Here is a 57,008-nt window from a genome sequence, read left to right on the forward strand (position 1 = left end):
CACGAGCGTGGCGGGAGGGGGACGGCGCGGGCGGAGACGGAGCGTCGCCTGCGTGATGATGCCGAGGGTCCCCTCCGAACCGACGAAGAGCGCGACGACGTCGTAGCCGGCGACGCCTTTGACCGTCCTCCGTCCGAAGCGGGCGACGCGGGCGTCGGCGAGGACGACCTCCAGGCCGAGAACGAAGTCGCCGGTCACGCCGTACTTCACGCAGCAGAGTCCGCCGGCGTTCGTCGCGAGGTTCCCGCCGATCGTGGAGAACTCCCGGCTCGCCGGATCTGGCGGGTACCACAGCCCGTGAGCGGCCACCGCCGCCGCCAGCGCGGAGTTCAGCACTCCCGGTTCGACGACGGCCAAGAGGTTGTCGGGGTCGATCTCGACGATGCGGTCCATCCGCATCAGCGACACGATGATGCATCCGTCTATCGCGTTCGCCGCCCCGGACAGGCCCGAGCCGGCGCCCCGTGGCACCACCGGCGTACCCGACTCGGCGGCGATCCGCACGACCGTCGCCACCTCCTCAGCGTCGCGTGGCAGGACGACACAGGCGGGATCGCCGGCCTCGGTGAGCCCCGCCCGATCGCGCCGATAAGAGCCGAGGACGTCCCGGTCGGAGATGACCGCGTCTGCGGGCAGGACGACGCGGAGATCGTCCACGACGGTCACTGCAACCTCCCGGGCTCCACGCGACCGTAGCTGCTGTGAGTTCCTGACCCCCATCCGAGGTGTGCCAGACCGGGGTCACGTCACAGGAAGAACCGGCCGAAGATCGTGAAGAGCAGGCTCAGCACCACCGAGATCAGCAGCATCGACACGATCGGGATGTAGACCCGTGTGTGTTCCCCTTCGATGCGGATGTCTCCCGGGAGGCGACCGAACCAGGACAAGGCGCCGGACCAGATCAGCACGCCAACGATGACCGCCCCCACCCCCAGGGCGATCACCAGGATTCCGACCGGCCGGTTCACCTGACCGATGCTACGGGCGGGCCGCTGTCGGGCGTGCCGTCGTCGGACGCGCCCGCTCCGGTCACAGCTGCTCAGGTCGTTCGCCGGGTGGCGCCTCGAGCGGGTCGCCGGGGATCGGCCGACCGGAACGCAGCAGACCCAGCGCCTCATCCGGTGGCATGCCGGGCGGTAGCCGGGATCGCACCACCCGCACCGGAACCCCCACCGCCAGCGAGAACGGCGGGACGTCGTGGTTGACCAGGCAGTGGCTGGCGATCACCGAGCCGTCACCGACGTCGACGCCGCGAAGGACCGAAGCCTTCTCCCCGATCCACACGTCACGACCGATGCGGACGGGGGCCTTGACGATGCCTTGGTCCTTGATCGGGACGTCGAGGCGATCGAAGCGGTGGTCGAAGTCAACGACGTACACCCAGTCGGCGATGATGCTGGCGCCGCCGATCTCGATATCGAGGTACGCGTTGACGACGTTGTCACGGCCCATGACCACCTTCTCGCCGAGCGTGAGCTGCCCTTCGTGGGCGCGGAGCTTGTTGTCGTTCCCGATCCAGCACCACGGACCGATCACGAGCCGGCCGTGTCCGGGGCGGGCGTACAGCTCCACCCGCCGACCGGTGAACACCAGACCCTGGAACTCCACGCCGGGGCTGCGGAGTCGGTGCCACAGGTAACGACGGAACAGCTGGCGGTACTGGGCGGTGTACATGCGTCGATGCACCGCGAACCGGATGGCCTGGCGCCATCCCCAACGGGGATAGCGCAGCCGCGGTGGTGGCCGCAACCGCAGGGCGTCAGGCAGGTCCAGCTCGGCTGCGAGGTCGGAGGCCAGCAACGCGACGCGGCGAGTGCTCTCCCGCGCGACCGCTGCGGCGACCGCCAGGTCGACGTGGTGACGTAGCGCCTCGTCGACGACGTCCTGGTCGACGTGCGCTGCGACAGCGTGCGGCTCGCTCATGGTGAAGTCGCCCTGGAGCCCTCAGGCTTTCCGTGCGTGGAGGATGACGTTGTAGAACAGGTCACGCGGCACGACCCGCGACAGCAGCCGTTCGTCGAACGTTTGCAGGCGGAGGAACGTGCGGTAGGCCCAGTGGGCCCAGCGCGACCCGAGCTTGCCGGGGGCCGTGGACCCCTCGATCGTGCGCACCGCCCAACCGAACCAGTTGGCGGTGAGATCCTCGGTGACCGTCCGGACGTCGACGAAGCCGGCGTCGTGGGCGATCTGCTCCACGTCACCGGGCGCGAAGGTGTGCAGGTCGACCTCCCACTCCAACGCGGACACGTCCGAGTCGCCGTCGAACTCACCGTGGTCCTCGCCGGTGTGACCGGACGGGCGGCGCCACGACCGCAGTGGCGGCAGGGCCGTGACCGTCCGGAACCCCAGGTAGGTTCCCCGCTTCACACGCCGAAGGATCCTGTCCCCCCACAGGCTGGGTTCGCCGGCGACCACCAGCGACCCTCCGGGCTTGAGGATCCGGTACGCCTCGCGGATGGCCGCCGCGGGATCGGGCAGGTGGTGCAGGAACGCGTGGCCGATCACCAGGTCGAAGCGCTCGTCGGCGTAGGGCAGTGCTTCGGCGTCCCCGTGCGCCGCCACGACCTGCAGGCCGTGCTCTGCGGCGTTGCGGACGCACTCGGCCAGCATCCCCTGCGAGATGTCGGTGACGTGCACGTCGCGCCCGACGATCCCGGCCTGCCACAGGTTGATCACGAAGAACCCTGTCCCCGCGCCGACCTCCAGGACGTGGTCGAACCGCCCGCCGTCGGGGATGGCCTTGCGGAATCGCTCACGGGAGTAGGAGATGCAGCGCTCGTCGTAGGAGATGGAGAACTTCGCGTCGTAGTTCCGCGCCTCCCAGTCGTGGTAGAGGGACTGCTTGTCCTTGATGCTCATCTGGGAGACGTCCCGGCGGGTGCCGGTCCGGTTGACGGCCATGGTCCCTCCACGTTGCCTGTTGCCTGTCGCACTACCGTCCGGTGAACTCGCCCTTCCCCGGCCCCTGCTCGATGAAGCTGCGCACGCCGATCCGCGCATCTTCGCTGGCGAAGCACTGCGCGAACAGTGACGACTCGAGCCGCAGGCCCTCCTCGAGCGGCATCTCGACGCCGTCGCTGATCGCCTGTTTGGCCAGCCGCAACGCGTAGGGGCCGGCGGCGAACCCGGCCGCCGCCGCCACCGCCGCGTCGTAGAGCTCGCCGGCGGGGTACACCCGGTCGACCAGCCCCCAACGCTCCGCCTGCTGCGCGGACAGACTGCGTCCGGAGTAGATCAGGTCCTTGGCCCGCGACAGGCCGATCAGACGCGGTAGACGCTGGGTCGCGCCGGCGCCGGGGATCAACCCGAGCATGATCTCCGGTTGGCCCAGCGTGGCGTCGTCGGCGGCGTACCGGAAGTCGCATGCCATCGCCAGCTCGCACCCGCCACCCAGGGCGTAGCCGTGCACCGCGGCGATCGTCACCTTCGGCAGCTGCTCCACCGCGGCGAGGCTGTCGCGCAGCAGCGGCCCCAGCTCGTCTCGGGCGGTGCGGACGTCCAGGCCGGGGAACTCCTTGACGTCGGCCCCGGCCGCGAAGACGTTCGGGCCACCCCACACCACCACCGCTGCGACGTCGTCGCGGTCACGGGCTTCCCCGGCTGCCTCGGCGAGCTCCCGCCAGACCTGCCGGCTCAGCGCGTTCATCTTGGGGCGGTCCAGGCGGATGATCCCCACCCGACGCGCTGCGTCGACCTCGAGCGTCACGTAGTCACCCACGACGAACCGATCGTCTCCGGCGGCGAGCGAGGCGTCGCGCGCCGGTCCGCGGTGCGTGCTGCCCCGACCGGTCGCGCTGTTGCAGCACGAGTTGAATCGAGCGTCGATCCGCCTGGCGTAGCCTCTCGTGCAAACGTGCCGAGGAGTGTAGAGGAGCGGTCGGGTGCACGAGCCGTGAACCGCGAGACCCTCCTGGCCCTCGCGGGCGGGTTCGGCGCCGGGTTCCTCGCCGGTTTGTTCGGCATCGGCGGCGGTGTGCTGCTGGTCCCGGTGCTGGTGCTGCTGCTGCACCGCCCGCAACACGTCGCGCATGCCACGTCGCTGCTTGCGATCGTGATCCCCGCCGCGGTCGGTGCCACCCGGTTCGCGTTCGACGGGGCAGTGGCCTGGTTGGGGGCCGCGACCGTGGCGGTCGGGGCGGTGGCTGGGGTCCAGGGCGGGGCGTGGCTGATGCCACGCGTCCGGGAGCGACGGCTGCGGTGGCTGTTCGCGGGGTTGCTCGCGGTGATGGCGGTCCGGCTGCTGGTGTTCGGCTCGTCCGAACCGGCCGGCGGGGGCGCTGTGGTGGACGTCGCTTGGTCGTCGCTCGCCGCGCACCTCGTCCTGGGCTTGGTCACCGGCGTTGTGTCGGCCCTGCTGGGCATCGGCGGCGGTGCGATCATCGTGCCGGCGCTGGTGATCCTGTTCGGGTACGGCCAGCACCTGGCCGAGGGCACGTCGTTGGCGATCATCCTGCCGACCGCGGCACTCGGTGCGGTCACCCACGCCCGTCGCGGCTACACCGATTGGCGCGCGGGACTCCAGCTGGGCATCGGCGGGATGATCGGCGCGCTGCTCGGCGCGGAGCTCGCCCTGGCGCTCCCGGCACCGGTGCTGTCGCGAGCGTTCGCCGTGCTGCTGGCAGTGGTCACGGTCCTGCTCGTCCGTGAGGCTCGGTCGGAGTCGGAGGACGACGAGCAGCGCCCAGACGCGGAGGGCGACGCGGCCGACCGGGTGTCTGTCCGCCCGCTCAGCCCGGAGCTGACGGATGCGTGGCTGGGCTTCCTCGACCGTGAGGCGTTCCCGGATGGACACCCGTGGGCGGGTTCCTACTGCGCCTACGACACCTTCCCGGGGCCGGCCGACGAGTTCGATCCGAGCGACGCCGCCCGCAACCGCGCCCGCATGCAGCGACTGGCCGAGGTCGGCCTGGTCCGGGGATGGGTGGCGTTCGACCGCGGCCGCGCGGTCGGGTGGTGCCACGCCACGTCGCGCGTCGAGCTGCCACACCTCAAGGTCCCGGCGCCGCTGCCCGCGCGCACGCAACGAACCGCGGTCGTCGCGTGCCTCGTGGTGGCGCGCGACGGACCCGGGCGGGGCGTCGCGCACCGGCTCCTCGACGCTGCCGTCGACGCGTTCGAGCGTCAGGGGTTCAACACGGTGGAGGCGTACCCGCCGCGATCCGACGACTCACCCGAGCGGCTGTACCGGGGCGATCTGGTGTTCTACGAAGACGCCGGCTTCGACGTGGTCGTGGAGCTCGACGACCACTACGTCGTGCACAGGCCTCTCGGCGACAGCGACTAGGGCGGAGGCGAGGTCGTCGCCAGCGGGGAGCGCGGTGTGATGCCGGCGAGCGCCCACGCGTCGCTGACGTCAGGCGCGGAGGTCCACGGCCCGCCGAGCGCCTCCTGGAGCGTCTCGTTCCCGCCGGAACGCAGCCGCGTCGCCGTGCGGGCCGCCAACGACAGCGGGGTTATGCCGACCCGACGCAGGTAGTCGCCCAGCGGGACCACCTCCGGCCCGTCGGCGGCCACGACGATGTGGCGGTCGCCGACCAGGTCGCGACGTTCGTCCAGCGCGGCCAGCAGGTCCACCAGGTCCTCGACCGCCACCGGTGCGACGGCGTTGTCCAGGGCGGAACGGCCCAGCGGCGTCCGGACCAACGTCGCGCGCAGCTCCCCGGTGTCGACCAGCGACGGCCGCACGATGACGCTCGGGAAGTCCACTGCCTCGACGACCGCCTCGGCCTCGCCGGCCACCGTGCGGACCCGGTCCGGCGCGTTGGGATCGGGCCCCGGCAGCGACACGGCGATGAGCCGTCGGACGCCGGCCCCGACCGCGGCAGCGACCACCGTGGCGGTCTCCTCCAACAGCTGCTCGGGGATGTCGACGTCGAGGCGGACAGCGAAGTGGACCACGGTGTGGACCTGCTCCATGGCGGTCTCGAGGTGGCCCTCGTCGAGCAGGGATCCGGAGGCGCAGACGGCGCCGGCCTGGCGCAGCAGCGCCAGCGGGGCGTCGGGGCCACAGTACGCACGCACTTCCCCGCCGGTCGCGGCGATGCGGTGCACGAGCGCCTGCCCGACGGCGGTTTCCGCGGCCGTGATCAGGACCGGCACGGTCAGCCTCCTTGACGCGCGAGGATGGAGAACGTCTGTGGGACGCGGCACTGGAGCTGGTCGGGCACGTTGGGGAATGCGTCCCAGTAAGCCTGGGGGTGCTCTCCGAGGTGGACGATGCGCATTCCCGCGGCGGTGATGGCCGCGAACAGGTCCGCGAAGGTCCACAGCCGATCGTGGGCCACCAGCGCCTCGTCAGCGGGGATTCCCAGGTGGTCGACGAAGCTCTGCGAGAAGCCGTACCCGGCAGACGAGCCGTGGAAGTAGTCGACGCCGCTGTAGGCCAGGTGGTCGGCGTCGGCGTCGAACAGGTGGCTCGCCGGGTGGTCGTCGAACAGGCTCAGCCACCCGCCGGGGGCCAGCAGCCGGGCCACCACCCGCGCCCATCCGTCCAGGTCGTGCAGCCAACCGATGGCGCCCCGTCCGGTGTAGACCAGGTCCGCGCTGCCATCCAGCTCCCGCGGGGCGTCGAGCACGTCACAGCAGTGGAACCTCGCGGCGGCGGCGAGCGCCGCGGCCTTGCGGCGTGCGTTGCGGACGTGCGCCTCGGCGATGTCGATGCCGACGACCCGCCGGACCCCTTCGTTGAGCAGCGAGAGGGTGTCGCGCCCGGATGCGCACTGCAGGTGGACGGCGAACTTGCACCACTCGGTGAGCGGACCGGCGTGTTGGGTCAGAAGGTCCCGCTCGATGCGATGCACGGTGCTGGCGCCGCTTGCAAGCAACGCGATGTCGTCGTCGACCTGGTCGGTGTCGTGCGCTGCGGCTCGCTCCCAGCTGGCCTTGTTGGCGACGTGGCGACGGTGGATCTCCGCCGGGCTGGAGGCGGCGTCCTCCTCCCACCACTCCACGGGCACGGCGTCTGGATCCACGCCTACAGACGCGCAGGCTCGGTATAGGTGCCCCAGACGTCCTGCAGCGCCTTGGAGATCTCCCCCACCGTGCAGTCGACCCGGACAGCGTCCATGATCACCGGCACGAGGTTGTCGTCGGCCTGCGCTGCCGCCCGCAGCCGGTCCAGCGCGCCCGCGACCGACCCGTGGTCGCGGGCTGTGCGGACCTCGGCGACCCGCTGGCGCTGGGCCCGTTCGACCTCGTGAGAGATGCGCAGGATCTCCGACTCGTCGAGGTCGGTGGGGTCGGTGTAGGCGTTGACGCCGACCATCACGAAGTCACCCTTCTCCATCCGCTGCTGGAACACGAAGGCGGCGTCGGCGATCTCCGACATGAACCAGCCGTCGTCGATCCCGCGCAGGATGCCCTCCACCATCGACCCGTCCGGGCTGCTCTCCTCGATGCGGCGGAAGTACTCCTCGGCGCGGCGCTCGAGCTCATCGGTGAGCGCCTCGACGTACCATGAACCGCCCAGCGGATCGATGACGTTGGTCACGCCGGTCTCCTCGGCGAGGATCTGCTGGGTGCGCAACGCGACCTTGGCGGCGTGGTTGGACGGCAGCGCCATGACCTCGTCGAGCGCGTTGGTGTGCAACGACTGCGTGCCACCGAGGACGGCCGCCAGCGCCTCGATCGTGGTCCGCGTGATGTTGTTGTCGGGCTGCTGCGCGGCGAGCGACACGCCGGCCGTCTGGGTGTGGAACCGCATCAACATGGCGCGCTGATCACGTGCGCCGTAGCGCTCCTTCAGCCAGCGTGCCCAGATCCGCCGCGCCGCGCGGAACTTGGCGATCTCCTCGAAGAAGTCGATGTGGGCGTCGAAGAAGAAGCTGAACCGCGGGACGAACACGTCGACGTCGAGGCCGCGCTGCTGGCCGAGTTCGACGTACGCGAACCCGTCGGCGAGCGTGAACGCGAGTTCCTGCGCGGCGGTCGAGCCGGCCTCGCGGATGTGGTAGCCGGAGATCGACACCGGGTGGTACCGCGGCACCCGTTCGGTGCAGAACTCGATCAGGTCACCGATCAGCTTGAGGTGCGGTCGCGGGGGGAACAGCCACTCCTTCTGGGCGATGTACTCCTTGAGGATGTCGGTCTGCAGGGTCCCGCCCAGCTGATCGAGGGTCCAGCCTTGGCGCTCGGCGACGACGGCGTACATGCAGAACAGGGTCACCGCAGGGGCGTTGATGGTCATGGAGGTCGTGATCTCGCCCAGCGGCAGGCCGTCGAAGAGGCGCTCCATGTCGCGGACGCTGTCGATCGCGACCCCACAGTGGCCGACCTCGCCCAGCGCGCGCGGGTCGTCGGAGTCCAGCCCCATCAGGGTCGGCATGTCGAACGCGACGGACAACCCGTGCTGGCCGGCGTTGACGAGGTCGTGGTAGCGCCGGTTGGTCTGGGTGGCGTCGGCGAACCCTGCGAACTGGCGGATGGTCCATCTGCGTCCGCGGTACATCGAGGGGTACACGCCGCGGGTGTAGGGGTACAGGCCGGGATAGCCGATGCGGTCGGCGTCCAGCGTGACGTTGTGCGGGCCGTACACGGGCTCGAGCGGGACCCCCGAGATGGTCTGGAACGGTCCGTCACGTTCCGGGCTGGTGGCGTACCGTTCCCGCCAGCGTTCGTACAGCTCATGCCAGCGCGGCTCGGCCATGTGCCGGGTTCCTCTCGTCGCGAGGCCCGCTGGACCGCAACACCGCCAGTCTGCCACGCCGCCGCGGCCCCGCACATGCCGTCAGCTGCCCGTCTCGTCCTGATCCGGGTCGGGGGCCTGCGATCGCTGACTGAACGACGTGCCTCCCGCAGCGTCGGGGTCGTCCACGACCTCGTCGGGGTGGGTGTCGGGCGTGGTGCTCCGCCCGAGCTCCACGCCGCAGTTGTCGCAGTAGTGGGTGGCGGGGGGGTTGTCGTACCCGCAGTTGACGCAGATCACTCCGGACTCCTGGCCGTGTCGCCGCACGTGGTCTCTGACGGTAACCGCCACGTGGCGGGGTGCCAGGCGCCGGCTACGGTCCACCGTCGCGACGACAAGGCGATCGGTGCGGGGAGCAGTGGATGCCCGAACACGACCCCCAGCAGCAAGCCCGACAGCACGCCGCCCCCCTGCTGGGCGACATGCCGACCGACGAGCTGCGGCGGCACGGCCGCGCGGCGCTCGATTGGGTCGCCGACTACCTCGACCGGGTCGGTGACCTGCCCGTCCTGCCCCGCGTCGGCCCGGGCGACATCCGCCGCCGGCTGCCGTCGTCACCGCCGGTCCGCGGCGAGCCGGTGGAGGCGATCCTCGCCGACCTCGACCGGTTGCTGGACGGCGTCACCCACTGGAACCACCCACGTTTCTTCGCCTACTTCGCGATCACCGGATCGGGCCCCGGGATCCTGGCCGAGCTGGTGACCGCCGCACTGAACCTCAACCCGATGCTGTGGCGGACCGCCCCGGCCGCCACGGAACTCGAGCAGGTCGTCACCGACTGGCTCCGGCAGCTGCTGGGCCTGCCCAGCGCGTTCCGTGGCGTGATCTTCGACACCGCCTCGACGTCCACGCTGGTCGCGTTGGCCGCCGCACGCGAGCGGGAGCTGCCAGGCGTGCGTGAGACCGGCCTGGCGGGCGTGGCGGTGCGCGGCCGGGTGTACGCGTCCGGCGAGGTCAACGCGTCGGTGGAGAAGGCGCTGATCACGCTCGGCCTCGGTCGCGACGGGCTGCGCACCGTCGCGACCGACGCGGCGTTCCGGATGCAACCGGGAGCGTTGGCCGAGGCCATCGACGACGACGTCCGCGCCGGGTGGCTCCCGCTGGCGGTGGTGGCCACGGTCGGGACGACGTCGAGCACGAGCATCGACCCGCTGACGGCCGTGGCGGAGGTTTGCCGCCGGCACCGGGTGGGAGCCGACCCGATCTGGCTGCACGTCGACGGGGCGTACGGCGGCATCGCGGCGGTCGCCCCGGAGCTGCGCCACGTCCTCGACGGGGCGTCGCAGGCCGACTCGGTCGTCGTCAACCCGCACAAGTGGCTGTTCACCCCGATCGGCTGCAGCACCCTTTACGTTCGCGACGTGGGCGCGCTCAAGCGGGTGTTCAGCCTGGCGCCCGTGTACCTGCGCACCGACGACGGCGTCGAGGACTACACGGACTGGGGCTTCCAGCTCGGCCGGCGGTTCCGGGCACTGAAACTGTGGATGGTGCTGCGCTACTTCGGGGCCGACGGCTTGGCAGCGCGGATCCGCGAGCACGTCCGGCTGGCGCAGCTGGTCGCCGACTGGGTCGACCGCCACGACCGGTTCGAGCGGGTCGCGCCGGTGCCGTTGTCGACGGTGTGCCTGCGGGCGCGGTACGGGGTCGACCCGGTCGAGGAGGATCGCCGCAACGGGGCGCTCCTCGACGCGGTGAACGCCTCCGGCACTGCGTTCCTGTCTCACACACAGCTGCGCGGGCGCGCCGTCCTGCGCATCGCGATCGGGAACCTGCGTACCACCGAGGAGGACGTGCGCGCCACCTTGGAAGTCCTGGAGCGGGAAGCGGAACGGCTGGTCGGATGACGGCCGGCCGCTTCCGGGTCGGGTTCACGTGGGCGGCGACCACCGGGCCGGGCGGTCACCGACCCGCGACACAACTCCGCGTCGCTCGAGCAGGAGCAGGTGTGCGTGGACCTCGGCGACGGCCATGCGCCGCATGAAGCCCTCGATGCGGTCCCACGGGCGGGACCACGACAGGCGCTGTGCCATCTCCCAGGCGGTCTGGGCGCCGGCCGCGGCGATGTCGGTGATCTCGGCGAGGCGCTGCTCGTGGTGGCGGAGCAGCTCGTCGACGCGCGCCGCCAGGCCGTGGAAGCGCCACTCGTGCGCTGGCAACGCCAGGACGTCACCCTCGCCACGGACCCGTTCCAGCGAGCTGAGGTAGTCCCCCAGCGGGTCGGGGCCCGACTGCGGGTGGTAGGACACGTTGGGGGTGATGCGCGGCAGGACGTGATCGCCGGTGAACACGATCTGCAGCCGGTCCTCACGGAAGCACAGGTGGCCCGGCGAGTGGCCGGGGGTGTGGATCGCGGTGAGCTCCCAGCCCGGCAGCTCGACGCGGGCTCCGTCTTCGATCAGGATGTCGGGCTCGGCGAGCGCGACGAACGGGCGGACCTCGACGCTGGCGGTGGCCAGCACGCCGACCTCGTCGGAGGGGACGCCGGCCTCGACCAGGACGTCGCGGGTTGCCTCGACGAGGTCGTCGATGTGGACGTAGCGGTCGGCCAGCAGCGCGGCGTCGGCCGGGTGCAGGCCCACCCAGCACCCGGACGCGTCCCGGACCCGCCCGGCCAGCCCGTAGTGGTCGGGGTGCAGGTGGGTGACCAGGACCCCGGCCACGTCTGAGACGGTCGCCCCGACCCGGGCCAGGCCCGCGCCGAGCGCGTCCCACGCCTCGGTGGTGTCCCATCCGGCGTCGATCAGGACCAGGCCGTCACCGACCTGCAGCGCGTGGACCAGGACGTAGCGCAGCGGGTTGATCGGGATGGGGACCGGGATCACCCATACTCCCGCGGCGACCTCGTCGACCGGTGGCAGGGGGACGCTGCCCGCCTGTGCGCCCACCACGGTCCCTGTCGCCGCCGACCGTGCCGTTGTAGCACCGCGGTCGAGAAGCGGTCAGGCCTCCAACGCGTCGAGGAGCTGGTCGGCGGCCGCGTATGGGGTCAGGTCGCGCGCCGCGACCTTGTCCGCGAGCGTGTCGAGGAGGGGGTCGGTCGCGCCAGCGGCCGTCGCGATCCGTTCACGGACCTGTGCGACCGCGATCTCGCGGATGGTCTGGCGGGCCCGTTCGCGGCGCCGCACGTCGAGGATCCCGTGGTCGACGAGGTAGCGGTGGTGGCGTTCGAGGGCGCCGGCGAGCTCGGCGATCCCCTCTTCGCGGACCGCGACCGTGCGAACGATCGGGGGCATCCATCGGTGTTCGTCCGCGGCGTCGGTCGAGAGCTCGTGTCCGAGTTCGAGCATGCCGCGCAGCTCGGATTCGGTCCTGCCCGCCCCGCCGTGGTCGGCCTTGTTGATCACGAAGACGTCAGCGACCTCCAAGATGCCGGCCTTCGCCGCTTGGATGCTGTCGCCCATCCCCGGGGCGACGCACACCACGGTGGTGTCCGCGGTGGCGGCGACCTCGACCTCGGACTGGCCGACCCCGACCGTCTCGATGATCGCGACGTCGAAGCCGGCCGCGTCGAGGACCAGGACGGCCTGGGGGGTCGCGAACGCGATCCCGCCCAGGTGTCCGCGGGCCGCCATCGACCGGATGAACACCCCCGGATCGGCGTAGTGCGACTGCATCCGGACGCGGTCGCCGAGGAGCGCCCCGCCCGTGAACGGCGAGGACGGGTCGATGGCCACGACCGCCACCGTCTGCCCCCGCGACCGCAGCTCCGCGGCCAGGCTGTTGGTCAGGGTCGACTTGCCCACACCCGGCGACCCGGTGATCCCGATTACCCGTGCGTTCCCGGTCCGCGGGTGCAGCGCCTCGACCACGTCGCGCAGGACGTGCGGACCGCCGTCCTGAACCAGGGTCAGCAACCGGGCCAGGGCACGGCGTTCCCCCTTGTCAAGGCCCTCGACCAGGTCTGCGACGTCCGTCGAGGTCACCCGCTACGAGATGGCCGGGTCGTGACCGGTGGCTTCGACCACCAGCGCGTCCCCCTGTCCGCCGCCGCCGCACAGCGCTGCGACGCCGCGTCCACCGCCGCGGCGGGCCAGCTCAGCCAGCAGCGTGATCGTGATCCGGGCGCCGGTCGCGCCGATCGGGTGGCCCAGAGCGACCGCGCCGCCGTTGACGTTGACCCGGTCATCGTCGAGGCCGAGGTCACGGACGCACTGGATCGCGACCGCTGAGAACGCCTCGTTGATCTCGTACAGGTCGTAGGCGGCCGGGTCGTCGGCCAGCCGCTCGGAAACCGCCGCGATGGCCCGGCTGGGCTGGTTGTGCAGCGAGCTGTCGGGGCCAGCGACCGTCGCCCAGCCCTGCACCGTGCCCAGGGTGCTGAGGCCAAGCTCGTCGGCCTTGTCGCGTGATGTGAGGACAAGCGCCGCAGCACCGTCCGAGATCTGCGACGCGTTCCCGGCGGTGATCGTGCCCTGCTGACTGAAGGCGGGGCGCAGACCCGCCAGGCGCTCGGCGGTCGTGCCAGGTCGCATGCCCTCGTCCTGCTCGACGATCACGGCCTCCCCTCGGTTGCCGCGGCCCGCGGGGACCTGCACCGAGATAACCTCGTCGGCGAAGAAACCCTCCTTCCAGGCGGTCACGGCCCGCTCGTGCGACCGGGCGGCCCACTCGTCCTGCGCCTGGCGGTCGATCTGCAGCCGCGTGTTCACGTCGTCGCTGGCGGCCCCCATGCTGACGTGCTCGAAGGGGTCGGTCAGCCCGTCCCACATCATCGCATCGACCAGGGCCCCGTCACCCATGCGGTACCCGAAGCGGCCCTGGGGCAGCAGGTACGGGGCGTTGGTCATCGACTCCATCCCCCCGGCGACGACCACGTCGAAGTCACCGGCGCGGATCAGCCGGTCCGCGTCGGCGATGGCGGTCATCCCCGACAGGCACACTTTGTTGACCGTCACGGCCGGGGTGGTCATCGGCACGCCGGCTTCGACCGCGGCCTGCCGAGCCGTGATCTGTCCCTGGCCGGCCTGCAGCACGTGACCCATCACCACGTAGCCGACCTGTTCGGGGGCGACGCCGGCCTTGCGCAACGCCGCGTCGATCGCGATGGCACCGAGGTTCATCGCCGACAGTGGCGTGAGGCCACCGTTGAACCTGGCGATCGGGGTGCGGGCGTAGCCGACGATGACGGTTGGGTTGCTCACAGGCCGTTCTCCTGGCGTGGGTGCCGCGCCATCGTACGCGGGAGCGCACAGCGCCTCCCGCAAGCGGCCAGCTGGACGACCCGGCGGTTGGCGGACGTCGGCGGCGAGCCGGCAGGATGAGCGCGGGTCGATCGGAGGGTGCCTGTGGAGCTGACCCGCATCGAACAGGTTGCGTTCGCGGTCGACGATCTCGACGTCGCCATCGCGCTGTGGGAAGGGGTGTTCGGGGCGGAGCTGGAAGGTCGCGAGGTGATCGAAACGGACCTGGTGGAGGAGGCGATGCTCCGAGTGGGCGACGGCTACATCCAGCTGGTGGCGCCGACCAGCGAAGGTTCGACCGTTGCACGGTTCCTCGACCGCCACGGCCCCGGGATGCACCACGTCGCCTTCGCCGTCCCCTCCGTCGCCGACGCGCTGGCCGAGCTCAGAGACGCCGGGGTCCGTCTGATCGACACCGTCCCGCGCCGTGGCGGCGGGGGGCACACCGTCGCGTTCGTCCACCCGGCGAGCACAGGCGGCGTGCTCGTCGAGCTGGTCGAGGATGGGCAAGCCAGCGAGCAGCCGGCCACCTCGTGACCGTCAGCGCCACCGTCATCATCCCCGCGTACAACGAGGAGACGACGATCGGTGACGTGATCGACGCGGCGAAGTCCGCGGGACTCGTCGAGGAGGTCATCGTCGTCGACAACGGCTCGACGGACGCGACGGCCGAGGTGGCCCGCCGGCACGACGCTCGCGTCGTCACCGAGTCGCGCGCCGGAAAGGGACGCGCGATGGTCGCTGGTGTCGCCGCCACCGACGCCGACGTGATCTGCTTCCTCGACGCCGACCTGGTCGGTCTGCGTGCCGATCACGTCGACCGGCTGATCGGGGCGGTGTCGATCGGCGGGGCGGGCATGTCGCTGGGGCTGTTCGACCGCGGTCCGGTCGCGAACTGGTTCTTCCTGCACGTGCTCCCGAAGCTGACCGGCGAACGGGCCATGAAACGCGACCTGTTCGAGTCGCTGGAACCCGAGGACATCGTTGGGTACGAGGTCGAGGCGACGCTCAACTCGCGGGCGGTGCAAATGGGGCTCGACATCGACGCGTTCGTCCTCGACGGGATGTTCCACCGCACCAAGGAGCAGAAGGAGGCCACGCGTGCCCGCGGCTGGGCGAAGAAGATCGGGATGCTGGCCACCGCCATGGGGGCATACGTTGCGTACTGGACGGTGCGCCGCTACCGCAGCTAGAGACGCAGGTGGTCGGCGTGGCGTCAACGGACCGGTGCCAGCGCCATCTCGCCCGCGCTTTCGTCGCTGGCCCAGTCGGGGTCCAGAGCCGGGGCGCGCAGCATCGCGCCCCGCCCGTCCCACCGCCAGCCCAGCACCGGCTGGTCGCCGTCCCATGTCAGCCGGTAGCTCAGCCGCCCGGCGTAGGTCGGGGCGTTGGAGACCTCGACCTCCTCGCCACGCCACTCCGGCGGCAGGACCCCGAGGAGCGCCACCGACCCGTCAGGCTGCTCACGGAGCAGCATGGCGCGCACGAAGGTCAGGAAGTCCGCCGCGGCCCACCCGTGGTGTCCGTCGCCGATGCATCCCCCGGCCAGCTGCGGGTGGATCGCCTCCGGCCACGTGAACGTCGGCGTGGCCGCATCCATCAGCCACTGCAGCCGCCGCCAACCGCGTATGTCGCCCCGTTCGAGTTCGACGAACGCCAGTTGCAGGGTCAGGTAGGTGCCGAGGCCGGTGTGGGAGATCTGCTGGTAGAAGGCATCCCCGATGCAGAAGTTCTCACGGACGATGCGCAGCGTCCCCTCGATCAGCGGGTCGTCGGCCGCGATCAGCCCCAGAGGGACCGACGCGGCCAGGGACCCGACCATGCCCGCATCGATGCCTCGGTAGGGCCCGGCGGGGATGAACGGATGCTCGCGATCTGCGTGCCGGCTCGCCCAGGTGATCGACGCGAGGATGTCGCGCCGATAGCGGTGCGCTGCCGCCTCGATGCGGGTCGCAGCGTCGGGCTGGCCGAGGACGCGTGCGATCTCGGCACCGTCGATCAGCCCGCGCAGACCCCAGAAGTCGTCCCAGTAGTAGTAGTCGAACGGCCCAAGGTGCTCCGCGGAGACCCCGGCAGGGAGCAGACCCTGCACCCCCCGCGGAGCAGGGGCACGTGTCATCCCCCGACGGGTCCGTGACCTCACCCCTTGCCGTGTGCGCTCGATCCAGTTCACGCCTGCCCGCACGGCAGGCTCCAGCTCGCGCAGCAGGTCGTCGTTCCCGGTGAGGCGATGGTGCTCAGCGATGGCGTGGATGGCTGCGCCGTTGGCGTCCCACTCGCGCCACTGGCTGTAGAAGAAGCCGTCGCTGCGCTGCCGTTGCGGGTAGGTGTGCAGGACGTCCTCGACCTCCTCGTGGAAGCCCCACCGGTCGAGCGCTCCGAGCTGGTAGGCGGCATCGCGGAACCAGAAGCGGTGGTAGGTGGACGGCCCCGCGGTGATGTCGCCCGGGTCGTGCAGGATCAGCTGGTAGGCGCGGTTGGCGTCGACCGCGCTCTGCAGCTCCGGGTCCGGCAGCCGGACACGAAGTCCACGGTCGAGGGTCCCCGCCCACCGGCTACGGACGACGTCCACACGTGCGGCGCGATGCAGGCGGTTGTCGGGGACACGCACCGTACGCCGCGGAGGGAGGGGAACCAGCACGTGGATCCGCTCCCCGGCCGGGACGTCGTACACGACCGCCGCCTGGGCGAGCCCGGCCGGGTCGTCGACGCGCTGGGGCACGGTCGAGGTCGCCCTGCCCCGGACCAGCGTGTGCAGGCTGTCGCCGAGGTGGTAGCCGGACGCCACGTTCGCGACCGGCCGCCACGGCAACAGCAGCGCCACCTCAGCGTCGGCGCGCAGCTGGCGGGCCTCGACCTCGATGGACTGCACCACCGCGAGACCCTCGGGGTTGTACGGCCGCACCGCGAAGGCCACCTCGAGCGCCGCATCCGACCGGTTGGTGACCTCCACGACGGCGAACTCCTCGCCTTCGACGCGGGTCGCCCAGGCCCGCTGGCGGGCCTGCCCACCGGCGACCGCGATGCTCGTCTCGACGACCGGCAGGTCGTCGACCAGCCTCTGGGTCACGTCGGTCTCGCGGCTGGGCAGGTGCCAACCCGCCGAGGATCGCACCCACCAGTCCACCGACCAGCTGTCGTGCCTGGGGGTCACCAGCCCGGCGGGATCGACCACCGCCTCCCACGGCGAGTTGGGGTTGCCGATCGCGGTCCAGTTGCGGTGGGTGACGTTCGCGGCGAACGGCAGGTGACCGCGCGGCACGAACGACGGCGACTCGGGGTCGAGCTGGCGTTCGAGCCAGTACGGCCACAACCAGTCCGGGCGGATCTGGGCGGCGCTCCGCGTCCGCAGCGCCCGAACCAGCGTCCGGGCGCCCACGGGGAGCATCTCGGCGGGTGGATGCATCTCCAAGCGCTCGCCGAGGCGCTGGAACGTGGACAGGTGGCGCAGGATGTCGTCGCCGATCCGGAAACGTCTCGCCAAGCGCCGCAGCACCGCCCCGCGCCAGTCCACGTTGATCCCTCCTGGCCGACCTCGCCACCTTCTCGCAGCTCGCCTCGCTGCGCCACCGTCCACGCCGTCCCATCGGCGCGAACGCGCATGTAGCTGGTTGGTAGCCTCGTTGGCGAGGGCAGCGACGGAAGGGAACCCACACGGTGAGTTGGGGGACGACGGAGGCGACGACGAGTACGGTCGCCGTCCGCGATCTGGATCTCGCCCAGGCTCTCGACGACCACTTCCGTCTCCAGGTGCTGGCGTTCGGCCACGTCACCCCGTCCGGGGATGGCGTCGTCTCCGACCACGCCGTCATGGCCCAGTGTGGGGGGCCGTCGGTCTTCAACCGTGCGACCGCGCTGGACCTGGAGCAGCCCGACCTCGCCGTCGCTGAGGTGCAGCACTTCTTCGGCGACCTGCCACACACCCTGTGGCTCCGTGATGATCGTGTCGACGAGGACGTCGACCGCCTCCTGCGCACGCGCGGGTACGTGCCTCTGACGCCGGTCTCGGGCATGGCCCTCGAGCTGCCTGCCTCCGACCTACCGGTCCGAGACAGCCACCGGGTTCAGCTACTGACCGATCCGTCGCTGGCGGAACGGCTCGCTTCGGTCGCCAGCACGAGCTTCGGCTTCGGTCGCAGCGATCGGCTGGTGTTCGAGGACCTCGCGCGCAACGTGCTGCGCCACGCCCGCCCGTACCAGCACGGGGCGGTGTACGGCGCCCCCTACGGGTCCGAGATCGTGGCGATGGGACTGCTGCTGTGCACCGCTGACCTGGCTGGGATCAGCACGATCGCCACGGCGCCACTCCACCGGCGCCGCGGGCTGGCGACAGCGGTGATCACCCGGGCACTCAACGACGCTGCTGCGCTCGGCTACCGGGTCGCAGGCGTGGTGACCAACCCCGACAGCGGGCGGTTGATGGCCGAACTGGGCTTCGAGGAGGCGTTGGCGTACCGCGTGTACCGGCAGGTGGCCCGGTGAGGTTCGGCGAGCGGCTCCGGGCGTGGTTCAAGGGAGAGACCCGACGGAAGCCGCCATCGAAGAGCACCGCCGCGCCCTCCGGCGCCGCGGTCAAGGAGCTGGAGGACTTCATCGCGACGCGGGAAGGTGTCGAGGGCTACCTCGAGCCCAAGACGGCGATCTACTCCACAACGCTGCTGCTGGTGGCCGCCGACGGCGAATACCTGCGCCGGCCGGTGAAGGACCGCTCGCACGCCGAGAGCTTCTGCGCCAAGCACGGCGTCCCCGTGTACGACGCGGCGAAGGTCGGCTACCCACGGCGCATGCGCGACTTCGAGCGCGGGGTGCGTCGCGAGACCGTCCGTCTGGAGGATCTTCCGCCCTGGCCCGGAGGTGACGCCGACGGGCCGCGCCGGAGCGACGAGGGCTGAGCCGGGCGCGGTAACGGACCCCCCATGTCGCCGGGTCAGTTGCCACGCAGCTGACCTGCGCGTTCGGCGACCTGCTCGCCGAGCCGGCGGATGACCGCCCCCAGTCGCTCGCGTTCGGCCCGCGGTGCGTCGACGAACCGGTAGCTGGCCTCGGCCACCCGCCACCGGTCGCCCAACCGCAACAGCGTGATCACACCCTCGGCGGTGCCCGCTGCCGTCTGAGCCGTGTACCCGACGAGCGACTGGGCGGGCTCACTTCCAGCCGTGCGTTGAGAGCCGAGCACCTCGACGGTGACGTCGTCGCCGGCGAGCCGGTGCAGTTCCGCCACCAACACCGCGTGGTCGCGGCGGGTCACCACCGCCCGGTAGGCGTGGGTGACCAGCGTGTAGGACGCCTCCTCCTGGCCACGTAGCGCCGCCTCGACGAAGTCGCGCGCGACGTCCTCCTCGGGTCGTGGGCCCGTCGTCACGGCGGCCACGACGACGGCGACCACCGCGACCAGGGCCAGCACTCCCGAACCGACCGCGATCGCAACCACACGGTGGTTGCGGTCTTGGGCGTCGCGCGGTCTGGGCAAGGCGGTCGCTCGACGGTGCATCACATGGCGGCGCCGCCGACTCGCGACTCGGAGATCGCCACCGTGCGGATCGTGACGTCCTCGCGCGGCCGGTCGTTGGCATCGGTCGAGGTGGAGGCGATCTCGTCGACGACGTCCATCCCGACGCCAACCTCACCGAAGACGGAGTAGTTGGGCGGGAGCGGCGCGTCGCGCTGGACGATGAAGAACTGCGACCCGTTGGTGTCGGGACCGGCGTTGGCCATCGCGACCGTCCCGCGGGGGTAGCCACGCTGTCGGGCCAGTTCGAGCTCGTCCTCGAAGCGGTACCCGGGTCCGCCCCTGCCGGTCCCGGTGGGGTCGCCGCCCTGGATCATGAAGCCCTCGATCACCCGATGGAAGATCACCCCGTCGTAGAAGCCGTTCCGGGCCAGGAACACGAAATTGTTCACCGTCCGTGGACTGTCAGCCACCAACAGGTTCAGCTCGATCGTCCCCTCGGTGGTCTCGACCGTCGCCGAGTAGTCGCGTTGAGGATCGATCTGGATCGGTGGCGGTGCGTCGAACTGGTCGGTCACGTCTACGTCCCTGTCGTGGTCGATGCCGGCGATGCCGCGTCGGTGGGCGATCGCGTCACCGCCTCGATGGTGACAGCCTCGATGTACACCCGCCGCAGGGGGGACTGTCCACTCAGCGGGACCTCCTCGATCCGCTGCACGGCGTCCATGCCGTCGACGACCTGCCCGAACAGGTTGTACTGCGGCTGCAACGCCTCAGCGCCGCCGGGGAGCACGATGAAGAACTGCGAGCCGTTGGTGTCGGGACCCGAGTTGGCCATCGCGACCGACCCAGGGACGTACCCTTGGGTCCTGGCGAGGTGCAGCTCGTCGCCGAAGCGGTAGCCGGGGCCGCCGCTGCCCTCCCCTGCGGGGTCGCCCCCCTGGACGACGAACCCGGGGGCCACACGGTGGAACGTCAGCCCGTCGTAGAACCCCTGCTCGGCGAGGAACACGAAGTTGTTCACCGTCCGCGGCGCCTGCTCCTCGTACAGGTCGACGATCACGTGTCCGCATGACGTCGCGATGGTGGCGCGGTAGTCCGCCGTCGGGTCGATGCTCAGCTCAGGCGGCTCGTCGAAGCGCGGCTTGTCCTGACCGGCGACGGCGGGGACCTGACCGCCGCAGGCGACGTCGGGCGTCGGCTGATCGACCACGGGGGCCACGCGGGGCGGCAACAGCGACACGATCATCGCCAGCGCCACGACCAGGACGACCGCGCCGATCACGCCGACGGTCATCCGCCGGCGGCGCCTAGCCAGTCGGTTCTGACGAACCCGCCGCGCCCGGGCGCGGGCGAGGCTGCGCTGGTGCCCTCTGCCTTTGCCCACGGCCGCTCTACTTCTCCACGCCGGCGACCACCATGAGGAGGAAGAAACCGTCGTCGCTGCCCCGCCACAGGTCCTTGAGGACGTCGTAGCCGGCGGATCGCAACAGCTGCTGCACGCCCCAGGCGGCGAACGCCACATCGTCCATCTGTCCCACACCCGGGATGAAGTCGGGGATCACATCCATCGGCGACACCAGGTAGGTGGCCACCGCAGCGGCGAGGATCTTCGCCCGAAGCGGGACGCGCGGGTCGCGGATGACGTCAGCGAAGAGACGGGCCAGATCCGGCAGGAACCGGGCGAGCTCCTTCCACACCGGGGTGCCGGGGCGTCCAGCCACCGGTTGGGTCGTGGCTGGGCCGCGTTCGGCGCGAAGCGCCCCGCCGCGTTGCTCGGCACTCATCTGCGGTAGACGTAGAAGCCACGGCCGGCCTTCTTGCCCAGGTAGCCGGCTTCGACCATGCGGCTGAGCAGAGGCGCCGGCGCGAACGACGGCTCGCGGTGCTCCGCGTGCAGCCGTTGGATGATCGCCAGCGTCACGTCCAAGCCGACGATGTCCATCAGTTCGAACGGCCCCATCGGGTGAGCCGTGCCGAGCTTCATCGCCGTGTCGATCTGTTCGGCGGTGGCGTAGTGGGACTCGATCATCCTGATCGCGTCGTTGAGGTAGGGAAACAGCAGGGCGTTCACGATGAACCCTGCTCGGTCGCTGCACAGCACACCGACCTTCCCGCAGCCCTCGACGAACGCGCGGCACTGCTCGATCACGTCCAGATCGGAGCGGACTGTGGGGACGATCTCGACGAGCTTCATCACCGGGGCGGGGTTGAAAAAGTGCAGTCCGACCACGCGATCGGGTCGGGTGGTGGCCATCGCGCACTCGATCACCGGCAAGCTCGAGGTGGTCGTCGCCACGACCGCGTCCTCGTCGACCGCCCGATCGATCGCGGCGAACACCGTCCGCTTCACGGTCGGGTCTTCGGCGACGGCCTCGATCACGACGTCGCACGGCCTTAAGTGATCGAAATCCGCCGTGGGCTGCAGGCGTCCGAGGATCTCGACCCGGTCCCCTTCGCTGAGCCGGTCCTTGTCCACGAGCCGCTGGAGCCCTTTGGAGATCCCGTCGATCACGCCCTCGGCCTTGTGCAGAGCCCGCCCGCGCACGACGACCTGGTACCCGGCCTGAGCGACGACCTGCGCGACCCCGGTCGCCATCGTGCCGGTGCCCACCACCCCGACACGGGACCATCCGGCGATCACCGACGGGTCGGCCGCGTCCCGTGCCGCCTCGTCGGCGTCCAGCACCTGGGACGAGCCCGGCTCCGCGTAACGGTAGAACCCGCGGCCGGTCTTGCGGCCGTGGTACCCGGCGATGGTCAGGTGTCGCAGGATCGGCTGGGGCGCGAACCGGGTCTGGTTGAAGTGGCGCCAGATGGTCTCGGTGATCCCCAGCATGGTGTCGAGTCCGACCAGGTCGGCCAGCGCAATCGGCCCCATGGGGTGGCCCGCCCCCAAACGCATGGCGGCGTCGACGTCATCCTTGGTGGCGTACCCCGACGCCACCATGCCGATGGCCTGGTTGAGGTACGGGAACAGCAGCTGGTTGGCGATGAACCCGGGGCGGTCACCGACGACCACGGGGGTCTTGCCGATGCGGACGGCGAAACGCTCCGCACGAGTGACCACCGCCTCGTCGGTCACGGGCGTGCGGACCAGCTCGATCAGCTGCATCACGGGCGCCGGGTTGAAGAAGTGGAAGCCGAGCACGTGGTTGGGGTGGCGGGTGTGCACGGCGATGTCCAAGACCGGCAACGATGACGTGTTCGTCGCCAGGATCGTGCCCTCGGCGACGTTGTCGTCGACCTTGGCCATGACGTCCTGCTTGAGGTCGAGATCCTCCGGCACGGCCTCGACGACCAGGTCGGCGTCCGACAGTGCGGCGTACTTGGTGGTCCCCGCGATGCGGCTGAGGACGCCATCGCGCTCGGACGGGTCGAGCTTGCCGTGGTCGACCAGCCGCTGCAGGGAGTAGGCGATCCGCTGCCTGCCGACCTCGACGGCGTCGTCGTCGACCTCGACGAAGGTCACGTCGATGCCATGGCGCGCGACGAGCTCGCTGATGCCCGACCCCATCGTCCCGCACCCCACGACGCCGACCTTGGCGATCCCCTCGGCCACGGGCTGTCTCCCTGTCACGACACCACCTCATCCGGCGATGCTCGGACGCACGAGCCTAACCGTGTCGAGGGTGGACCACGACCGCTGTCGTACCTGGGTGGGCCAGCAGCGATGAGCCCGGTGTCACCGCGGGCTCTCAGACTGCGCCGGACGTCAGTGATGGTCCGGCGACCACCGCCACGGCCAGCGCGATCGCGTTGAACACCGCGTGGGCCGCCACCGGCACAACCAGGCTGCCGGTGCGGTGGAAGGCGCCCGCCAGCCAGAAGCCCAGGAGCACCAGCGCCAACACGCCGAGGAGCCCGGAGGCTTGGAACTGGCCGGACTCGTCGACGAGGAGCTCGAGGTGGGTGAACCCCCACACGAACGACGAGATCCCCATCGCCGGGTACAGCCCGACACGGCCACGCAGCGCCTGGAACAACACCGCCCGGTAGATCAGCTCCTCGACCACCGGCGCGAGGACGACCGCAGCGGCGACCGCCATGACCACGGTGGTGACCCCACCACCGGCGACGCGTTGCAGCGCCTCCTGCTGGGGCAACCGCTCGGGATCCACCGACGTCACGACGATCTGCAGAACGAGCATCACGACGACCCAGCCGGCCGCTCCGACCGCGAGCCCCACCAGGATGTGTCTGTTGCGGGGGCGCAGTGGCCCGAGCAGGTGCCAGGTCAGCGCCCCGCGGGCCCGCAGGTACGCCAGGGCGGCCGTCAGGACGACGACCTCGCTGGCGATGCTGAATCCGAGGAGAACGACGTCGGATCGCGCGTCCAGGCCCAACGCCGCCACGAAGCTGCTGATCACGACGATGGCGAGCAGGACGATCGCGATCAGCGCCAAACCGTCGCGCCACGACCACGGCACCTGGAACGCCTCAGGCGGGTCCGGAGCGTCGTGCCGCCACTCCGGCGCGCGCTGTGGCCAGCGCTCGTGACCGGCGGTGTCTTCAGGCCCGCTCACACGACACGCTCGATGTCGGCGCCGACTCCCTGCAGGCGCTCAGCGATGGCCGCGTAACCGCGGTCGATGTGATGCACGTCGTCGATGCGGGTCTCGCCTTCGGCCACCAGCCCGGCGAGGATGCACGCGGCGCCGGCACGGACGTCGAGCGAGCGCGCCCGTCCCCCGGTCAGGGGACGTGGCCCCCGGATGATGGCGTGGTGGCCGTCGATCTCGATATCCGCACCCAGGCGCGTCAGCTCGGTGACGAACTCGAAGCGGGACTCGAACACGTTCTCGGTGACGATGCTCGTGCCGTGGGCCTGGGACAGAACGACCATCAGCTGCGGTTGCAGGTCGGTGGGGAACCCCGGGTAGGGCAGGGTGACCACGTCGACCGGCTGCAGCTCGTCGGACGCGCGGACGCGTAGCCAGCCGTCGGTCTCCTCGATGTCCGCACCGATCGCCGCGAGCTTTGTCAGCGGGAGCTTGAGGTGACCGGGATCTGCGGCTTGTATGCGCAGGTCCCCGCCGGTGATCGCGGCCGCGAACGCGAACGTCCCGGCTTCGATGCGGTCGGGGATCGTGTCGTGGGTGACCGGATGCAGCGCCGGGACGCCCTCGACCGTCAGGGTCGGCGTTCCCACGCCTTCGATGCGGGCGCCCATCGCGATCAGCATCGTGCACAGGTCCTGGATCTCGGGCTCCCGGGCGGCATTGTCGATGACGGTCTGGTCGCCGGCGAGGACCGCCGCCATCAGCAGGTTCTCGGTCGCGCCGACGCTGGGGAAGTCCAGCGTGATGTCGGCGCCGTGCAGGCGCCCGCCCGGAACCTCCACCTCGATCTCCCCGTCGGCGTGCGTGACCTGGGCGCCCATCTGTTCCAGGCCGGTGAGGTGCATGTCGATCCGGCGAGCCCCGATCCGGTCGCCCCCCGGCGGGGCGATGCGAGCCCGTCCCACTCGCCCCACCAGTGGGCCGAGGACGGCCACGGACGCTCTGATCATGGTCACGAAGCGCCGCGGAGCCTGCCAGCCGGGCTCGTCGATCTCGATGGTGACCGTGTACGACATCCCGCCGGGGTCCTCGTCGATGGCGACGCGGGCGCCGAGGCCGGTCAGGACCTGGCCCATGATCGGCACGTCGGCGATCGCCGGAACGTTGTTGACGACCGTGCGGCCCTCGGCGAGGAGCGACGCCGCCATGTGCTTCAGCGCGGCGTTCTTGGCGCCGTTGACCCGGATCTCGCCGTGCAGCGGCTTGCCGCCGCGGACGACCAGGATGTCGCGCGTCCCGGGAGGGTTGATGGAGGCACTCACCTGTCACAGCGTAGTGACACGACTCCGGGCCGACGCCGGCAGGTCCCCGACCGGCGTCCAACCGGGCCGCGGCTCAGCCGCCTTCGGACATCTCGAGGCGGAGCTCGGCGCGGCGCACCGCCCGCTTGATCTCCGCCTCCTCCTCCTCGTCCTGGGGCGTGCGCGCCCGCAGCTGCTCGAGTTCGCTTTCTGCTCGGGCCCGGTCGATCTCGTGGGCAGGTTCGGCCATGTCAGCCAGGACAGCCACTTCGTCCTCACGGAAGTACAGGTAACCGTTGTGCACGGCGAACGACTCCCAGCTGCCGTCCTCGAGCTTGATACGCACCGGTGCGATGTCGAGCGCGAGCAGCGCGGGCTGATGGCCGGGGAGGATCCCGATCTCGCCCTCCATCGAGCGGGCGTACACCTCGGCGGCCTCCCCGGAGAACAGCTCCTGCTCGGCGGAGACCACCTGCACCCGCATGGTCGCCATGATGCTCCTCGCTCGTACCGCCCTGCGCCCAACCCGCTCGGGACGGCGCCCCGCTCAGGACTCGTCGAGCTCCTTGGCCTTCTTCTTCACGTCGTCCATGCCTCCCGCGAAGTTGAACGCCTGCTCGGGGTACTCGTCGAGCTCGCCCTCGATCAGCGCCTTGAACGATGCGACCGTCTCGTCGACCGACACGTACACGCCGGCCATCCCGGTGAACTGCTCAGCGACGAAGAACGGCTGGCTGAAGAACTGCTCGATCTTCCGCGCGCGCTCGACGGTCAGCTTGTCCTCTTCCGCGAGTTCCTCGACACCGAGGATCGAGATGATGTCCTGCAGGTCGCGGTACTTCTGCAGCACCTGCTGCACCTGTTGCGCGACGTCGTAGTGTTCCTGGCCCACGACGCTCGCGTCGAGGATGCGGCTGTTGGAGTCCAGGGGATCCACCGCCGGGTAGATGCCCCGCTCGGAGATGTCACGCGACAGCACCGTCTGGGCATCCAGGTGCGCGAACGTGGTGTGCGGCGCGGGGTCGGTGATGTCGTCGGCCGGGACGTACACCGCCTGCAGCGACGTGATCGACCGACCCCGGGTGGACGTGATCCGCTCCTGGAGGTTGCCCATCTCGTTGGAGAGGGTCGGCTGGTACCCGACCGCGGACGGCATGCGGCCGAGCAGCGTGGAGACCTCCTGGCCGGCCTGGACGAAACGGAAGATGTTGTCGATGAACAGCAGGACGTCGAGGCGCTCCTCGTCGCGGAAGTACTCGGCCATGGTCAGGGCCGACAGGGCGACGCGGAGCCGCACACCCGGCGGTTCGTCCATCTGGCCGTACACGAGCGCCGCCTTCTCCAGAACCCCGGACTCCTGGGTCTCGAGCCACAGGTCGTTGCCCTCACGGGTCCGCTCGCCCACGCCGGCGAACAGCGACACGCCGCCGTGCTCCTCGGCCACCCGGCGGATCATCTCCATGATGATGACCGTCTTGCCGACTCCGGCACCGCCGAACATGCCGACCTTGCCGCCGCGAACGTACGGCTCCATCAGGTCGATGACCTTGATGCCGGTCTCGAACATCTCGGTGCGGGGTTCGAGGTCCTGGAACGGCGGGGAGCCGCGGTGGATCGGCCAGCGGACGTCCACCTCGATGTTCTCCTCGTCGGTGTCCAGCGCCTGTCCGAGCACGTTGTAGACGTGGCCGAGCACGCCGCTTCCGACCGGGACCGTGATCGGCGCCCCGGTGTTGCGCACGGGCGTCCCACGGACGACCCCGTCGGTGGGTTGCATCATGATCGCCCGGACCGTGTGGTCACCGACGTGCTGAGCGACCTCGGCGGTGAGCTCCTCGGCCTGGCCGGTCTCGGCCTGACGTTCGAACTTCAGCGCGTAGTGGATCTCGGGGAGGTCCACGCCCGGCGGGAACGTGACGTCGACCACCGGCCCGATCACCCGCAGGATCCGCCCGTCTGCGTCGGTCGCTTGGTCGGTCTGTCCGCCCGTCTGTACGTCTGTGGCCATCTCGCGTCCTTGTCTGGGTCCTACTCGGCCAGGGCTTCGGCACCCGCAGCGATCTCGGAGACCTCCTGGGTGATCGCTGACTGGCGGGCCTGGTTGAGATCGCGGCTGAGATCGTCGATCATCTCCTCCGCGTTGTCGGTCGCTTGCGACATGGCCCGCTGGCGCATGGCATGCTCGGACGCGGCCGACTCGAGCAGCGCCGCGTACACCTTGGCTTCGACGTAGCTGGGGATGAGCCGGTCGAGGATGTCCTCGGGGTCCGGCTCGAACATGAACTCTGCGGGCAGTTCCTCACCGCCCTCGAGCTCCTCGACGTCCACCGGCAGGATCTGCATCGCGTTGGGTACCTGGCGTATCCGCGACTGGAAGTCGGTGTAGACCACCCAGACCCGGTCGAAGTCCTCGTTGGCGTACCCCCGCATCAGCGTGTCGGCGATCGGCGCGGCGTCCTCGATCTGCGGCTGCTCGGAGAACCCGGTCCAGGCTTCCTCCACCGGACGGTCCCGGAACGCGTAGAACCTGACGCCCTTGCTCCCGGTCACGAACAGCGCGATGTCGTTGTCGTTGTCGTCGGCCTCGCGGCCGATCAGCTGGTCGGAACGTTGCAGGACGTTGGCGTTGTAGGCACCAGCCAGCCCCCGATCCGATGTCATGACGCAGATCGCGACACGGTCGATCGAGTCGTGAGGGGCCAGCAGCGGGTGGTCCTCCACCGCCGCCGAGGCCATGAGCCCGCGCAGGATCTCGTGGATCAGCTCGGCGTAGGGACGAGCTGCCTCCATCCGGCGGATGGCGCGCTGGATCCGTGACGCGGCGATCATCTCCATCGCCCGCGTGATCTGCTTGGTGCTCTCGACCGAGTTGATCCGCTGACGCAGCTCGCGCAGCTCGGATGCGCCGGCCACCGGTTAGGCCTCCGCGCCTTCGGTGTCCTCCTGCTCCTCATCCTCGGAGGCGGACATCATGTCCCAGCCGGCGTTCTCCTCGTCCTCGTCTTCCTCCTCCGACGGCTCGAACTGGTCGACGAACCCGTCCACCGCCGAGCGGAGCTTGTCCTCGACCTCGTCGAGCTTCGCCGTCTGCAGGCGGTCCAGCAGGTCGCCGTGTCGGGAGCGCATGTAGTCGCGCAGTTCCCGCTCGAAGCGTTCGATGTCGTCGACGGGGATGTCGTCCATCCGGCCGTTGGTCACCGCCCAGATGGTGACGATCTGCTCACCGACCGGCACGGGCTGGTACTGCGGTTGCTTGAGCACCTCCACGACGCGCTCCCCCCGGGCGATCTGACGCTGCGCGGACTTGTCCAGCTCCGAGCCGAACTGGGCGAAGGATTCCAGCTCGCGGTAGTTGGCCAGGTCGAGGCGGACCCGCCCGGCGATCTTCTTCATGACCGGCACCTGGGCGTTGCCACCCACGCGCGACACCGAGCTGCCGGCGTTGACGGCGGGACGGACACCCTCGTTGAACAGCTCCTGCTCGAGGTAGATCTGCCCGTCGGTGATCGAGATGACGTTGGTCGGGATGTACGCCGAGACGTCACCGGCCTTGGTCTCCACGATCGGCAGGGCGGTCAGCGACCCGGCGCCGTTGGCGTCGTTCAGCTTCGCGGCGCGCTCCAGCAGACGGCTGTGGGTGTAGAAGATGTCACCCGGGTAGGCCTCGCGACCCGGCGGCCGGCGCAGCAGCAGCGACAGCTGACGATAGGAGTCGGCATGCTTGGACAGGTCGTCGTAGACCGCCAGGGCGTGCTCGCCGTGCCACATCCAGTGGTTGCCGATCGCGGCACCGGAGTAGGGGGCGACGTACTGGTACGCAGCCGGGGTCGACGCTGCGGCGTTGATCACGACGGTGTACTCCAGCGCGCCGTGTTCTTCGAGCCTCTGCACGACCTCGGCGACGGTCGAGCCCTTCTGGGCGATCGCGACGTAGATGCACTTGACGGCCCGTTCGGTCCCCCAGAACCGGCGCTGGTTGATGATCGTGTCGACCGCGAGCGCCGTTTTCCCGGTCTGACGGTCGCCGATGATCAGCTCGCGCTGACCACGGCCGATCGGGATCATCACGTCGATGGCCTTGATCCCCGTCTGCAGGGGTTCGTTGACCGGCTGGCGCTCGACGACCCCGGGCGCCTGCACCTCCAGGTTGCGGCGGCCCTGCATGCGCGAGTCGTCGAGCGGACCTTTGCCGTCGACCGGCCGCCCCAACGGGTCGATGACCCGGCCCAGCAGCCCGTCGCCGACGGGGACCGACAGCACCCGACCGGTGCGTCGCACCGTGTCGCCTTCTTCGACGCTTGACCATTCACCCATGATCACCGCGCCGATGGTGTCCTCGTCGAGGTTCATGGCCAGCCCGAACAGGCCGCCACCGAAGTCGAGCAGTTCGTTCGCCAGCGTCCCCGGCAGGCCCGCGATGTGAGCGATCCCGTCGCCGCTCTCCGTCACCCGCCCGACCTGCTCCTGTTCGACGTCGGCGTCGAACTCTTCGACGAGCGAGCGGAGCGCGGAGGACACGTCCTCGGGTCGGATCGTCAGCTCAGCCATGCCGTGTGCTCCTGTGTCGCTGCACGCCGGGCAGATCCACCCGGGCGCTCGGTCGAACGGTACCCGCTACCGGCCAGGACCGTGACCGGCCCGTGATCATCCGCCCATCCGGCTGCGGACCTCATCGAGTCGGCGTGCGACCGACCCGTCGATCACGGTGTCGCCGATGGTCGCGCGCACACCGCCGACCACCGCCGGGTCGACGAACACCTTCAGCTCGAGGTCTTTGCCGGTGACGCGCTCGAGCGCCTGCCGTAGCCGGTCGCGCCGGTCGTCGTCGAGGGGCACGGCGACGTAGACCTCGGCGAGCTCGCGCTGTCGCTCCGCGGCGGCACGCTCGGCGACACGGCGGGCGATCTCACTGAGGTCGCGGACCCGACCGGCGGTCACGACGAGCGCCATGGCCGTTCGCGTCGCGGGGTGGGCGGCTTCCAGGATCCGGTCGATCACCTCGAGACGGCGCCCCGCCGGCAGCTGCTGGTCGGTGAGCGCGTCGTGTAGCTCCCGGTTGTCACGGAGAGCCCGGGCGATGCGCAGCAGCTCATCGTCGACGGCGTCGAGCGCGCCCTCCCCGCGGGCGACCTCGAGGATCGCTTCGGCGTAGCGGCTCACGCGGTCGGTGTCAGCGTCGCTCACGACGGGTCACTCACCTTCACCGGCTGACGTCCCCGCGGGCGCGGTCTCGACCTCGCCGTTCCCTGAACCGGCGAGCTGCTCGATGTAGCGGTCGACGAGGCCCTGGTGCGCTTGCTGGTCGAGCTCCTTGCGCACGATCTTCTCGGCCAGCTGGATCGACAGGCGTCCCACCTCCGACCGCAGCTGCTGCACCGCGCGCTCGCGCTCTGCGCGGACCTCGGCCTGGGCCCGCTCCACGATCGACTCCGCCTCCGAGTCGGCCTTGGCGACGATGTCGCGGCGGAGCGCCTCGGCGGTCTCGCGCGCCTCCTCGATGATGCGGTTGGCTTCGCCACGGGCGTCCGACAGCTGCTCCTGGTACTCGTCGCGGATGCGCTGCGCCTCGTTCAGCGTCTCCTGCGCCTGTTCCTGGCGACCCTGGATGCTGGCGGCCCGCTCCTCGAGGACCTGGTTGATCCGGGGGAACGCGAACCTGGCCATCACCCAGTAGAAGATGCCGAACGCGACAGCGCCCCAGAACAGCTCCGCCGGGGCCGGTAGCACCGTCGGGATGCCGCCGCCGCCCGCACCAGCCAGCTGCATACCGGTGCCGACCATCGCGTCTCCGTTCGTCAGGTCAGGAAGAACAGTTCGTCAGGTGAACAGTCCGTCAGGTCAGGAAGAACAGCACGAAGCCGAACAGCGCGAGCGCCTCGACGAACGCGATCCCGATGAACATGGTCGTGCGGACCATGCCGGCTGCCTCGGGCTGGCGGGCCATCGCCTCGACCGCCTTACCCACCAGGAACCCGATGCCGAGGCCCGGCCCGATCGCCGCCAGCCCGTACACCAGCCCCTTGCCGATCGAACTCACGCCTCCGGCCTGAGCGAGGATGAGAAGATGTTCCATCTGGTTCCGTCTCCTTCTCGCGACGCCCAGCGGGGCGCGGTCGCGGACCGCCGGCGGTCGCCGGGCGGGCTTCGGGCAGTCGTTAGTGCTCGGGGTGCATGGAGCTGCTGATGTACACGGCGGTGAGGATGGTGAAGATGTAGGCCTGGAGGGCGCTGATCGCGATCTCGAAGCCGACCATGGTGGGCCCCGCCAGGAAGCCGAGCAGGAAGCCGATGATCGACCCCTTCATGTTGAAGGTCAGGCTGTGGATGTCGAAGAAGAACGCGTTCGCGCCGATGAAGATGATCGTCAGGATGATGTGACCGGCGAGCATGTTGGCGAACAGACGGATGGACAGCGTCAGTGGACGGACCAGGAAGGTCGACAGCACCTCGATGGGGATCACGAGCGGCATCACCCAGCCCGGGACACCGGGTGGGAGCGCGACGTTGCGCATGTATCCCCGCCCACCCTGCTCCTTGATGCCCACCAGCACGAAGATCGTCCACGTGACGAACGCGAGGAACGCGGGGAGGGCCATCCGCGACGTGATGGGGAAGTTGATCAGCGGGGTGACCTCGAAGAGGTTGCCCAGGAAGATGAACACGAACAATGTGGTCAGGAACGGAACGAAGCGCAGACCTGCCGGGCCGATCACCTCGATCACGATGTAGTCGCGGATGAAGCCGACGATCGACTCCATCACCGCCTGGAACTTGCCAGGGACGACCTTCGGGTCGCGGAAGGCCCCCAGCCACAGCGCGCTGAGGATCGCCACCGCGACGAACGTCAGGAGCGCAACGCGGTTGAACCCCAGCGGGATGCCCAGCACCGTGACGTTCTCGAAGAACAGCGCCGGGTACTCGAACATGTGCTCGAGGGCCGGCACCTCGAACAGCTGGGTCGGCTCGGTGGCGAGGAGCACCGGCGCGGTCAAGCGGTCTCCTTCCGGTCTAGCTCGAGTGACCAGAACTCGGGATGGCTGAGCGCAACGTACGCCTCGTACCCGAGCAGGAGTACCGTAGCGCCCGCGACGGTGATCGCGAGGACCGGCGTATCGACCGCAGGGACCGGGTCGAGCGCCACCGCCGCCAGGCCGAGCCCGAGCAGCCGGGCACCGGAACCGCCCAACGCCACCGCACCGACCATCGCCGGCTTGCGGCGGGCGGCCCAGTGCAGCGGCAAGGCGCCCGCCGCGAACCAGACCACCGTCAGCGCCAGCGCACCGGCTGCGGTGAGTGCGCCGCGCGGGCCCCTCAGCGCAGCGGCCAGGCCCGCAACCGGCACAAGCAGGAGCAGACCCAGCCGCGCGGCAGCCCGTGCCATGACGTACTCGGCGGTGGCGTGGGACACGTGTGGGACCCCCGTGCGGGAGGTGGGCAGCCCACCGAGGTCGTCAGTCGAACGCCTCGCGGGCGCGGCGGACACGTTCGTCGTCGGCTGCGGCCCCGTCCGCCACCATCCGCAGCCACAGCAGGTAGTTGCCGATGAGGAACCCGAGGACGCCGCCCACGATGACCCCCCACGGGGATGTGTGGAAGGCGTAGGTGTCGGCCAACCAGCCGATGCTGCCCCAGGTGAGCGGGGCGGCGACGAACTCGGCGAGCATCACCGTCCCCTTGTCCACGTCGCGGTAGGCCGCGGTGCGGTCTGGGCGATCGGAGGGACGCATGCTCGACCGGACGCTAGCAGCGGCTCGGAACGCGGGTCAAAGCAGCGGCAGGACCGATCGACCCCTTACCCACTGCGACGCTGGCCACCGGCGTGGTCCATGCCCTCGTCGGCCTCGTTGGCACCGGCACGACGCAGCCCTGCTGCCGTCGCGAGCGCGCCGCCGACCGCAAGAAGGATGACGACCACCAGGACGGTGCGGACATCGAGGTACGCGACCCCCACCGAACCGAACGCCGCCACCGCCGACCAGTAGTACAGCGTGAGGACAGCCTGGCGGTGGGTGACACCGAAGCGGAGCAGGCGGTGATGGAGGTGACCTCGGTCGGGCGTCGAGACCGGCTGGTGGCGGTACACCCGGCGCACGATCGCGAACAGGATGTCAGCGAACGGGATCGCCAGGATGAAGGCGGGGATCAGCAGCGGGACGGGGGTCAGGAAGTCGACGTAGCTGGGGTCGACGCTGCGTCCCACGAACGCGATGCCGCTGCTGGCCAACAGCAGGCCGAGCATCATCGAACCGGTATCCCCCATGAAGATGCGGGCGGGATGGAAGTTGTGCCACAGGAACCCCAACGACATCCCGGCGATCGCTGCCGCGACCAGGGTGGCCGAGGTCGGCGCAGACTCGGCGATGCCCCGCGTCTCCGCGGCGTGGACGAACCAGAAGAAGGCGGTCGCCGAGATCGCCGACACGCCAGCGGCGAGACCGTCCAGCCCGTCGATGAAGTTCACGGCGTTGATCATCGCCACGATGAACAGCACGGTCAGCGGCACCCCCAGGTCGGGAGACAGCACGACCACACCGACCCCCGGGATCCAGGCGTACACCACCTGGATGCCCTGCAGGACGACCATCAACGCCGCGAGAGCCTGGCCGCCGAGCTTCACGGGGGGTGACAGACCGCGGGTGTCGTCGAACACTCCGACCACGGCGATGACCAACACGCCGAGCGCCAAGCCGAGCGGCTCCGACGTGGCGCGGAAGACGGCGGCGAACGGGCCCTGGCCGGAGCCGCCTGCGTCCAGCCCGACCTGGGCCAGCAGCCACGCCACCCCCATGGCAGACGCGAAGCCAGCCAGCAGCGCCAGACCTCCCAGCGTGGGGATCGGCCGGACGTGGACCTTGCGGGACTCTGCAGGCAGGTCCACCGCCCCGAGCCGGCGCGCGAGCCGCTCTATCGGCGGGGTCACCGCGAACGTCACGGCCCCCGCGACGACGAACACCGCGGCGAAGGGGAGCACCGGTCAGTCGGAGACCGGGATACCGGGCGCAGCGAAGCGCGCGGTCACCTCGCGGACCTCGACGGCGATCTTGTCGAGGGTCTCCTCGTCGTCCCGCCTGGCGGCCTCGACCGCCTGCTCGATCCAACCGGCCACCACGCGCATCTCGTGGGGTCCCATCCCGCGGCTGGTCACCGCCGGGGTGCCCAGCCGGATCCCGGACGGGTCGAACGGTGTCCGTGGGTCGAACGGGACCGTGTTGTAGTTGCACACGATCCCGGCCCGGTCGAGCGCCTGGGCGGCTGGCTTGCCCGGGATCCCCTTGCTGGTCAGGTCAACCAGGATCAGATGGTTGTCGGTCCCGCCGGAGACGAGGTCGAAGCCGTGCCCGCTGAGCTCGTCTGCCAGCACCTGGGCGTTGGCCACCACCGCGGCGGCGTAGTCACGGAACGCCGGCTCGGCGGCCTCGCGCAGCGCCACCGCGATCGCAGCGGTGCCGTGGTTGTGGGGGCCGCCCTGCAGCCCCGGGAACACCGCACGGTCGAGGGCTTGGGCATGCTGTTGGTCGCAGAGCAGCATCGCCCCGCGTGGGCCACGCAGCGTCTTGTGGGTCGTGGTGGAGATGACCGGGGCGTGACCGACTGGCGACGGGTGCACCCCACCGACGATCAGTCCGGCGATGTGCGCGATGTCGGCGACCAGGAGCGCGTCGACCTCGCGGGCGATCTCGGCGAACGCCGCGAAGTCGATCATCCGCGGGATCGCGGTGCCGCCGCAGAAGATCAGCTTCGGCCGCTCACGCCGGGCGACGTGGCGCACCTGGTCGTAGTCGATCCGGCCGGTCTCCTCGGCGACGCCGTAGGAGACGCTGCGGAACCACCGCCCCGTCACCGACACCCGCCAGCCGTGGGTGAGGTGGCCACCGTGTGGGAGCGACATCCCCATGACCGTGTCGCCCGGCTCCAGGAACGCGAGGTAGATGGCGAGGTTCGCCGGCGATCCCGAGTACGGCTGCACGTTGGCGTGATCGATGCCGAACAGCCGCGTCGCGCGCTCGATCGCGAGCAGCTCGACCTGATCGATGACGTCCTGGCCCTCGTAGTAGCGGCGGCGCGGGTAGCCCTCGGAGTACTTGTTGGTCAGCACGGAGCCGGTGGCTTCCAGCACCGCCCGCGACACGTAGTTCTCCGACGGGATCAGGCGGATCTTGTCCCCCTGGCGCCGCTCCTCGTCGCGGATGAGGCGGGCGACATCCGGATCGACGGTGGCCAGCGTGGCGGCACCGGGGGAGGTGGGCATGCCGACTCCTGCGGCGTGGAGAGTGGAGCCACACTACCGCGGCCGGCCCGGGTTCCTGGTCAGCGACTCGCGGGACCGAACAGCACCGGCGCGACCGCAGCCACCAGGTCGTCGATCTCGGCGGCGCAGTGCCGGTACCCCTCTCTGGGACCGCCGTAGGGGTCGGCGACGTCATCAGCCGCGGAGCCTGGCGGCACGTAGGCCCGTGCGCGGTGTGCGGCGCGCACGACCGTGCGGAGCCGCTCGCGGGGTGGCAGCCCCTCGGGGGGCGCGTCGACCTCGGGCACGAGCCGCGCGAGTTCCTTCAACGTGAACACGCGTTCCTTGGCCGCTGGAGTGAGCTGGACGAGCGCGCGACGCTGCGCTTCGGTCATGGCGATCACCAGGTCGGCCCCGCCGACGAGGTCCGCCGTCGCGGCGGCACCGCGGTGGCCGGACAGGTCCAGGCCGCGGTCGCCGGCCTCCTGGCGCATCTCGCCGACCGCCGCCCGCCCGACCAGGCCGTGGACACCGGCGCTGCGCACCCGGACGGCGGCATCCGGGTCGAGCCGCCGCCGCGCCTCGCTCTCCAACAGCTTCTCGGCGAAGGGGCTACGTGCGATGTTCCCGGTGCACACCACCAGGACGTCGGTCACGTCGTGGTTCATGCCGACCGCCGCTCACCGCGCGCGACGGCCATGACCTCGTCGGGCGGAAGATCCCCGTCGCGGATCAGGTACGGCTCGGGGCGGGTCACGTCCACGATCGTCGACGGCCGGGTGTCGGCCCGGGGACCGCCGTCGACGTACACCGCCACGGCCTGGCCGAGCGCCAACCGAGCCGTTGTTGCATCGTTCGCCGCCGGCTGACCGGACAGGTTCGCGCTCGTAACGGCCAGCGGACCGACCGCGCGGATGATGTCGAGGGCGATGTCGTCGCGGGGCTGACGCACCGCGACCGTCCCCTGGTTGTCGCCGATGTCCCACTCGAGGTCCGGGTCGCACGTGACCACGATCGTGAGCGGACCCGGCCAGTAGGCGTCCACGAGCCGCTGCGCGGCAGGGGGCACGTCGGCGACCAGTCCCGCCAGCTGGGTGCCGCTGTGGATCAGGACCGGGAGCGGGTAGCGGCGTGAACGCATCTTCGCCGCGAAGATCCGGACGGTGGCCGCAGGCTCGAAGGCGTCGGCCGCCACGCCGTAGACCGTGTCGGTCGGGATGACGACGAGGTCCCCGCGCCGCAGCGCGGCGGCGGCGCGGGCCACGGCCTCGTCGCGGTCGTCGCCGATGGTGCTCACCACCTCGGTCACGTGGGGTCCTGCGGCCGGCGGGCAACGAGCACCCGGTCGCGTCCGGTGAGGTCAGCCACGACGCGCACGTCGGTGTACCCGCGCCGACGGGCCGCCGCGGCGACCGCGCCGGCGCGCGTCTCAGCGAGCTCAACCAGCAGATGTCCGCCGGGACGCAGCCACGCGGGCGCCTCGTCGAGCAGACGGTGCACGACCGCGTTCCCGCCCGCCCCGGCGACCAGCGCGTCGCGCGGCTCGTGGTCACGCACCTCCGGAGGGGCCTGGGCGACCTCGCCCGGTGTGAGGTACGGCGGGTTGCACACCACCAGGTCCACGGTCCCGCGCAGGTCAGCGGGAACGGGAGCGAAGAGGTCACCGTGGACGACCCGGCAGGTGTTGCCTGCCCGGTGGACGCCCCGCTCGACGCGCGCAAAGTTGTGCCGCGCCGCTGCCACCGCGCGCGCGCAGCGGTCGGTCGCCACGACGTCGACGGCGTGCACCTCCGTCGCCACGGCGAGGGCCACGGCACCGGCCCCGGTACACGGCTCGAGCACGGTCGCCCGGCCGCCGTCGCCGGCGGCGCGCCGCGCCGCCTCGATCGCCAGGCCGGCCAGGATCTCGGTCTCGGGGCGCGGGATGAACACCCCGGCACGGCAGGTGATGTCCAGGCCACGGAACCCGGTCGTTGCGGTCAGGTGCTGCAGTGGCACACGGGTGGCGCGGACCGCGACGAGGTCGGCCAGCTGGCGCAGACGGTGGTCGTCGACGTCGGCGGTGGTCGCTGTGCGCACCGTGGCCACATCGGCGTCCAGCGCGTGGCGAGCCAGCATCAACGCGTCCACTTCCGGGCGCTCGACACCGGCGCTGGCGAGCGTCGCGGCGTGCGCCCGCACCACATCCATCAGGGCGACGGCGGTCATCCGACGTCCCGCCGCGGCTGGTCGTGTTCCGTCAGCTGGGCGCTGCGGCCGGCCTCGAGCAGGGCGTCGATGAGCTCGTCGAGGCCCCCGCCGAGCAGCCCGTCGAGGTCGTGGGTGGTGAACCCGATGCGGTGGTCGGTGACCCGTGACTGGGGGAAGTTGTACGTGCGGATCTTCTCGCTGCGGTCGCCGCTGCCGATCTGGCCCCGGCGGGCATCGGCGCGTTCCCGGGCAGCCCGGTCCTCCTCGAGCTGGAGCAGCCGCGACCGCAGGATCCGAAGTGCCTTCTCGCGGTTCTGGTGCTGGGACTTCTCGTCCTGGCAGGAGACGACCAGCCCGGTCGGCAGGTGCGTGACGCGCACCGCCGAGTCGGTGGTGTTGACGCTCTGCCCGCCCGGGCCGCTGGATCGGTAGACGTCGACCCGCAGGTCGGCCGGATCGATGTCGACGTCGACTTCCTCGGCGGCGGGCAACACCGCCACCGTGGCGGTGGAGGTGTGGACGCGGCCCTGCGATTCGGTCCGCGGGACCCGCTGGACCCGGTGCACGCCGGACTCGTGCTTGAGGCGGGAGTAGGCGCCGCCGCCACGGACCTCGAAGACGACCTCCTTCAGGCCGCCGATGCCCTGCTCCGACAGCGACAGGACCTCGGTGTGCCAGCCGCGGGACTCGGCGTAGCGGGCGTACATGTCCCACAGCTCCCCGGCGAACAGTCCGGCCTCGTCGCCGCCGGTCCCGGCCCGGATCTCGACGATGACGTCCTTCGAGTCCTTGGGGTCCTCGGGCACGAGCAGTGTCTTGAGCCGCTCCTCGAGAGGCTGCAGCCGCCCAGCCAGCTCGTCGGCCTCGGCGCGCATCAGGTCGCGGTCATCGCCGGACGCTTCTCGTGCCATCTCGCGGGCCGCCTGCAGGTCCCCGCTGACCTGCCGGTACTCGCGGTAGGTCGCCACGAGGTCGGAGAGTTCGCCGTGCCGCTTGGCGAGCTGGACGTAGCGCTGACCGTCGGCGAGCACGGCCGGGTCGGCCAGCTGCTGTTCTAGCTCGCCGTAGGTGCGCTCCATCTCGTCGAGGCGGTCGAACATCTTCGATCCTTGTGGTGACGGTGCGGGCTGTGCGGGGGCGTCGCGTCGGACATTGACGCTCGCGACGCCGTGTCGCTAGTGCCCGTCGGCGACCGTCTCCGGGGGCGGGGCGCCTGTGATCGGGCTCTCGCGCGGGGCGTCGCCGTGCGCGTCCACCGCCACGGTGCTGGGCAGATCCACCGTCCGCCCGTCCAGCTCGCGGTCGGGGACGACCGCCTCGAACGCCCGGATCGCGACCTCGATCTGGTCGGGGGTGGGCGCACGGGTCGTGATCCGCTGCAGCCACAGGCCAGGGAGCATCAGGGCGCGGACCAGCGGGTTGCGCTCACGGGAGGCGCCCAGCCGGATGCCTTCGTAGGCCAGCCCGGCGACCACCGGCAACAGCACCACGCGCAGGGCGACGTGGTAGGTCACTGCGCCGAGCCAGCCGATCCCGGCCGGGGGCGGGACGAGCACCCCAGCGACCGAGTACACCAGCAGCGCCAGGACCATGACGATGACCAGGAAGTTCGTGCCGCAGCGCACGTGCAGCGTCGAGTAGCGGTCGACGTGCGCGGGGTCGAGCGGCTCGCCGTGCTCCCACGCCGCGATCGTCTTGTGCTCGGCCCCGTGGTACATGAACACGCGACGGATGTCGGCCATCAGCGAGATCGACGACAGGTACGCCAGGAAGATCGCGATCCGCAGCAGCCCCTCGACCAGGTGGTAGGCGACGCCGTCGCCGAGCCAGCCGCGGAGCATCGCGAGGACCACGTTGGGTAGCACGATGAACACCGCGATGAAGAACACGACCGCCAGCGCGAGGCTGCCGCCCAGCGCGCGCCCGTCGAGCGGCGCCTCGTCCTCGTCGATCGCCTCCCGGGCGGAGATCCCCAGCGCCTTCACACCGATCGCCATCGCGTCGAACATGGCGTACACGCCGCGCAGCATGGGTCGCCGGAACGCCGGATGGCGCTTGGGGAAGTCCGAGACGGGGTGCCGCTCGAGGTGGATGTGTCCGGACGGGCGGCGGACCGCCACCGACCAGGTGTCGGCGCCCCGCATCATGACGCCCTCGATGACGGCCTGCCCCCCGTAGTAGTGGGGGGCAGCGCGCGGCGGAGTGGTCGCAGCGTCCATGGCCTACTTCTTGCCCGTCGCCTTCTTGATCCGCTTGGTCGACGCCCGCTTCTCCTCGGTCTTCTCCAGGCGACGCTGGAAGCGGTCCACGCGCCCACCGGTGTCCACCAGCTTCTGCTTCCCGGTGTAGAACGGGTGGCAGGCTGCGCACAGCTCGACGCGGATCCGCTCCTTGGTGGCGCGGGTCTCGAAGGAGTTCCCGCACGAGCAGGTCACCTGGGCAGGGACGTAATCGGGATGGATGCCGCCCTTCATCGCTCCTCCTCGCATGTTGCAGGCCGGTGGCGGGCCGGTGTCGGCCACGCCAGTTCAGCTCAGGCTGGACTTGTGGATCAGTTGCAGGAACTGGTTGTTGCTCTTGGTCGCGCGGAGCTTGTCGATCAGCAGTTCCAAGGAGGCCCCCCCGTCCATCGACGCGAGCACACGACGCAGCTTCCACACCGCCTCGAGCTCATCGGGGGCGAGCAGCAGCTCCTCCTTCCGGGTTCCGGACGCCTCGATGTCGACCGCCGGGAAGATGCGCTTCTGCTCCAGGCCGCGCGACAGGCGCAGCTCCATGTTCCCGGTCCCCTTGAACTCCTCGAAGATGACCTCGTCCATCTTCGAGCCGGTCTCGACCAGGGCGGTCGCGATGATCGTCAGCGACCCGCCCTCCTCGATGTTGCGGGCCGCGCCGAAGAACCGCTTCGGCGGGTACAGCGCGGCGGAGTCGACGCCACCGGACAGGATCCGCCCCGACGCCGGTGCCGCCAGGTTGTAGGCCCGGGCGAGTCGGGTGATCGAATCCAGGAGGATGACCACGTCCCTGCCGCGCTCGACCAGCCGCTTGGCGCGCTCGATGGTCAGCTCGGCAACCGCGGTGTGGTCGTCGGCGGGGCGGTCGAACGTCGAGGAGATGACCTCGCCGGTGGTGGACCGCTCGAAGTCGGTGACCTCCTCGGGGCGCTCGTCGACGAGGAGCACCATCAGGTGCGTCTCCGGGTTGTTGGTCTCGATCGCCTGAGCCAGCTGCTTCAGGATGGTGGTCTTCCCCGCCTTCGGCGGCGAGACGATCAAGCCACGCTGTCCCTTCCCGACCGGCGCGATCATGTCGACGATGCGCATCGCGACGGGGGAGCCGTCCTGCTTCTCGAGACGGAAGCGCTCGCGGGGGAAGTACGGGGTCAGCTCCTTGAACTCACGTCGCCGCGGGATGTTGCGCTCGTCGAGCTCGTCGCCCTCGATCGTGTCGACCTTGACCAGCGCGGGGAACTTGTCTCCGCCCTTGGTCTGGCGGATCGGACCCGACACCAGGTCGCCACGCCGGAGGCCGTAGCGGCGGACCAGCGACTGGCTGACGTACACGTCCTTGGGACCGGCCAGGTACCCGGTCGTGCGCAGGAAACCGTAGCCCTCGGGGAGCAGGTCGAGGACACCTTGGCGCACCTCGAGCTCGGAGGTGTCCTCGGACTGGTGCTGCCCACCGTCGCCGCGCCCCTTGCGGTTGCGGCTGCGCTTGTTGCGCCGCCCGCCACCGCCGTCACGGTTGCGCTCGCGGGTCCGCTCACGCTCGGGAGCGTCGTCCGAGTCCCGGTCGTCACGGTCGTCGCGGTCGTCGCGGTCGTCGGCGCTCTCCTCGTCGGCCCGCCCGCCGTCGCCCGCGCCGGTGTCACGTCGCTCGGTCGCGGCGTCGGCCGCGGCCCGGACGGCGGACGCCCCGTTGCCGGTCGGCTCGCCGTTGCCGGACGACATGATCAAGTCGATCAGTTCCGACTTCTTCAGCCGCTGGTAGCCGTGGAGCTCGAGGGTCGAGGCGATCTCCTTGAGCTCCGAGAGCGCCTTGCGCTCCAGGACAGTGCGATCCATCGTTGCTCGTTCCTGCTCGTCGGTTCGTTCGTCGTTCAGCTTCGGCCAGCACCGCGCAACGCGTCCTGGTAGGCGGCCCAGTCCGCCAGGAACCGCTCGAGTCCCGCATCCGTCAGTGGATGAGTGACCAGCTTCACGAACGTCGCGTACGGCATCGTCGCGATGTGGGCACCGACCCGGGCGGCCTCGACCACGTGCTGCGGCGATCGCAGAGACGCAGCCAGGACCTCTGTCCGGTACCCCTGTACCCGGAAGACCTCGCAGATCTCGGCCAGGACGCCGACCCCGCCGCTGGAGATGTCGTCCAGCCGGCCGAGGAACGGTGAGACGTACGTCGCACCTGCCTTGGCCGCCAGGATCGCCTGGGACGCCGAGAAGCACAACGTCACGTTGATGGCGATCTGTTCCCGCGACAGCTGGCGGGTCGCGGCCAGCCCGTCGGGCGTCAAGGGCACCTTCACCACGATGTTGTCCGCGATCGGCGCGAGCTCATGTGCCTCGTCGAGCATCCCCTGCGTATCGGTGGCGACCACCTCGGCCGACACCGGGCCGTCGACCTCCGCACAGATGTCCTTCAGCAGCCCGAAGAAGTCCCTGCCCTCCCTGGCGGCCAACGTCGGGTTGGTCGTGACCCCGTCGAGGACGCCCCATCGGTTGATCTCGGTGATCTCCGCGACGTTGGCGGTATCGAGGAAGAGCTGCATCGGATCGGCGCTCCTTGCTCGCTTCACGATCGCTGGTGGACCGGATCCTCCTGCTGACGGCCGAGGGATCGCCGAGGCTGCTGCCGTCCGCCGTCGACCGGGACCCGGTGGGCCTCGCGGGACGCCACAATCGACTGGCTCGATGTCCGCGCCGGTCGGGAAGCTGGATCGGGTCCGCAACGACGCGACAAGCCAAGGACCCGTCCGGGAGCGGAGAGCGTCCGTGACGCAGCTTGACGCCCACCGGGCATGGTACCACCGCACCGCCGCGGCGGGCGGACGGTCGCCGGCACGCCGGGTGCAGGCGACGGTCGCCGCGCTCGCGGGTTCAGGATGGTTCTCCTGCGCTGCGCGCCGTCCGCGACGACGCGCTCGATCAGGGGGGAACGGGGAACCGCTGTCGAGGGTATGGAGCCGGTACCGGGCAAGCAAGGCGGTGACCGCGGTGGCCGCGGCGACCGCGGCCACCGGCGCGGGCCATCAGGCGGACACCGGCATCGCGGTGAGACCCGACAGCTCCCAACGCACCGGCCGCACCACGAACCCGTGTCCGGCGCCGATCTCGTCGCAGCGGAGCAGTGTCGCGGTGTCGCGCAGCCCGATCGCGGCACAGACCGACGGTCCGGCGCCGGACAACCAGGCGTGGATCCCCCCCGCCCGAAGCTCGGCCACCACCGCGCCACTGGCCTGCATCGCCGCCAGCCTGGCCGGCTCGTGGAGGCGGTCACCGGCCAGCTCGGGGGCGACCGGCCACGCTCCGAGGATCGCGCCCAGGACGTGCCCGGCCCTGCTGGTGTGGTCGACGACCTCCTGGCGCTCGAGCGCCTCCGGCAGCAAGGTGCGGGCTGCGGTGGTCAGCTGCCGGTCTTGGGGGATCAGCGCGACGGGGCGGAGGCGGGCGTGGGGCTGGGCGCGGCGCACCACCAGTCCTCCCGCATCCGTGCGTGCCGCGACCACCAGCCCGCCCAGGACGGCGGGCGCGACGTTGTCGGGGTGGCCTTCGATGTCGGAGGCGATCCGCACCAGCTCGAGGTCGCTGACCTCGAGCTCACACGCCGCGCGGGCCAATCCCAGACCCGCCACGATCGCGGCGGACGATGACCCCAGCCCACGCGCCAGCGGGATGCGGTTCAGGACATCGACGGCGACATCCCCCGGCGGGGTCACGCCGGCGTGGGCACACAGTGCCAGCAGCGACCGCCACAGCAGGTTGCTGTCGTCATCGGGGAGCTCGCCGGCACCTTCGCCGTGCGATGCGACCCGTGTTCGGCGCACACCCCCAGCCACCAGCCGGGCCTCGAGATGCAGGGACACGGCGACGCCGAACGCGTCGAACCCGGGCCCGAGGTTGGCGGTGGTCGCCGGGACCCTGACCACGGCGCGCGCCGGCGCGGTCACCGTCGACGCGTCGCGCCGGGAGCGGTCACGCGAGGTCCAGCAGCTCAGCGGCGCGGGACACGTCGGCGGGGATGACCGGCGGCTGTGCGGCGCCGGCGATCGCCCAATCGGGGTCCTTGAGGCCGTGCCCGGTCAGGACGCACACGACGGTCTGACCGGGCTCGACGTCCCCCGATGCGTTCAGCTGCAGCAGCCCCGCGACCGACGCCGCCGACGCCATCTCCACGAACACCCCTTCGCTGGCCAGCATGCGGTATGCCTGCAGGATGTCGCGGTCGGTGACCGCCTCGATGGAGCCGTTGGACTCGTCTGCGGCTGCCTCGGCCTGCTTCCACGACGCCGGGTTGCCGATGCGGATGGCGGTCGCGATGGTCGAGGGCCGCTCGATGGGTTCGCCGCGGACGATGGGAGCCGCGCCGGCCGCCTGAAAGCCTCGCATCACCGGCAAACCGTCGATCAGTCCGTCGACGTGGTACTCACGGTAGCCACGCCAGTACGCGGTGATGTTCCCGGCGTTCCCGACCGGGATGCACACGACGTCGGGCGCACGACCGAGCTGATCGCAGATCTCCCACGCCCCGGTGCGCTGACCGTCGATCCGGAACGGGTTGACGCTGTTGACCAGCTGGACCGGGAACGTCTCGTCCAGCATCCGGCACAGCTCGAGGGCGTGGTCGAAATTGCCGTCGATCTGGATCACCCGCGCGCCGTGCACCAGCGCCTGCGCGAGCTTGCCGAGGGCGATCTTGCCCTGGGGTACCAGGACCCCACAGACCAGCCCGGCCTTGGCAGCGTACGCCGCCGCGGACGCCGAGGTGTTCCCGGTCGAGGCGCAGATCACCGCCTTGGCGCCGTGCGCGACCGCCTTCGAGATCGCCACGGTCATGCCGCGATCCTTGAACGACGCGGTCGGGTTGGCGCCCTCGTACTTGAGGTGCACCTGGCACCCGGTCCGCTGCGACAGCTGTTCGGAGTGGATCAGGGGGGTGCCGCCCTCGCCCAGCGTCACCACCGGGGCGCCCGAGGCGAAGGGCATGCGTTCGCGGTACTCGGCGACGACGCCCCCCCACACGTGCGCGCGGGGCGTCACCCCAGCGCCTCGGACTCGACGCGCAGCACACTGGCGACCGAGCGCACCGCCGGCTCCCTGCCGAGGTCACCGACCACCGCTTGCAGGTCGCTCTCGCGGGCACGGTGGGTGATCAGGACCAGCTGGGCGGTGTCGCCGTGGCCTTCCTGCCACACCTGGCCGATCGAGACGCCGTGGCGGCCGAACACGGTCGCGACGGCGGCCAGGACGCCCGGGCGGTCCTCGACGTCGAGGAGGACGTAGTACTGGGTCGCGAGCTCGGCGATCGGACGGATGCGCTTGGCGCGGTGACTGGACTCCCGCGGGCCACGCGACTCCTGCAGCAGGTGGCGGGCCACGTGGATGATGTCGCCGACGACGGCCGAGCCCGTGGGCGCCGAGCCGGCACCCCGGCCGTAGAACATCAGCTCGCCGGCGTGGTTGGCCTGGACGAAGATCGCGTTGAAGCTCTCGCGGACCGCAGCCAGCGGATGGGTCTTGCGCACGAACGCCGGGTGGACCCGGACCGCGACCTGCCCGTCGACCTCGCTGGCGATCGCCAGCAGCTTGATGACGTAGCCGAGGCGGTCCGCGACGCTGATGTCGGTCGCGGTGACCGAACGGATGCCCTCCCGGAACACGTCGTCGGCCACCACGCGGGTGTCGAAGGCCAGCGACGCCAGGATGGCGCACTTGGCGGCGGCGTCGTGTCCGGCGACGTCGGCGGTCGGGTCCGCCTCGGCGAACCCCAGCCGCTGAGCCTCGGCCAGGACGTCGTCGTAGGCGGCCCCCTCCTCGGTCATCCGCGTCAGGATGTAGTTCGTCGTGCCGTTGAGGATCCCGATGACGCGACGGATGCGGTCGCCGGCGAGTGACTCCTTCAGCGGCTTGATGATCGGGATGGCCCCGGCCACGGCCGCCTCGTACTGCAGATCGACGCCGGCGTCCTCGGCCAGGTCGAACAGGTCCGGCCCTTCGTGGGCGACGAGTTCCTTGTTGGCCGTCACCACGGGTTTGCGCTGCTTGAGCGCGCGACGGAGCAGGTCCCCGGCCGGCTGAAGACCGCCGATCACCTCCACCACCAGGTCGACGTCGTCGGCGTCGACCACGGCGGCGGGATCGTCGGTGAACACCTCGGCTGGCAGCGGCACGTCACGGTGGCGCGCGGGGTCACGGACCGCGACCCGCGCGATCTCGAGGGTGGCGCCCGTCCGGGCCGCGATGTCGTCGCGGTGCTCGTGCAGGATCCGCGCGACCCCGGCGCCGACGACGCCGCAGCCCAGCAGGCCGATGCGGATGACGCGACGCATGGGAACTCCTTCGCGTTGAGTTCGAGCCTACCGAGCACCCTTGTGGTGCCTGCCAGGGCAGCCGCGTGGAGGATCGCCGTTGGCGGGTCAGCGCAGCGGGACGTCGCGGGCGACCAGGTCGTCGTAGGTCTCGCGCCTCAGGAGGGGACGGACCCGGCCGTCGCGGACCAGCACCGCCGCGGGACGTGGCAGCCGGTTGTAGTTCGACGCCATCGACTCCGTGTACGCCCCGGTCGCGGCGACGGCGAGCAGGTCACCGATCCGCACGTCGACGGGGAGCGACGCGCGTTCGCGCACCAGGTCGCCCGATTCGCAGTGCTTGCCCACCACCGTGAACGCGGCGGCGTCGTCGCTGCCGCGGCGGTTGACGAGCTCGACGTCGTGGTCGGCGCGGTACAGCGCCGGACGGATGTTGTCGCTCATGCCGCCGTCGACGCTCACGTAGGTCCGCACGCCCGGCAGCTGCTTGATCGTTCCGACCTCGTAGACGGTGACGGCGGCGGGACCCACGATGGCCCGCCCCGGCTCCACCCACAGCCGCGGCCGTGGGACGCCGTGCTCGTCGCAGGCCACGTCGAGCGCTTCCGTGACCGTCCGCGCCATCCGCCCGACGTCGACCGGAGGGTCCTCGTGGGTGTAGCGGACGCCCATGCCCCCGCCGAGGTTCAGTTCGGTGATGTCCAGCCCCAGCTCGTCGCGCCAGCGGGCGAGCACCCCGACCAGCACCTCGGCGTTGGCCGCGAAGGGGTCACCGCCGAAGATCTGCGACCCGATGTGCGCGTGGACGCCGACCACGTCGACGTGCTCGAGGGGCAGGGCGTGATCGATCGCGACGCGGTCGTGACCGAAGCGGATCCCGAAGCCGAACTTCGAGTCGTCGTGGCCGGTGCGGACGTAGTCGTGGGTGTGCGCGTCGATCCCGGGCGTGATGCGCAGCCAACACGTGAAGGTGTGGTCGAGTTCGCGACCGAGCGCCTCCAGACGGTCCAGCTCGACGATGCTGTCGACCGCCACACGCCCCACATCCAGTTCCGCGGCGAGACGCAGCTCCGCCAGCGACTTGTTGTTCCCGTGGAACACGACGCGGCGCATCGGGATCTGGGCCACCCGGGCGGTGTGCAGCTCGCCACCCGACACCACGTCGATCCACAGTCCCTCGTCGGCGACCAGCTGCAGGATCCCGACCGTGCACCAGGCCTTGGACGCGTAGGCGACCTCGGCGTCGGCGAACGCCCGGCGGTACTGCCGGCAGCGGGCGCGGACGTCGGCCTCGTCAACGACCCACAGGGGCGTGCCGTGGTCGCGGGCGAGGTCGACGACCGACACCCCGCCGATGTGCAGCACCCCGTCGTCGCCGCGCTGGGCGGTGCATGGCCACGGCCCGAGCGGTCGCTCCGCCGGGCGCCCGCGGGCCAGCGGGTCGTCGGTCACCGCCTACATCCGCTCCGGGGCGGAGACCCGCAACAGCGCCAGCGCCGTGGCCAGGACCTGCTTGGCGGCGACCGCGAGCCAGTACCGCGCCCGTGCGATGTCGTCGCGGACGCCCAGGACCCGGCACTCGGTGTAGAAGCGGTGGAAGGACCCCGCGAGGTCCTCGGCGTACCGGGTGAGGCGGTGCGGGGCGCGCAGATCGGCGGCTTGTGCGACCACCTCCGGCAGCTCGGCCATCCGGCGCAGGAGCTCCTCCTCGGTCGGTTCGGTCAGCAGGTCGAGGGCGGCGTCGTCGACCGTGCCGGCGTCGAAGCCGGCTGCGTCGGCGTTGCGCAGGATCGACGCGATGCGGGCGTGGGCGTACTGGACGTAGTACACCGGGTTGTCCATCGACTGGCGCACGACCTCGTCGAGGTCGAAGTCGATCGGCTGGTCGAGGCCGCTGCGCAGGTAGTGGTAGCGGAGGGCGTCGCGGCCGACCTCGTCGAGGACCTCCGCGAGCGTGACGAACTCACCGGCGCGGGTACTCATCCGGACCGGCTGCCCGCCGCGTGACAGGTTCACCAGCTGCCCGATCCGGATCTCGAGCGTCTCGTCGGGGACGCCCAGCGCCCGCCCGAGCGCCTGCATCCGCCCGACGTAGCCGTGGTGGTCTGCGCCCAGCAGGTAGACGAACCGGTCGTGGCCGCGTTCCCGCTTGTTCTGCAGGTACGCGCAGTCCGCTGCGAAGTACGTCGGCCGCCCGTCGGACCGGACCAGGACGCGGTCCTTGTCGTCACCGAAGGCGGTGGTGTTGAGGAACACCGCGCCGTCTTCCTCGTGGACGTGGCCAGCCTCGGCCAACAGGTCAACCGTGGCCTGGACGGCGCCCTGCTCGTGCAGGGACCGTTCCGAGAACCACGTGTCGAAGTCCACGCCCATGGTGTGGAGCACGTCGCGGATGTGGTCGGTCATGAGCTCGACGGCGATCTGACCGATGCGTTCAGCGACCTCGGCGTCGTCGCCGCCGCCGAACACCGCGTCGCCGAGGTCGGCCTTGATCTGGGCGGCCAGCGCGTCGACGTACTCCCCGCGGTAGTGCTCGTCGGTGCGGTGGCGCCCGAGGCCGGCCGCCACGACCGACTCGCCGAAGCGCCGGATCTGCTCTCCGGTGTCGTTGAGGTAGTACTCGCGCTCGACGTGGTGGCCGTCGGCTTCGAGCAGCGCCGCGATCGCGTCACCGGCCGCCGCCCACCGGCCGTGGCCGACGTGCAGCGGCCCAGTGGGGTTGGACGAGACGAACTCGACGTTGACGTGTTCGACGTCGACGTCCGCGCGGGTGCGCCGACCGAAGCGGTCGCCTTCCGCCAGGACGCGCCGCACGACGTCCTGGAAGTAGCTGTGGGCCAGCCGGAAGTTGACGAAACCGGGGCCGGCCACGTCGACGGCGGCGATCACCGGGGGGACCTCGAGGTTGGTCATCAGCTGCTCGGCGATGGCGCGGGGCGTCTGCTCGGCCTCGGCGGCGATCGACAGCGCCACCGGGGTCGCCCAGTCGCCGTGCTCGGGTTGGCGAGGCCGTTCCAGAGGGATCTCTGCGACTTCCGGCAGTCCGGCGGCCAGCAGGGCGGTGCGGATGCGGGTCGCCAGTTCCGCCAGGACAGGGTCGAGTTCCTGTGGGGTCGTCATCGCCTACCGAGGGTACGCAACGGTCGATGTGGCGGAGCCGCGAGCGCCGGTCAGCGGCTCCGCCCCGTCAGCTCGTCGACCAGCTCCACCAGGTCGATCGGGTCGAAGGGCTTGGTGATGTAGGCGGCGACCCCCAGGTCGGTGCCCTTCTGGATGTCGGCGTCCTGCGCGCGAGCCGACAGGAACACCACCGGGATGGCCTGCAGGTCGGGGTCGGCCTTCAGTTCGGCGCAGACCTGCCAGCCGTCCTTCTTGGGCATCATGACGTCGAGGAGGATCGCGTCGGGCCGGGTGGTGCGAGCCTTGACGAGGGCCTCGTCGCCGTCCGAGGCGACCTCGACCTCGTACCCTTCCATCTCCAGGTTGACCTGCAGCAGGCGTTGGATGACCGGGTCGTCGTCGACCGCCAGCACCTTGGTCACCGCCCCTCCCCTGACCCTCGGACGGAACCGTAGCCCTCACTGACACGGCGTCGGGCCGCACACGGTCGGCATCCGGTGCAACGGCCGGCGCCCAGGATCGGTGGTAGCCTCGCTGCGCGCCCCCGACCGGGCGCCGTCGTTGCGCGGGCGTAGCTCAGCAGGATAGAGCGTCGGCCTCCGGAGCCGAAGGTCGTGGGTTCGAATCCCGCCGCCCGCACCACCATCTTTAGACCCTCCCCGCTCCCGGATCCACATGAGGAGGCGACGGGTGCCGTCCAGGGCCGACGACTGGTTGCGGCAGGGCCTGCGTGATCTCGAGCACGCGGCCGAGGCGCGTGAGTCCGGCCGTCACGAGTGGCGTGTTTCGCCGCGCAGCAGGGCACCGGGAAGCTGGTGAAGGCTCTGCACCTGTCGCTCGGGCAAGAAGCGTGGGGCCATGTCGTCGCCAAGCTGCTGCGAGAGCTGCCCGGCGAGCTGACGGTTCCTGGGGATCTGATCGACCGAGGGCGGGTCCTCGACAACTTCTACATCCCGTCCCGCTACCCGAACAGTCACCCGGAGGGCGCCCCGTTCGAGCACTACGGCATCCTGCGGAGCGAGGAGGCGCTGGCCCATGCCCGTGCGATCGCTGAGTTCGTCCGTTCTCAGATGGCCTGACGGCGCCACCGTCGATGCGGCGGTCCGGCGGTGGGCCGACAGCGTCGTCGAGAGGCATCGCGACGTCGTCGGGGTGGGGTACTTCGGTTCGTACGCCCGCGGCGACTCGGGTGTGGGAAGTGACGTGGACCTGATCATCCTCGTCAAGGACGCCGACCAGCCGTTCGAGCGGCGCGCCACGCGCTTCGACACAACGGACCTGCCGGTGCCCGCCGAACTGGTCGTCTACACCACCGACGAGTGGGCCAAGCTGACCAGCGGCCCGGGGTTCGCCCGGACCGTCGCCGGCGAGGTGATCTGGATCGGCGGTGACGAGCAATACCGAGGGCAGCCCCCGAACCGCTGACCGCGGGGTGAGGCCCGATGTGGGTCACGTCTCCTGCTTCGGGCGGGTCGGCAGCTCGCCATCGGCCTTCCCGGTGACGTCGATGCGTTTGTCCTCGACCTGCAACGACCACTGGTCGAAGGTCTCGCGCCGGTCCATCAGGAAGGGGCTGGCGTCGTACAGCGGTCGCGCCGAAGAACAGCAGCCATCTCGTAGCGATTGAGCGCCCCGGTTGTCACCGCGGTGAAGAAGAGGGACCGCAGCTCCAGCGAGACCTCGTCGAGCGGGAAGTCGGACCGCCCCTGGAGGCTCTCGGCGCATCCGACCGTCTGCTGCTGGTGCGGGCGTTCTTCGACAAGCCGAGGACTGCTGCCGCCCGCGAAGCTCCCCATCCCTGCCCACTTCTGTCCCCCGGCCGCCACCCGGCCCGGTCAACCGGTGACGTCGAAGCTGATCGCGGCGCCGCGGGTGGCGTCCGGCGCCGTCGCGTTCAGCACGAAGGTGTGCTGGCCGGGGGCGGCGTCGGCGGGCACGGTCACCTCGACGGTGAAGTCCGGGCCGTCGGCGGTGGCCAGCACGCGACCGTTGCGGTCGTCCCAGCGGACCTCGACCGGACCGTCGGCGAAGCCCTCGACCGTGATGGTGACCCGAGTGCCGGCCGGGCCGGCGTGCGGGGAGACGTCCAGGCGCATCCGTGGCTGCGCCTCGACCGTGGCCACCTGCGGCGACGCACCCGGAGCGGGCGGCGGGCCGACACCCGACAGCTCGGGTGGCGGCGCGGGCGCCGCGGTCGCCACCCCGACCTCCACCGATCTCTCCACGGCAACAGAGCTGGCGCCCATCGGCATGAACGCCAGGGCCAGCGGCCACATCAGCCCCGAACCCACACCGGGCACGGGCAGGAACCCCCCCGGGCGGAAGTGACCCAGGTCCTCGGCGGCGATCTCCAAGACGTCGTCGGGCGCGGCGACCGCACCAGCCGAGCCGTGCTTGGTGATCCCGGCGACCAGCCGCAGTGACCCGGCGGGCCCGTCGCCGGCGCCCTCACCAAGGGAGCGGGCCAGCTCGAACACGTCGACGGTGACCCGGTCGATCAGCCGGTTGGAGACCTCGACGGTCACCCCGCCGACCGTCTCGGGGATCCGCTGCAGGTCGCGGCGCGCCTGCTCGGCGTCGCCCGCGACGTCCTCGCCGAGCACCTCGGCCATCGCCGCCACCATGGCCTCGGCCATCGCCCGGGTGTGCAGCACCACGGCCAGCACCCGCCCGTCCGCGCCGTCGCTGTGGCCGGCCGCCACCGCGGCGGTCGTGAAGCGGCGAGCGAACTCGCCCGGGGAACCGCCGAAGGCCTCCTGCTGGGCGGCCTGCATCTTCGAGGTGTCCACGCCGCCGCCCAGCACCATCCTGTCGGGCGGTTCGGGGGGCTCACCGACGAGGCCGACCCACCGGCCGTCGAGCAGGCCGGTCCACATCTCGGTCACAGCCTGCGGTGCCTGCTGCGTGTCGGCCAGCAACTCGTCGCGCTCCAATGGCAGGCCGAACGCTTCGGCGATCCAACCCACGTCGGTGCGCAGGTAGGTGTGGGTCGCGTCGGTCCGGCGCAGCTCGAACAGTGACTGGCCCATCGCCGCGACCGTAACCTGGACGGCGTCGCCGCCCGATGTGTGCCCGGTGATCTCCAGGCTGTCCAGCAGCGCCCCGACCGGCACCTCGCCGGACGGCAGCTCGGCGCGGGCGACGTCGTCGAGATCGGCCGCGACGTGGAACGCGAACGACCCGGAGAAGCTCCGCTCGACCGCGTCGATCAGCGCGTCGGTGGGGTCGGCCGGGCCGGTCGTGCCCCCGCAGGCGGCCAGCAGCAGCACTCCGACGGCCACGAGCGACGAGCAGCGTCGGATCCGCCCGCGCGTGGTCACGTCCCCTCCGAGGCTGTGCCCGGCGCAGGGTAGACGGTGCGGTCGGGCGGCCGGGAGGGGCCCGGAACCGATCGTGACATCCGGTCGCACTCAGGCCGTCGAGCGCCTCCCAAGACCGGCCGGTCCGGCCTGGTCGCCCGACAGCGGCACGTCGCCCTCGATCGTTCCGTGCTCAGGTTGCTCCGTCGCGTCCGGCGCCGGTCGGGACGGAGTGGGTACCGCCGCGTCGATCCGTCCCTGCGAGCAGGATGCCGGCGACGGCGCCCCCGTCGGTCGCTGCGCGCACGGATACACCGACGTCGTCTCAGGCGATCTCGGCTCACCCGATGCGAGCCTGCCTCATCGATTCTGTCGTCGACGGTGAGGGCTAGGGTTCGCCGATGAACGTCGGACTCCACGGTCGGGACGGTCTCGAGGCGTCCCGTTGGGTGAGGGGGCAGCCATGGGACGTAGCAGGAGCATCCGGTTGGTGGCCGCGGTGGCGTCGCTGGTGCTGGCCGGCGTGGCGCCCGCCGCTGCTCATCCTGCAGCGCAGCGGCAACAGGCGACCTCGTCAGCGACCGGCGGGGGCTCGCACCTCGACAACCCACGTCAGGGCCTCGAGGAGGTCGGCTTCCACAACCTCGACAACAAGGGGTTCAACACCGACATCTGGACGCACGTGACCCAAGAAGGCACGCCGGACGCGCGCCTGTTCGCCTACACCGGGACGTGGGGGTCGCTGATCGGGAACGACCCTTGCCCGTCACAAGGTGACGATCCGCAGGACCCGCAGAAGTCGGGGGTGTGGGTCGTGGAGGCAACCGAACCCGACAAGCCCGGAGTCGTCGCCAAGCTCGCGACGGTCCCGGGATCGCAGAACAACGACGTGAAGGTCGTGGAGGGCGTCGAGACGGCGGCGTTCAACGGGGACATCCTGGCCCACTCCCTGGAGCCCTGCGGGGCGGACCTCGGCGTCGCGCTGATCGACGCCGTCAACGACATCCCGCGCGCACAGACCGGCTTCCAGCTCTGGGACGTGACCGACCCCACCGCACCGGAGCGCCTGGGGAGCTTCAACAACGGAGGGTTGGGCACCCACAACCTGTTCGCCTTCCACCGACCCGACCTGCAGAAGGCGTTCGTCGCGGCGGTCCACAACGACTCGGACCTGCTCACCGGCGATGACCTGGTGGGCACGGTGCAGTTCGTCGACATCTCCGATCCCAACGCCCCCCAACTCGTATCGCAGTGGGCCCTGGCCGACGCCCAGACCCCAGGTGGCCCCACATTCGACGAGCTGTGCGAGCCGCGTGGCGAGCACCTGGCGTCGTGCAACCTCCACGACGTGTGGGTGAGCGACGACGGCAAGATCGCCTACCTGTCGTTCTGGGACGCGGGGCTGATCCTGCTGGACGTCGAAGACCCGACCGAGCCGGCGTTCATCGGCCAGATCCAGCCCGGTGGGACCGACAACGAGGGCAACACCCACGCGGCCGTCCCGCTCATGATCGGTGGGAAACACCTCGTGATCGTCGGCGACGAGGACTTCGTCGGGCCGGGGCCGGCACCGTTCACGGTCATCGCGTCCGCCCCCGACGGTGCGGCGGTGGACGACGGTGAGCGCTTCCAGGGCGCGGAGTTCACCGGCACGCAACCTCTGACCGAAGAGGGCACCGGACCGTTCCCGGCGCTGGCCTCCGATGACGGGTTCGGGTGCTCGTACCTGCAGGCCGGACCGACCGGAGCGACGCTCGACGGCTGGATCGCGGTGGCCCGCCGCGGAGGCGCGTGCCCGCTGTTCCAGCAGAAGGTCACGACCGCCGAGACCGCCGGGGCCGCCGGCCTGATCGTCGTCAACGACCAACCGCAGGGGACCACGTCGGGGCTGGCCACCGGGCAGATCCCTGCGATGATGATCCCGAACGAGCCCGGCGAGCGACTGCTGGACTCGATCGACGCCCTCGAGGCCCGGGTCACGGTGACCATGCAGCTGCAGGAACCCGATCAGATCAACCCGTGGGGGTTCATGCGCGTGGTCGACGCGACCAGCTCCGACCCGGCCCAGTGGAAGGAGGTCTCGACGTTCAAGGCGCCCCACGTCGACACCGTCGAGGGTCAGGGACCCGAGAACGTCTTCAGCGCCCACAACCCGATCGTGGGGCCCGACGGGCGGGTGTACTTCGCCTGGTACACCGACGGCGTCCGGGTCCTGGAACCCAACGGTGCCGGCGGCCAGTTCCGCGAGGTCGCCTGGTTCGTCCCCCTCGCCACAGACCACGACAACGACAACGACGCTGATCCGCACGGCGTGCAGGAGGCCAACACGGGGTTCTGGGGGTCGAAGGCCGTCATCCACCCGACCACCGGTGAGCTGCTGGTGTTCAACAGCGACCTCAACCGCGGCATCTACATCCTGCGGGCCACCGACCAGGGTGCGCGACAGGGACCGGGCAGCACCAGCGGCAAGGAGACCGCGCAGCAGCCGCCGTCGGCCAGCGGGTCGACCGCACCGGTCCTGCCCGCCACCGGCGGCGGCCAGGCCGCCACCGGTCTGCTCGCGCTCGGCGGCGCGTTCCTGGCTGGCCGATGGCGACGCGCGGGGCGACGTTCGTCGCCCGACGCCGAGGCCTAGGGGCGGAACCCGCCGCCGCCAGCCAGCGCGGCGAACACCACCGCCATCAACACGATGAACAGCACGATCGCGACGGCAGCCGGGATCAGCACCACCGCGATCGCCCGCCCGGTCGAGAACCGGTTGTTCTCGCGGACCGCGATCACCGCCAGCGCGATCGCCCAGATGCTGATGCCGAGGTTGACGATGACGCCGAGCAGCGCCCCGGCCATCCCGAGCACCAGGGGCAGCAGCTGGCCGAAGACCCCGAAGGCCGAGGGGACGTAGGCGAACCCCAGCCCGGTGAACAGCCCGCGGAAGGAACCCTCGCCGCCGAGCAGCAGGCTGACGCCGTGGAGGATCGCCGTGCCGATGGCCAAGCCGATGATCCCGAACACCGGTCCGGCGACGACCCCCGCCGCCAAAAGCGGCCCGCGCATCTGCGCCAGGTTGGGCTGCGCCCCCTGCATCTGCGCGGGGCCGGCCCCGAACCCGGCGACCGTCGACATCCACGACAGCAGCCCCACGACGGCCACGACGATCACAGCCCACCCGACGTTGGGGTTCGCGGTCAACCGGCGCAGGGTCGGCACCGGCTCCGTCAGGACCGACACCACCGTCTCGAGCAGTCCGGCGTCGGCCACGTCGGCCTGCTCGTCGACGCGCGAGTCGCCGGTCTGCTGGTCGACACCGCTGGCGTTCTGGTCGACATCCGACGTGCCGCGGCGATCCTCGTTGCTCGTGTCGCTCATCACGGAGCTCCGTATCGCGGGGCCACGACCGTATCGAGCAGGGAGCGCAGCGCGCCGATCTCGTCGCCCTCGACCCCTCGGCGTAGCAGCTGCTGCACCGCCCCGAACTGTGGGCCACCGAACAGCTGCTCGAACAGCGACGGGCGGAGGTCGATCACGTGGGCGTCCTCGATCCCGGCCAGGTCCTCGGCCTCCTGCACCGCCTCGTCCAGGCCGCCGAGCACGTCGACCAGTCCCAGCTCGAGCGCCTCCTGACCGGTGTACGGCTGCCCGGTGGCCAGTGCCCGCACCCGCTGCTGTGACAGGTCGCGGCCGTCCGCGACCGCCGTCACGAACTGGTCGTACAGCTGGTCGGCCATGCTCTGCAGGATCGCGCGACGTTCGGGGGTCATCCGCCCCGGCAGCAGCATGTCCTTGTGCTCTCCGGCGGTCACGGCTTCGACCTCGACCCCGAGCTTGTCCAGCAACTCCTGGACGTCGAGGATCGTCATGATCACGCCGATGCTCCCGGTCATGGTCGCCGGTTTGGCGACGATGCGGTCAGCGCTGGCCGCGGCGTAGTACCCGCCGGACGCGGCAACGTCTCCCATCGACACGACGACCGGCAACGGGAACTCCGCGATCAGAGCGGCGACCTCCTGTGAGGCGGCCGCCGTGCCGCCCGGCGTATCCAGCCGGAGGACGACCGCCCGCACGCCGCCATGGCGCTCGGCGGTCTCCAGGCGCTCACGGACCAGCATGGGGGAGATCGCGGCGCCACCCAGGGGAGAACCGACGCTGTCCTGGATCGGACCGGCCAGGTGCACGACCGCCACCGCGTCGCCTGTCCGACCGCGACCACCGCCGGTGGGGACGACCGCCACCGCCACCACGGCCGCGAGCACCAGGACGATCAGGACGATCCCTGCGACGCGCTTGCGCGACATGACGCCCCCGGCTCGAACGTCTCGATCCTAGGCAGCCCGCGGTCGGACCGTCCCCATCGCCACGTGCTGCTAAGCTTTGCATCCAGCGCTGGCATCCATGGTTGGCATCCAGGGTTGGCATCCAGGGTTGGCATCCAGGGTTGGCATCCAGGGTTGGCATCCAGGGTTGGCATCCAGGGTTGGCATCCAGGGTTGGCATCCAGGGTTGGCATCCAGGGTTGGCATCCAGGGTTGGCATCC

The 57,008-nt window shown here is 70.8% G+C and carries 57 protein-coding genes, 1 tRNA gene and 1 pseudogene (1 of these 59 cut by a window edge); 10 read left to right on the plus strand and 49 right to left on the minus strand.

Annotated elements, in window-relative coordinates; translation table 11 throughout:
• The 5 genes from KY462_06815 to KY462_06835 form a co-directional block, all read right to left on the minus strand.
• A protein-coding gene (locus KY462_06815; GenBank protein MBW3577438.1) for an FAD-binding protein crosses the window boundary here: on the minus strand, positions 1 to 720 show its 5' portion. 753 nt of this gene lie to the left of the window's left edge; only the first 720 of its 1,473 coding nucleotides appear in the window; its start codon is at positions 718 to 720; its stop codon lies beyond the left edge, outside the window.
• Positions 721 to 746: 26 nt separating this feature from the next.
• Positions 747 to 1,118, minus strand: a complete 372-nt coding sequence (locus tag KY462_06820) for a DUF2905 domain-containing protein (GenBank protein MBW3577439.1) — start codon at positions 1,116 to 1,118, stop codon at positions 747 to 749.
• On the minus strand, positions 1,030 to 1,674 hold the full coding sequence (locus tag KY462_06825) for an acyltransferase (GenBank protein MBW3577440.1): 645 nt from the start codon (positions 1,672 to 1,674) through the stop codon (positions 1,030 to 1,032). The genes KY462_06820 and KY462_06825 overlap by 89 nt, the downstream gene beginning before the upstream one ends.
• Positions 1,675 to 1,944: 270 nt before the next feature.
• Positions 1,945 to 2,901, minus strand: coding sequence for a class I SAM-dependent methyltransferase (locus KY462_06830; GenBank protein ID MBW3577441.1), 957 nt, complete (start codon positions 2,899 to 2,901; stop codon positions 1,945 to 1,947).
• 31 nt (positions 2,902 to 2,932) lie between these two features.
• Positions 2,933 to 3,718 carry an enoyl-CoA hydratase/isomerase family protein gene (locus KY462_06835; protein MBW3577442.1) on the minus strand — a complete coding sequence of 262 codons (786 nt, stop codon included), beginning with the start codon at positions 3,716 to 3,718 and terminating at the stop codon, positions 2,933 to 2,935.
• 174 nt (positions 3,719 to 3,892) lie between these two features.
• On the opposite strand from KY462_06835, the gene KY462_06840 reads away from it, so the two are divergent.
• Positions 3,893 to 5,284 carry a GNAT family N-acetyltransferase gene (locus KY462_06840; protein MBW3577443.1) on the plus strand — a complete coding sequence of 464 codons (1,392 nt, stop codon included), beginning with the start codon at positions 3,893 to 3,895 and terminating at the stop codon, positions 5,282 to 5,284.
• Here the strand turns inward: KY462_06840 and KY462_06845 are convergent.
• The 4 genes from KY462_06845 to KY462_06860 form a co-directional block, all read right to left on the minus strand.
• Positions 5,281 to 6,099, minus strand: a complete 819-nt coding sequence (locus KY462_06845) for an NAD(P)H-binding protein (protein MBW3577444.1) — start codon at positions 6,097 to 6,099, stop codon at positions 5,281 to 5,283. The genes KY462_06840 and KY462_06845 overlap by 4 nt on opposite strands.
• Before the next feature lie 2 nt (positions 6,100 to 6,101).
• Complete coding sequence (locus KY462_06850; GenBank protein ID MBW3577445.1) at positions 6,102 to 6,971, minus strand: class I SAM-dependent methyltransferase; 870 nt, start codon at positions 6,969 to 6,971, stop codon at positions 6,102 to 6,104.
• Positions 6,972 to 6,973: 2 nt separating this feature from the next.
• Positions 6,974 to 8,644, minus strand: coding sequence for a methylmalonyl-CoA mutase (locus KY462_06855; GenBank protein ID MBW3577446.1), 1,671 nt, complete (start codon positions 8,642 to 8,644; stop codon positions 6,974 to 6,976).
• A gap of 81 nt (positions 8,645 to 8,725) precedes the next feature.
• Positions 8,726 to 8,923 carry a hypothetical protein gene (locus tag KY462_06860; protein ID MBW3577447.1) on the minus strand — a complete coding sequence of 66 codons (198 nt, stop codon included), beginning with the start codon at positions 8,921 to 8,923 and terminating at the stop codon, positions 8,726 to 8,728.
• A 182-nt stretch (positions 8,924 to 9,105) separates the two neighbouring features.
• On the opposite strand from KY462_06860, the gene KY462_06865 reads away from it, so the two are divergent.
• A complete protein-coding gene (locus tag KY462_06865; protein MBW3577448.1) occupies positions 9,106 to 10,527 on the plus strand; it encodes an amino acid decarboxylase in 1,422 nt (473 codons plus the stop codon).
• A 24-nt stretch (positions 10,528 to 10,551) separates the two neighbouring features.
• Here the strand turns inward: KY462_06865 and KY462_06870 are convergent, their stop codons facing one another.
• The 3 genes from KY462_06870 to KY462_06880 are packed head-to-tail and all read right to left on the minus strand — an operon-like array spanning position 10,552 to position 13,824.
• Entirely contained in the window at positions 10,552 to 11,571 is a 1,020-nt protein-coding gene (locus tag KY462_06870; protein MBW3577449.1) for an MBL fold metallo-hydrolase, read from the minus strand.
• A gap of 51 nt (positions 11,572 to 11,622) precedes the next feature.
• Positions 11,623 to 12,606, minus strand: coding sequence for a methylmalonyl Co-A mutase-associated GTPase MeaB (gene meaB, locus KY462_06875; GenBank protein MBW3577450.1), 984 nt, complete (start codon positions 12,604 to 12,606; stop codon positions 11,623 to 11,625).
• 3 nt (positions 12,607 to 12,609) lie between these two features.
• Entirely contained in the window at positions 12,610 to 13,824 is a 1,215-nt protein-coding gene (locus tag KY462_06880; GenBank protein MBW3577451.1) for an acetyl-CoA C-acetyltransferase, read from the minus strand.
• 144 nt (positions 13,825 to 13,968) lie between these two features.
• Here KY462_06880 and mce point away from each other — a divergent pair, with 144 nt between their 5' ends.
• Together mce and KY462_06890 are read left to right on the plus strand one after the other, a co-directional pair.
• Entirely contained in the window at positions 13,969 to 14,400 is a 432-nt protein-coding gene (gene mce / locus KY462_06885; GenBank protein ID MBW3577452.1) for a methylmalonyl-CoA epimerase, read from the plus strand.
• Positions 14,397 to 15,056 carry a glycosyltransferase gene (locus KY462_06890; protein MBW3577453.1) on the plus strand — a complete coding sequence of 220 codons (660 nt, stop codon included), beginning with the start codon at positions 14,397 to 14,399 and terminating at the stop codon, positions 15,054 to 15,056. The genes mce and KY462_06890 overlap by 4 nt, the downstream gene beginning before the upstream one ends.
• 23 nt (positions 15,057 to 15,079) lie before the next feature.
• Here the strand turns inward: KY462_06890 and KY462_06895 are convergent, their stop codons facing one another.
• Positions 15,080 to 17,377, minus strand: a complete 2,298-nt coding sequence (locus KY462_06895; protein ID MBW3577454.1) for a hypothetical protein — start codon at positions 17,375 to 17,377, stop codon at positions 15,080 to 15,082.
• A 143-nt stretch (positions 17,378 to 17,520) separates the two neighbouring features.
• Between KY462_06895 and KY462_06900 the strand changes: the two genes are divergently transcribed.
• On the plus strand, positions 17,521 to 18,345 hold the full coding sequence (locus tag KY462_06900; GenBank protein ID MBW3577455.1) for a GNAT family N-acetyltransferase: 825 nt from the start codon (positions 17,521 to 17,523) through the stop codon (positions 18,343 to 18,345).
• On the plus strand, positions 18,342 to 18,755 hold the full coding sequence (locus tag KY462_06905; protein MBW3577456.1) for a hypothetical protein: 414 nt from the start codon (positions 18,342 to 18,344) through the stop codon (positions 18,753 to 18,755). The genes KY462_06900 and KY462_06905 overlap by 4 nt, the downstream gene beginning before the upstream one ends.
• 35 nt (positions 18,756 to 18,790) lie before the next feature.
• On the opposite strand, the gene KY462_06910 is transcribed toward KY462_06905, so the two are convergent.
• From KY462_06910 to KY462_07070, 33 genes are all read right to left on the minus strand, one after another.
• Complete coding sequence (locus KY462_06910; GenBank protein ID MBW3577457.1) at positions 18,791 to 19,333, minus strand: hypothetical protein; 543 nt, start codon at positions 19,331 to 19,333, stop codon at positions 18,791 to 18,793.
• Between the two features lie 20 nt (positions 19,334 to 19,353).
• Positions 19,354 to 19,860 carry a peptidylprolyl isomerase gene (locus KY462_06915; protein ID MBW3577458.1) on the minus strand — a complete coding sequence of 169 codons (507 nt, stop codon included), beginning with the start codon at positions 19,858 to 19,860 and terminating at the stop codon, positions 19,354 to 19,356.
• A 32-nt stretch (positions 19,861 to 19,892) separates the two neighbouring features.
• Positions 19,893 to 20,609 carry a peptidylprolyl isomerase gene (locus KY462_06920; protein MBW3577459.1) on the minus strand — a complete coding sequence of 239 codons (717 nt, stop codon included), beginning with the start codon at positions 20,607 to 20,609 and terminating at the stop codon, positions 19,893 to 19,895.
• 97 nt (positions 20,610 to 20,706) lie between these two features.
• Positions 20,707 to 21,099 carry a DUF1232 domain-containing protein gene (locus KY462_06925; protein ID MBW3577460.1) on the minus strand — a complete coding sequence of 131 codons (393 nt, stop codon included), beginning with the start codon at positions 21,097 to 21,099 and terminating at the stop codon, positions 20,707 to 20,709.
• Positions 21,096 to 22,874: a 3-hydroxyacyl-CoA dehydrogenase family protein gene (locus KY462_06930; GenBank protein ID MBW3577461.1), complete on the minus strand. Its 1,779-nt coding sequence runs from the start codon at positions 22,872 to 22,874 to the stop codon at positions 21,096 to 21,098. The genes KY462_06925 and KY462_06930 overlap by 4 nt, the downstream gene beginning before the upstream one ends.
• A 136-nt stretch (positions 22,875 to 23,010) precedes the next feature.
• Complete coding sequence (locus KY462_06935) at positions 23,011 to 23,838, minus strand: CPBP family intramembrane metalloprotease (GenBank protein MBW3577462.1); 828 nt, start codon at positions 23,836 to 23,838, stop codon at positions 23,011 to 23,013.
• Complete coding sequence (murA, locus tag KY462_06940) at positions 23,835 to 25,124, minus strand: UDP-N-acetylglucosamine 1-carboxyvinyltransferase (protein ID MBW3577463.1); 1,290 nt, start codon at positions 25,122 to 25,124, stop codon at positions 23,835 to 23,837. Before murA ends, KY462_06935 begins: the two co-directional genes overlap by 4 nt.
• Before the next feature lie 85 nt (positions 25,125 to 25,209).
• Complete coding sequence (gene atpC, locus KY462_06945) at positions 25,210 to 25,608, minus strand: ATP synthase F1 subunit epsilon (GenBank protein MBW3577464.1); 399 nt, start codon at positions 25,606 to 25,608, stop codon at positions 25,210 to 25,212.
• Positions 25,609 to 25,662: 54 nt separating this feature from the next.
• Positions 25,663 to 27,123 (minus strand): F0F1 ATP synthase subunit beta, encoded by a 1,461-nt coding sequence (gene atpD / locus KY462_06950; protein MBW3577465.1) that lies wholly within the window; start codon positions 27,121 to 27,123, stop codon positions 25,663 to 25,665.
• A 20-nt stretch (positions 27,124 to 27,143) separates the two neighbouring features.
• Complete coding sequence (locus tag KY462_06955) at positions 27,144 to 28,028, minus strand: F0F1 ATP synthase subunit gamma (protein MBW3577466.1); 885 nt, start codon at positions 28,026 to 28,028, stop codon at positions 27,144 to 27,146.
• A 3-nt stretch (positions 28,029 to 28,031) separates the two neighbouring features.
• The gene (atpA, locus tag KY462_06960) at positions 28,032 to 29,663 is read right to left on the minus strand and encodes a F0F1 ATP synthase subunit alpha (protein ID MBW3577467.1); all 1,632 of its coding nucleotides are present in this window, start codon (positions 29,661 to 29,663) and stop codon (positions 28,032 to 28,034) included.
• A 96-nt stretch (positions 29,664 to 29,759) separates the two neighbouring features.
• Complete coding sequence (atpH, locus tag KY462_06965) at positions 29,760 to 30,299, minus strand: ATP synthase F1 subunit delta (protein ID MBW3577468.1); 540 nt, start codon at positions 30,297 to 30,299, stop codon at positions 29,760 to 29,762.
• Positions 30,300 to 30,305: 6 nt separating this feature from the next.
• On the minus strand, positions 30,306 to 30,896 hold the full coding sequence (gene atpF, locus KY462_06970; protein MBW3577469.1) for a F0F1 ATP synthase subunit B: 591 nt from the start codon (positions 30,894 to 30,896) through the stop codon (positions 30,306 to 30,308).
• A 52-nt stretch (positions 30,897 to 30,948) separates the two neighbouring features.
• The gene (gene atpE, locus KY462_06975) at positions 30,949 to 31,188 is read right to left on the minus strand and encodes an ATP synthase F0 subunit C (protein MBW3577470.1); all 240 of its coding nucleotides are present in this window, start codon (positions 31,186 to 31,188) and stop codon (positions 30,949 to 30,951) included.
• A gap of 82 nt (positions 31,189 to 31,270) precedes the next feature.
• Positions 31,271 to 32,107 (minus strand): F0F1 ATP synthase subunit A, encoded by an 837-nt coding sequence (gene atpB, locus KY462_06980; protein MBW3577471.1) that lies wholly within the window; start codon positions 32,105 to 32,107, stop codon positions 31,271 to 31,273.
• Positions 32,104 to 32,523: a hypothetical protein gene (locus KY462_06985; protein ID MBW3577472.1), complete on the minus strand. Its 420-nt coding sequence runs from the start codon at positions 32,521 to 32,523 to the stop codon at positions 32,104 to 32,106. Before KY462_06985 ends, atpB begins: the two co-directional genes overlap by 4 nt.
• Before the next feature lie 43 nt (positions 32,524 to 32,566).
• A complete protein-coding gene (locus KY462_06990) occupies positions 32,567 to 32,842 on the minus strand; it encodes a hypothetical protein (protein MBW3577473.1) in 276 nt (91 codons plus the stop codon).
• Between the two features lie 65 nt (positions 32,843 to 32,907).
• On the minus strand, positions 32,908 to 34,086 hold the full coding sequence (locus KY462_06995) for an undecaprenyl/decaprenyl-phosphate alpha-N-acetylglucosaminyl 1-phosphate transferase (GenBank protein MBW3577474.1): 1,179 nt from the start codon (positions 34,084 to 34,086) through the stop codon (positions 32,908 to 32,910).
• Between the two features lie 3 nt (positions 34,087 to 34,089).
• On the minus strand, positions 34,090 to 35,364 hold the full coding sequence (locus tag KY462_07000) for a serine hydroxymethyltransferase (protein ID MBW3577475.1): 1,275 nt from the start codon (positions 35,362 to 35,364) through the stop codon (positions 34,090 to 34,092).
• Between the two features lie 59 nt (positions 35,365 to 35,423).
• Positions 35,424 to 36,011: a low molecular weight phosphatase family protein gene (locus KY462_07005; GenBank protein MBW3577476.1), complete on the minus strand. Its 588-nt coding sequence runs from the start codon at positions 36,009 to 36,011 to the stop codon at positions 35,424 to 35,426.
• Entirely contained in the window at positions 36,008 to 36,652 is a 645-nt protein-coding gene (locus KY462_07010; protein ID MBW3577477.1) for a threonylcarbamoyl-AMP synthase, read from the minus strand. The genes KY462_07005 and KY462_07010 overlap by 4 nt, the downstream gene beginning before the upstream one ends.
• Entirely contained in the window at positions 36,649 to 37,551 is a 903-nt protein-coding gene (gene prmC, locus KY462_07015) for a peptide chain release factor N(5)-glutamine methyltransferase (protein MBW3577478.1), read from the minus strand. Before prmC ends, KY462_07010 begins: the two co-directional genes overlap by 4 nt.
• On the minus strand, positions 37,548 to 38,633 hold the full coding sequence (gene prfA, locus KY462_07020; protein ID MBW3577479.1) for a peptide chain release factor 1: 1,086 nt from the start codon (positions 38,631 to 38,633) through the stop codon (positions 37,548 to 37,550). Before prfA ends, prmC begins: the two co-directional genes overlap by 4 nt.
• Before the next feature lie 75 nt (positions 38,634 to 38,708).
• Positions 38,709 to 39,752 (minus strand): DUF1385 domain-containing protein, encoded by a 1,044-nt coding sequence (locus tag KY462_07025; GenBank protein ID MBW3577480.1) that lies wholly within the window; start codon positions 39,750 to 39,752, stop codon positions 38,709 to 38,711.
• 3 nt (positions 39,753 to 39,755) lie between these two features.
• Positions 39,756 to 40,007: a 50S ribosomal protein L31 gene (gene rpmE / locus KY462_07030; GenBank protein MBW3577481.1), complete on the minus strand. Its 252-nt coding sequence runs from the start codon at positions 40,005 to 40,007 to the stop codon at positions 39,756 to 39,758.
• A 54-nt stretch (positions 40,008 to 40,061) separates the two neighbouring features.
• Positions 40,062 to 41,597, minus strand: coding sequence for a transcription termination factor Rho (gene rho, locus KY462_07035; protein MBW3577482.1), 1,536 nt, complete (start codon positions 41,595 to 41,597; stop codon positions 40,062 to 40,064).
• A 35-nt stretch (positions 41,598 to 41,632) separates the two neighbouring features.
• A complete protein-coding gene (fsa, locus tag KY462_07040; protein MBW3577483.1) occupies positions 41,633 to 42,301 on the minus strand; it encodes a fructose-6-phosphate aldolase in 669 nt (222 codons plus the stop codon).
• Positions 42,302 to 42,781: 480 nt separating this feature from the next.
• Positions 42,782 to 43,699 carry a homoserine kinase gene (gene thrB, locus KY462_07045; GenBank protein ID MBW3577484.1) on the minus strand — a complete coding sequence of 306 codons (918 nt, stop codon included), beginning with the start codon at positions 43,697 to 43,699 and terminating at the stop codon, positions 42,782 to 42,784.
• Positions 43,700 to 43,724: 25 nt separating this feature from the next.
• Positions 43,725 to 44,789, minus strand: coding sequence for a threonine synthase (gene thrC / locus KY462_07050; GenBank protein MBW3577485.1), 1,065 nt, complete (start codon positions 44,787 to 44,789; stop codon positions 43,725 to 43,727).
• Positions 44,786 to 46,078 (minus strand): homoserine dehydrogenase, encoded by a 1,293-nt coding sequence (locus KY462_07055; GenBank protein MBW3577486.1) that lies wholly within the window; start codon positions 46,076 to 46,078, stop codon positions 44,786 to 44,788. Before KY462_07055 ends, thrC begins: the two co-directional genes overlap by 4 nt.
• Before the next feature lie 87 nt (positions 46,079 to 46,165).
• The gene (gene lysA / locus KY462_07060) at positions 46,166 to 47,494 is read right to left on the minus strand and encodes a diaminopimelate decarboxylase (protein ID MBW3577487.1); all 1,329 of its coding nucleotides are present in this window, start codon (positions 47,492 to 47,494) and stop codon (positions 46,166 to 46,168) included.
• Positions 47,495 to 47,512: 18 nt separating this feature from the next.
• Positions 47,513 to 49,177, minus strand: coding sequence for an arginine--tRNA ligase (argS, locus tag KY462_07065; protein ID MBW3577488.1), 1,665 nt, complete (start codon positions 49,175 to 49,177; stop codon positions 47,513 to 47,515).
• 50 nt (positions 49,178 to 49,227) lie between these two features.
• On the minus strand, positions 49,228 to 49,599 hold the full coding sequence (locus KY462_07070; GenBank protein MBW3577489.1) for a response regulator: 372 nt from the start codon (positions 49,597 to 49,599) through the stop codon (positions 49,228 to 49,230).
• 143 nt (positions 49,600 to 49,742) lie between these two features.
• On the opposite strand from KY462_07070, the gene KY462_07075 reads away from it, so the two are divergent.
• The 3 genes and pseudogenes from KY462_07075 (at position 49,743) to KY462_07085 (ending at position 50,602) form a co-directional block, all read left to right on the plus strand.
• Positions 49,743 to 49,819: transfer RNA gene (locus KY462_07075), tRNA-Arg, on the plus strand.
• A gap of 48 nt (positions 49,820 to 49,867) precedes the next feature.
• Positions 49,868 to 50,256 (plus strand): annotated as a pseudogene (locus KY462_07080) (HEPN domain-containing protein).
• Entirely contained in the window at positions 50,213 to 50,602 is a 390-nt protein-coding gene (locus tag KY462_07085) for a nucleotidyltransferase domain-containing protein (GenBank protein MBW3577490.1), read from the plus strand. Before KY462_07080 ends, KY462_07085 begins: the two are co-directional and overlap by 44 nt.
• Positions 50,603 to 51,012: 410 nt before the next feature.
• On the opposite strand, the gene KY462_07090 is transcribed toward KY462_07085, so the two are convergent.
• Positions 51,013 to 52,497, minus strand: coding sequence for a hypothetical protein (locus tag KY462_07090; protein ID MBW3577491.1), 1,485 nt, complete (start codon positions 52,495 to 52,497; stop codon positions 51,013 to 51,015).
• A gap of 442 nt (positions 52,498 to 52,939) precedes the next feature.
• On the opposite strand from KY462_07090, the gene KY462_07095 reads away from it, so the two are divergent.
• Positions 52,940 to 55,111 carry a hypothetical protein gene (locus KY462_07095; protein MBW3577492.1) on the plus strand — a complete coding sequence of 724 codons (2,172 nt, stop codon included), beginning with the start codon at positions 52,940 to 52,942 and terminating at the stop codon, positions 55,109 to 55,111.
• On the opposite strand, the gene KY462_07100 is transcribed toward KY462_07095, so the two are convergent.
• Together KY462_07100 and sppA are read right to left on the minus strand one after the other, a co-directional pair.
• Positions 55,108 to 55,842, minus strand: a complete 735-nt coding sequence (locus KY462_07100) for a YIP1 family protein (GenBank protein MBW3577493.1) — start codon at positions 55,840 to 55,842, stop codon at positions 55,108 to 55,110. The genes KY462_07095 and KY462_07100 overlap by 4 nt on opposite strands.
• The gene (gene sppA, locus KY462_07105) at positions 55,842 to 56,768 is read right to left on the minus strand and encodes a signal peptide peptidase SppA (protein MBW3577494.1); all 927 of its coding nucleotides are present in this window, start codon (positions 56,766 to 56,768) and stop codon (positions 55,842 to 55,844) included. Before sppA ends, KY462_07100 begins: the two co-directional genes overlap by 1 nt.
• Positions 56,769 to 57,008: the final 240 nt, after the last annotated feature.

Source organism: Actinomycetota bacterium (genome assembly GCA_019347675.1).
GTDB lineage: Bacteria > Actinomycetota > Nitriliruptoria > Nitriliruptorales > JAHWKO01 > JAHWKW01.

Bases quoted from the DNA above. Each gene is read 5' to 3' on its own strand.
- KY462_06925 (MBW3577460.1), bottom strand. From the start codon at position 21,099: ATGAGTGCCGAGCAACGCGGCGGGGCGCTTCGCGCCGAACGCGGCCCA.
- KY462_06830 (MBW3577441.1), bottom strand. From the start codon at position 2,901: ATGGCCGTCAACCGGACCGGCACCCGCCGGGACGTCTCCCAGATGAGC.
- KY462_06820 (MBW3577439.1), bottom strand. From the start codon at position 1,118: ATGAGGCGCTGGGTCTGCTGCGTTCCGGTCGGCCGATCCCCGGCGACC.
- KY462_07095 (MBW3577492.1), top strand. From the start codon at position 52,940: ATGGGACGTAGCAGGAGCATCCGGTTGGTGGCCGCGGTGGCGTCGCTG.
- KY462_06920 (MBW3577459.1), bottom strand. From the start codon at position 20,609: ATGACCGTCGGCGTGATCGGCGCGGTCGTCCTGGTCGTGGCGCTGGCG.
- rho (MBW3577482.1), bottom strand. From the start codon at position 41,597: ATGGATCGCACTGTCCTGGAGCGCAAGGCGCTCTCGGAGCTCAAGGAG.
- KY462_07100 (MBW3577493.1), bottom strand. From the start codon at position 55,842: ATGAGCGACACGAGCAACGAGGATCGCCGCGGCACGTCGGATGTCGAC.
- atpC (MBW3577464.1), bottom strand. From the start codon at position 25,608: ATGGCGACCATGCGGGTGCAGGTGGTCTCCGCCGAGCAGGAGCTGTTC.
- sppA (MBW3577494.1), bottom strand. From the start codon at position 56,768: ATGTCGCGCAAGCGCGTCGCAGGGATCGTCCTGATCGTCCTGGTGCTC.
- KY462_06855 (MBW3577446.1), bottom strand. From the start codon at position 8,644: ATGGCCGAGCCGCGCTGGCATGAGCTGTACGAACGCTGGCGGGAACGG.
- KY462_07055 (MBW3577486.1), bottom strand. From the start codon at position 46,078: ATGCGTCGCGTCATCCGCATCGGCCTGCTGGGCTGCGGCGTCGTCGGC.
- argS (MBW3577488.1), bottom strand. From the start codon at position 49,177: ATGACGACCCCACAGGAACTCGACCCTGTCCTGGCGGAACTGGCGACC.
- atpA (MBW3577467.1), bottom strand. From the start codon at position 29,663: ATGGCTGAGCTGACGATCCGACCCGAGGACGTGTCCTCCGCGCTCCGC.
- atpE (MBW3577470.1), bottom strand. From the start codon at position 31,188: ATGGAACATCTTCTCATCCTCGCTCAGGCCGGAGGCGTGAGTTCGATC.
- KY462_07005 (MBW3577476.1), bottom strand. From the start codon at position 36,011: ATGAACCACGACGTGACCGACGTCCTGGTGGTGTGCACCGGGAACATC.
- KY462_07025 (MBW3577480.1), bottom strand. From the start codon at position 39,752: ATGGACGCTGCGACCACTCCGCCGCGCGCTGCCCCCCACTACTACGGG.
- fsa (MBW3577483.1), bottom strand. From the start codon at position 42,301: ATGCAGCTCTTCCTCGATACCGCCAACGTCGCGGAGATCACCGAGATC.
- KY462_07000 (MBW3577475.1), bottom strand. From the start codon at position 35,364: ATGCCCACCTCCCCCGGTGCCGCCACGCTGGCCACCGTCGATCCGGAT.
- prfA (MBW3577479.1), bottom strand. From the start codon at position 38,633: ATGTTCGACCGCCTCGACGAGATGGAGCGCACCTACGGCGAGCTAGAA.
- atpF (MBW3577469.1), bottom strand. From the start codon at position 30,896: ATGGTCGGCACCGGTATGCAGCTGGCTGGTGCGGGCGGCGGCGGCATC.
- KY462_06865 (MBW3577448.1), top strand. From the start codon at position 9,106: ATGCCGACCGACGAGCTGCGGCGGCACGGCCGCGCGGCGCTCGATTGG.
- atpD (MBW3577465.1), bottom strand. From the start codon at position 27,123: ATGGCCACAGACGTACAGACGGGCGGACAGACCGACCAAGCGACCGAC.
- rpmE (MBW3577481.1), bottom strand. From the start codon at position 40,007: ATGAAGGGCGGCATCCATCCCGATTACGTCCCTGCCCAGGTGACCTGC.
- KY462_06990 (MBW3577473.1), bottom strand. From the start codon at position 32,842: ATGCGTCCCTCCGATCGCCCAGACCGCACCGCGGCCTACCGCGACGTG.
- prmC (MBW3577478.1), bottom strand. From the start codon at position 37,551: ATGACCGCCGTCGCCCTGATGGATGTGGTGCGGGCGCACGCCGCGACG.
- KY462_06825 (MBW3577440.1), bottom strand. From the start codon at position 1,674: ATGTACACCGCCCAGTACCGCCAGCTGTTCCGTCGTTACCTGTGGCAC.
- KY462_07085 (MBW3577490.1), top strand. From the start codon at position 50,213: ATGCCCGTGCGATCGCTGAGTTCGTCCGTTCTCAGATGGCCTGACGGC.